The sequence below is a fragment of the Jeotgalibacillus campisalis genome (assembly GCF_000829515.1).
Taxonomy (GTDB): domain Bacteria; phylum Bacillota; class Bacilli; order Bacillales; family Jeotgalibacillaceae; genus Jeotgalibacillus; species Jeotgalibacillus campisalis.
The window spans coordinates 115343-173013 of record NZ_JXRR01000015.1 but is presented as its reverse complement, the minus strand read 5'-3'; the positions used below and the strand labels follow the sequence as shown (position 1 = coordinate 173013).

51 protein-coding genes and 3 riboswitches are annotated in these 57671 nt (G+C 41.2%); of the genes, 18 read left to right on the top strand and 33 right to left on the bottom strand.

From position 1 onward, the window contains the following. Positions 1-63: 63 nt before the first annotated feature. The 5 genes from KR50_RS11720 to motA all read right to left on the bottom strand — a co-directional run bounded on the left by KR50_RS11720 (position 64) and on the right by motA (position 7190). On the bottom strand, positions 64-1056 hold the full coding sequence (locus tag KR50_RS11720) for a class I SAM-dependent methyltransferase (protein WP_041058641.1): 993 nt from the start codon (positions 1054-1056) through the stop codon (positions 64-66). Between the two features lie 513 nt (positions 1057-1569). Then, entirely contained in the window at positions 1570-3708 is a 2139-nt protein-coding gene (locus tag KR50_RS11715; RefSeq protein ID WP_041058639.1) for a PAS domain S-box protein, read from the bottom strand. Between the two features lie 147 nt (positions 3709-3855). Further along, positions 3856-5229 carry an alanine/glycine:cation symporter family protein gene (locus KR50_RS11710; RefSeq protein ID WP_041058636.1) on the bottom strand — a complete coding sequence of 458 codons (1374 nt, stop codon included), beginning with the start codon at positions 5227-5229 and terminating at the stop codon, positions 3856-3858. A gap of 337 nt (positions 5230-5566) precedes the next feature. Continuing rightward, positions 5567-6403 (bottom strand): flagellar motor protein MotB, encoded by an 837-nt coding sequence (motB, locus tag KR50_RS11705; protein ID WP_041058635.1) that lies wholly within the window; start codon positions 6401-6403, stop codon positions 5567-5569. Then, positions 6390-7190: a flagellar motor stator protein MotA gene (motA, locus tag KR50_RS11700; protein ID WP_041058632.1), complete on the bottom strand. Its 801-nt coding sequence runs from the start codon at positions 7188-7190 to the stop codon at positions 6390-6392. The genes motB and motA overlap by 14 nt, the downstream gene beginning before the upstream one ends. A gap of 169 nt (positions 7191-7359) precedes the next feature. Between motA and KR50_RS11695 the strand changes: the two genes are divergently transcribed. From KR50_RS11695 to KR50_RS11665, 8 genes are all read left to right on the top strand, one after another. Continuing rightward, entirely contained in the window at positions 7360-8589 is a 1230-nt protein-coding gene (locus KR50_RS11695; RefSeq protein ID WP_041058629.1) for an aminopeptidase, read from the top strand. 215 nt (positions 8590-8804) lie between these two features. After that, positions 8805-8933 carry a hypothetical protein gene (locus KR50_RS18820; RefSeq protein WP_269746072.1) on the top strand — a complete coding sequence of 43 codons (129 nt, stop codon included), beginning with the start codon at positions 8805-8807 and terminating at the stop codon, positions 8931-8933. A gap of 145 nt (positions 8934-9078) precedes the next feature. Continuing rightward, positions 9079-9588, top strand: a complete 510-nt coding sequence (locus KR50_RS11690) for an acyl-CoA thioesterase (RefSeq protein WP_041058626.1) — start codon at positions 9079-9081, stop codon at positions 9586-9588. A gap of 196 nt (positions 9589-9784) precedes the next feature. Then, positions 9785-10780 carry a BMP family lipoprotein gene (locus KR50_RS11685; protein WP_041058623.1) on the top strand — a complete coding sequence of 332 codons (996 nt, stop codon included), beginning with the start codon at positions 9785-9787 and terminating at the stop codon, positions 10778-10780. A gap of 1 nt (position 10781) precedes the next feature. Beyond that, a complete protein-coding gene (locus KR50_RS11680) occupies positions 10782-12458 on the top strand; it encodes a methyl-accepting chemotaxis protein (RefSeq protein ID WP_041058620.1) in 1677 nt (558 codons plus the stop codon). 666 nt (positions 12459-13124) lie between these two features. Beyond that, positions 13125-14132, top strand: a complete 1008-nt coding sequence (gene mreBH / locus KR50_RS11675) for a rod-share determining protein MreBH (protein ID WP_041058617.1) — start codon at positions 13125-13127, stop codon at positions 14130-14132. Positions 14133-14373: 241 nt separating this feature from the next. Beyond that, positions 14374-14937, top strand: coding sequence for an RNA polymerase sigma factor (locus KR50_RS11670; RefSeq protein WP_041058614.1), 564 nt, complete (start codon positions 14374-14376; stop codon positions 14935-14937). Then, a complete protein-coding gene (locus KR50_RS11665; RefSeq protein WP_041058612.1) occupies positions 14930-15706 on the top strand; it encodes an anti-sigma factor in 777 nt (258 codons plus the stop codon). The genes KR50_RS11670 and KR50_RS11665 overlap by 8 nt, the downstream gene beginning before the upstream one ends. A 140-nt stretch (positions 15707-15846) precedes the next feature. Here KR50_RS11665 and KR50_RS11660 read toward each other — a convergent pair whose 3' ends face one another. The 6 genes from KR50_RS11660 to KR50_RS11640 form a co-directional block, all read right to left on the bottom strand. Then, a complete protein-coding gene (locus KR50_RS11660) occupies positions 15847-16980 on the bottom strand; it encodes a nitric oxide synthase oxygenase (RefSeq protein WP_041058609.1) in 1134 nt (377 codons plus the stop codon). Positions 16981-17078: 98 nt separating this feature from the next. After that, positions 17079-18962 (bottom strand): ribosomal protection-like ABC-F family protein, encoded by a 1884-nt coding sequence (gene abc-f / locus KR50_RS11655; RefSeq protein ID WP_041058607.1) that lies wholly within the window; start codon positions 18960-18962, stop codon positions 17079-17081. A 125-nt stretch (positions 18963-19087) separates the two neighbouring features. Beyond that, positions 19088-19255, bottom strand: coding sequence for an RAxF-45 family protein (locus KR50_RS18910; protein WP_408606153.1), 168 nt, complete (start codon positions 19253-19255; stop codon positions 19088-19090). Between the two features lie 236 nt (positions 19256-19491). Then, positions 19492-20337 carry a YitT family protein gene (locus tag KR50_RS11650; RefSeq protein ID WP_041058605.1) on the bottom strand — a complete coding sequence of 282 codons (846 nt, stop codon included), beginning with the start codon at positions 20335-20337 and terminating at the stop codon, positions 19492-19494. A gap of 143 nt (positions 20338-20480) precedes the next feature. After that, positions 20481-21344, bottom strand: coding sequence for a DUF421 domain-containing protein (locus tag KR50_RS11645; RefSeq protein WP_041058602.1), 864 nt, complete (start codon positions 21342-21344; stop codon positions 20481-20483). 4 nt (positions 21345-21348) lie between these two features. Further along, entirely contained in the window at positions 21349-21552 is a 204-nt protein-coding gene (locus KR50_RS11640; RefSeq protein ID WP_041058599.1) for a hypothetical protein, read from the bottom strand. A 253-nt stretch (positions 21553-21805) separates the two neighbouring features. Between KR50_RS11640 and KR50_RS11630 the strand changes: the two genes are divergently transcribed. After that, positions 21806-22708: a ferritin family protein gene (locus KR50_RS11630; RefSeq protein ID WP_052477043.1), complete on the top strand. Its 903-nt coding sequence runs from the start codon at positions 21806-21808 to the stop codon at positions 22706-22708. A gap of 314 nt (positions 22709-23022) precedes the next feature. Here KR50_RS11630 and KR50_RS11625 read toward each other — a convergent pair whose 3' ends face one another. The 3 genes from KR50_RS11625 to KR50_RS11615 all read right to left on the bottom strand — a co-directional run bounded on the left by KR50_RS11625 (position 23023) and on the right by KR50_RS11615 (position 25440). Continuing rightward, positions 23023-24171, bottom strand: a complete 1149-nt coding sequence (locus KR50_RS11625) for a restriction endonuclease (RefSeq protein ID WP_041058593.1) — start codon at positions 24169-24171, stop codon at positions 23023-23025. Positions 24172-24346: 175 nt separating this feature from the next. Beyond that, positions 24347-24844 carry a preQ(1) synthase gene (queF, locus tag KR50_RS11620; protein ID WP_041058591.1) on the bottom strand — a complete coding sequence of 166 codons (498 nt, stop codon included), beginning with the start codon at positions 24842-24844 and terminating at the stop codon, positions 24347-24349. A gap of 116 nt (positions 24845-24960) precedes the next feature. After that, positions 24961-25440, bottom strand: a complete 480-nt coding sequence (locus KR50_RS11615; protein ID WP_041058589.1) for a GyrI-like domain-containing protein — start codon at positions 25438-25440, stop codon at positions 24961-24963. A 210-nt stretch (positions 25441-25650) separates the two neighbouring features. Here KR50_RS11615 and msrB point away from each other — a divergent pair, with 210 nt between their 5' ends. Continuing rightward, positions 25651-26799: a peptide-methionine (R)-S-oxide reductase MsrB gene (gene msrB, locus KR50_RS11610; RefSeq protein ID WP_041058586.1), complete on the top strand. Its 1149-nt coding sequence runs from the start codon at positions 25651-25653 to the stop codon at positions 26797-26799. A 157-nt stretch (positions 26800-26956) separates the two neighbouring features. On the opposite strand, the gene KR50_RS17985 is transcribed toward msrB, so the two are convergent. Further along, the gene (locus tag KR50_RS17985) at positions 26957-27871 is read right to left on the bottom strand and encodes a hypothetical protein (protein WP_052477041.1); all 915 of its coding nucleotides are present in this window, start codon (positions 27869-27871) and stop codon (positions 26957-26959) included. A 161-nt stretch (positions 27872-28032) separates the two neighbouring features. Between KR50_RS17985 and KR50_RS11600 the strand changes: the two genes are divergently transcribed. Continuing rightward, positions 28033-28614: a beta-class carbonic anhydrase gene (locus KR50_RS11600; protein ID WP_041058584.1), complete on the top strand. Its 582-nt coding sequence runs from the start codon at positions 28033-28035 to the stop codon at positions 28612-28614. Between the two features lie 64 nt (positions 28615-28678). On the opposite strand, the gene KR50_RS11595 is transcribed toward KR50_RS11600, so the two are convergent. The 10 genes from KR50_RS11595 to KR50_RS11550 all read right to left on the bottom strand — a co-directional run bounded on the left by KR50_RS11595 (position 28679) and on the right by KR50_RS11550 (position 36804). Next, complete coding sequence (locus KR50_RS11595; RefSeq protein ID WP_041058582.1) at positions 28679-29164, bottom strand: DinB family protein; 486 nt, start codon at positions 29162-29164, stop codon at positions 28679-28681. Positions 29165-29188: 24 nt separating this feature from the next. After that, positions 29189-29746 carry a flavin reductase family protein gene (locus KR50_RS11590; RefSeq protein ID WP_052477040.1) on the bottom strand — a complete coding sequence of 186 codons (558 nt, stop codon included), beginning with the start codon at positions 29744-29746 and terminating at the stop codon, positions 29189-29191. Between the two features lie 20 nt (positions 29747-29766). After that, positions 29767-30375, bottom strand: a complete 609-nt coding sequence (locus KR50_RS11585; RefSeq protein WP_052477037.1) for a DUF1349 domain-containing protein — start codon at positions 30373-30375, stop codon at positions 29767-29769. 77 nt (positions 30376-30452) lie between these two features. Then, complete coding sequence (locus KR50_RS11580) at positions 30453-31085, bottom strand: response regulator (protein ID WP_041058580.1); 633 nt, start codon at positions 31083-31085, stop codon at positions 30453-30455. After that, positions 31082-32125: a sensor histidine kinase gene (locus KR50_RS11575; protein WP_041058578.1), complete on the bottom strand. Its 1044-nt coding sequence runs from the start codon at positions 32123-32125 to the stop codon at positions 31082-31084. Before KR50_RS11575 ends, KR50_RS11580 begins: the two co-directional genes overlap by 4 nt. Beyond that, positions 32122-32859, bottom strand: coding sequence for a cell wall-active antibiotics response protein LiaF (liaF, locus tag KR50_RS11570; protein ID WP_041058577.1), 738 nt, complete (start codon positions 32857-32859; stop codon positions 32122-32124). Before liaF ends, KR50_RS11575 begins: the two co-directional genes overlap by 4 nt. A gap of 173 nt (positions 32860-33032) precedes the next feature. Continuing rightward, positions 33033-33683: a PspA/IM30 family protein gene (locus KR50_RS11565; RefSeq protein ID WP_041058575.1), complete on the bottom strand. Its 651-nt coding sequence runs from the start codon at positions 33681-33683 to the stop codon at positions 33033-33035. Positions 33684-33698: 15 nt separating this feature from the next. Then, on the bottom strand, positions 33699-34043 hold the full coding sequence (locus KR50_RS11560; RefSeq protein ID WP_041058573.1) for a lmo0954 family membrane protein: 345 nt from the start codon (positions 34041-34043) through the stop codon (positions 33699-33701). A gap of 259 nt (positions 34044-34302) precedes the next feature. Further along, positions 34303-34848, bottom strand: coding sequence for a GNAT family N-acetyltransferase (locus tag KR50_RS11555; RefSeq protein ID WP_041058571.1), 546 nt, complete (start codon positions 34846-34848; stop codon positions 34303-34305). A 162-nt stretch (positions 34849-35010) separates the two neighbouring features. After that, on the bottom strand, positions 35011-36804 hold the full coding sequence (locus KR50_RS11550; RefSeq protein ID WP_041058569.1) for a M3 family oligoendopeptidase: 1794 nt from the start codon (positions 36802-36804) through the stop codon (positions 35011-35013). A gap of 279 nt (positions 36805-37083) precedes the next feature. On the opposite strand from KR50_RS11550, the gene recQ reads away from it, so the two are divergent. The 4 genes from recQ (at position 37084) to KR50_RS11530 (ending at position 42200) form a co-directional block, all read left to right on the top strand. Beyond that, positions 37084-39234, top strand: coding sequence for a DNA helicase RecQ (gene recQ, locus KR50_RS11545; RefSeq protein WP_041058567.1), 2151 nt, complete (start codon positions 37084-37086; stop codon positions 39232-39234). A gap of 75 nt (positions 39235-39309) precedes the next feature. Beyond that, a complete protein-coding gene (locus tag KR50_RS11540; RefSeq protein ID WP_052477035.1) occupies positions 39310-40071 on the top strand; it encodes a tryptophan-rich sensory protein in 762 nt (253 codons plus the stop codon). A gap of 444 nt (positions 40072-40515) precedes the next feature. Beyond that, positions 40516-40860, top strand: coding sequence for a hypothetical protein (locus KR50_RS11535; protein WP_041058566.1), 345 nt, complete (start codon positions 40516-40518; stop codon positions 40858-40860). 158 nt (positions 40861-41018) lie between these two features. Further along, positions 41019-42200 (top strand): GTP-binding protein, encoded by a 1182-nt coding sequence (locus KR50_RS11530; RefSeq protein WP_041058564.1) that lies wholly within the window; start codon positions 41019-41021, stop codon positions 42198-42200. Between the two features lie 56 nt (positions 42201-42256). Here the strand turns inward: KR50_RS11530 and KR50_RS11525 are convergent, their stop codons facing one another. The 3 genes from KR50_RS11525 to thiT form a co-directional block, all read right to left on the bottom strand. Beyond that, positions 42257-42568, bottom strand: coding sequence for a DUF5658 family protein (locus KR50_RS11525; RefSeq protein WP_041058562.1), 312 nt, complete (start codon positions 42566-42568; stop codon positions 42257-42259). A 358-nt stretch (positions 42569-42926) separates the two neighbouring features. Further along, positions 42927-43667, bottom strand: coding sequence for a type I methionyl aminopeptidase (map, locus tag KR50_RS11520; protein ID WP_041058560.1), 741 nt, complete (start codon positions 43665-43667; stop codon positions 42927-42929). Between the two features lie 216 nt (positions 43668-43883). Next, positions 43884-44450, bottom strand: a complete 567-nt coding sequence (gene thiT, locus KR50_RS11515; protein WP_041058558.1) for an energy-coupled thiamine transporter ThiT — start codon at positions 44448-44450, stop codon at positions 43884-43886. A gap of 160 nt (positions 44451-44610) precedes the next feature. Further along, positions 44611-44713, bottom strand: a riboswitch (TPP riboswitch). 144 nt (positions 44714-44857) lie between these two features. On the opposite strand from thiT, the gene KR50_RS11510 reads away from it, so the two are divergent. Beyond that, a complete protein-coding gene (locus tag KR50_RS11510; protein ID WP_041058788.1) occupies positions 44858-45880 on the top strand; it encodes an FUSC family protein in 1023 nt (340 codons plus the stop codon). Between the two features lie 464 nt (positions 45881-46344). On the opposite strand, the gene metH is transcribed toward KR50_RS11510, so the two are convergent. From metH to KR50_RS11495, 3 genes are all read right to left on the bottom strand, one after another. Beyond that, positions 46345-49791: a methionine synthase gene (gene metH, locus KR50_RS11505; RefSeq protein ID WP_041058556.1), complete on the bottom strand. Its 3447-nt coding sequence runs from the start codon at positions 49789-49791 to the stop codon at positions 46345-46347. Further along, positions 49769-51631 carry a bifunctional homocysteine S-methyltransferase/methylenetetrahydrofolate reductase gene (locus tag KR50_RS11500; RefSeq protein ID WP_041058552.1) on the bottom strand — a complete coding sequence of 621 codons (1863 nt, stop codon included), beginning with the start codon at positions 51629-51631 and terminating at the stop codon, positions 49769-49771. The genes metH and KR50_RS11500 overlap by 23 nt, the downstream gene beginning before the upstream one ends. 252 nt (positions 51632-51883) lie before the next feature. Further along, a riboswitch (SAM riboswitch) is annotated at positions 51884-52004 on the bottom strand. A 78-nt stretch (positions 52005-52082) separates the two neighbouring features. Next, a complete protein-coding gene (locus tag KR50_RS11495; RefSeq protein WP_041058550.1) occupies positions 52083-52592 on the bottom strand; it encodes a hypothetical protein in 510 nt (169 codons plus the stop codon). Positions 52593-52794: 202 nt separating this feature from the next. Here KR50_RS11495 and KR50_RS11490 point away from each other — a divergent pair, with 202 nt between their 5' ends. Next, a complete protein-coding gene (locus tag KR50_RS11490; RefSeq protein WP_041058777.1) occupies positions 52795-53436 on the top strand; it encodes an SOS response-associated peptidase in 642 nt (213 codons plus the stop codon). 96 nt (positions 53437-53532) lie between these two features. Here KR50_RS11490 and KR50_RS11485 read toward each other — a convergent pair whose 3' ends face one another. Further along, positions 53533-54852, bottom strand: a complete 1320-nt coding sequence (locus KR50_RS11485) for a TrkH family potassium uptake protein (protein WP_041058548.1) — start codon at positions 54850-54852, stop codon at positions 53533-53535. Between the two features lie 5 nt (positions 54853-54857). Next, positions 54858-55514: a potassium channel family protein gene (locus tag KR50_RS11480; RefSeq protein WP_041058545.1), complete on the bottom strand. Its 657-nt coding sequence runs from the start codon at positions 55512-55514 to the stop codon at positions 54858-54860. A gap of 103 nt (positions 55515-55617) precedes the next feature. Then, positions 55618-55771: riboswitch (cyclic di-AMP (ydaO/yuaA leader) on the bottom strand. Positions 55772-55912: 141 nt separating this feature from the next. Between KR50_RS11480 and ade the strand changes: the two genes are divergently transcribed. Continuing rightward, the gene (gene ade, locus KR50_RS11475; RefSeq protein WP_052477030.1) at positions 55913-57664 is read left to right on the top strand and encodes an adenine deaminase; all 1752 of its coding nucleotides are present in this window, start codon (positions 55913-55915) and stop codon (positions 57662-57664) included. Positions 57665-57671 lie beyond the last annotated feature (7 nt).

Here is a 57671-nt window from a genome sequence, read left to right as displayed (position 1 = left end):
TCCTTATTTATATAATTGTTTCATATTAGGTGTTTTCCACCATAGAATTCTATTAAACATTAATCAGGAACTCTTTTGAATTTTAACGATAAACCAGCCGCCCTCCCGAATGATTGCAGATGGTTTATCCATTTTGAAGCCGGCTTTTTCAGTTATGGTGCGCAGCTCATCCTCAGATGGGATCGGATATAAATTATCAAATGTTAAAAAGAAGCTGTTAAATGCACTCGAAAATTGCTGGCCGTGTTTTGCTTTTTGCAGAGGAGATATAATCGTTGCGATTCCCTTTTCATTCATGATTTCATGTAGACGTTCAAAGAATCCCTGTCTGTCATTCGGGTCGATATAATGCAGTAAATTATTAACCATCACATAGTCAATTGGCTCTTCCGGTTTATACTCTTCAATATCCGAATGGATGATCTCTATATTTTCATAAGGTGCAGAAGCTTTTTTGGCACTATCAGCGACTTCTTCACTGATTTCAACACCCTTAAGGTTCAAATCAGGATATTTTTTTGCAAGACGAATTAAATAACCTGCTTCACCGCAGCCGATATCCAGGATCGATTGGACCTCATGCTTTTTAACATTGCGATCAATTAAGTGAAAAGCCAGAAGCTCTAACAAGGTTGATGTCTTGGCTACGGTTGGTGAATGCAGCTCAGAATCAAAATGGTTGCGCTTCTTTTCTCTCATTAATTCAGGGTAAGAAAGCAGCGAAGGAATATGAAGCTCCATCATCTCTTTTAATAAATCCCCCGATGAAGGACTGTTATTTTTGCTGCGTGGAAGCTTCCAGGATTTTTTTACACTGACTCTTCCTTTTTCATCTTTCTTTAAATGCTTTAACGCAACGCCAACCTCCACCCACTGTTCAAGCAGTTCAGGTTCAAGGTCATATGCATCTGACACGTCCTCCACTTTAACAGGACGTTTAAATGCTTCAAAAAGATTTAAGTCATATCCAACGTACGCGTGCCAGCTATATAAAAATGGAACATTGGTTTTCATCCAGATTCTTGCTTTCCACATATCCTGCAATTCTTTTATCATCCTGGGGCCTCCCCTTCCAAGGGTAATCTTTTTTTATCTGGTTAGTTATACTTAACTATAAATCTGCCCGTTCCTTTTCATAAATCTATGTATGGTTTATGAGGTTTTTTAGTTGCCGCTTATGAATGGGCTTAACGGGTTTAAACTATGAGTGGGTATAGAGGCGTACAGTTTCTTTGCACCATAACTCTTTCTTTCCCACTTATACTCCTTTGTGTATCCTTTCTGGCCAAAAAGAAAACAATTAAATGTGTTTTTTTATTGAAATTTGTAAAAAACAGCCTAAACTTCAGTTCTGGTTTTTCATAATAGAAGTTTTTAGGAGGGCGGGAAACAATCTTAAAGGCACTTATGTGAATGCTTGAGCGGTCTTCTGGGGCAGTGTAGCTGAATTTTAAATAAAGAATGGCTTCATGAATCTATTATTCATGAAGCCATTCTTCATTGTACTTTATTGAGTTTTGTTCAAGCCTCTGGCAGAAATCATTAATCATTAGCGATTTTATCTTCATTTCAAGAACTGATCAGAGGAAAGGTAACTTTTACAGTAGTTCCTTCGTTTGGCTTGCTTTCAATTGTAAATGTCCCCTTGTGATTCTCTATAATTTTCCTGCAAATCATCAAACCCAATCCTGTACCTTTTTCTTTCGTACTGTAGAACGGCTCTCCAAGCTTTCTCAGCCGGTCCTCTTTAATCCCGTACCCAGTGTCTTGTATGATAATAACTGCATCCGACTTCTCTTTAACTAGAAAAATATTCAGCGTTCCACCGGTGGGCATTGCTTCAATTGCATTCATAAAAAGGTTAAGAAATACCTGTTTTATTTTGTGTGATTCACATTCAAACATTACTTCTTCAATTGACAGCACCATTTTAACATTATTTTTTAAGGCCTCTATTTTTATAAATTCTACTGTTTGATCCATAATCATTTTCAGTGAGTTTATCTTGAAGCTTGTAGCCTGAGGTTTTGCAAGTGATAATAATTCACCTGTGATATATTCAATGCGGTTCAGTTCGTTTTGAAGCAATTCAATATAAATAGAAGCTTTTTTATCCTCACCCAGAAGCTGCAGAAATCCTTTAAGCGTGGTTAATGGATTGCGGATTTCATGGGCTACTCCGGCAGCAAGCTGACCAACTAGTGCCAGCTGCTCAGATTTTTTAAGCAGGTCTTCTCTTATTTTTATCTTTGATAAGTCCTGTACGATTACCGCAATTCCTATAAGTGTTCCTTTTTTAGAGCGTATAGAAGAGACATGGAGAGATAAGGTGCACGCTGTTCCATCCTTTTTTTGGAATGTAGTCTCTATATAGTCAATATCTTCTCCTTTTAACGCTTGAATGATTTTCCTTTTATCGTCCTGAGACTGTTCTTTATGAAATAAATCTGTGATGTTGCAGCCCAGTAATTCCTCTCTTTCCCACTGGAAAATAGATTCGAATTTGTGATTCATGGCTGCAAATACTCCATCTTCTGATAGTAAAGAAGCTCCATCATTTGTATGGTTAAAATAGGCTTCTAGTAAATACGCTGTCTTCTTTAATTTTTTATCCATTTTCACAATCTCAGTGATGTCTCTGCCGACGCCGTAGGCACCTTCTACTTTGCCATCAATAAGGATGGGCACTAATGTGCAGCTGATATGACTTTCCGTATGGTCTTGATTGATTATAACGGTATTATAAGATACAGTAGTTCCTTCCAGCGCTTGATCAAGGTATTTTTTTGTATTTTCGCAGCGATCTGCTCTGACGAAATCCCGATAATTTTTTCCAATTAAGGTTTCGTTTTTATTCATTTTCAACCTTTTTTCAGCCGCTGAATTAATTTCTCTAATAATGTATTGCCGGTCAATGAGAAAAATATTATCGCTGTGATCATACATTAAAGACTGGTATTTTTGCTTATTACGTTCCAATTCCCGCTGCGTATTCTTCAGGTTAGAAATATCTGTCACCATACAGATAATTTCTTCTGTAACACCTTCTTCCACCACCGGGATAACTGAAGCAATATACTCCAGTCCACAGATCGTCCCTTCATACGTAGCTTCAATTTGCTGTTCCCATACCTTAAGACAAATAGGTACGTAGTGTTCCAGTTCTTCTTTTGGGAAAACAGTATGCAAGTTTTGATTTTTAAGATCTGCAGAATTTATTTGCAATTGTTCAAATAAACTTCCTGTTCCTACTTTTATAATAAAATTATCGTTCTCTTTTTTTAGTTTTAACAAAAATACAGAATGGGAAATGGATTTGGTTGGGTTGAACGATTGTGAAGAGGGAATATATGCCTGCTGATGAGCAGTGTGATCAAATATGATTTCAACGAGCCTGACCTTCTCTGCTTCATAATGAGAGGGGACAATCGTAATGGTAAAGTCCTTCTTCTCCGCTTCTGACCCCACAGTTAGTTCAGACTTGGTTTCCTGATTATCTTTAAAACTGTTAATAATGTCAGAGAGTAAGTTCAAATTGCGAAAAACTTCAAAATCTGTCAAGAAAATGGACTTTTCCGTATTTTCAACATGGAAATCTTCAACAAATGATGTGTTCATCCTGACTACTTGCAGCCTCTCATCTACAACTGCCACCGCCATCTCATTATGGTTGAGATAGGATTTATTTTTTTGTGGGATATGCTCCATGTACAATCCCTCTCTCTCTGTATGCTGTTTCTATAATTTTATCAATTTTACGTTAGTAATAAAAGACTAAAAGCATCTGTTGTCGGTATTTATATTATTTTTGATGAAAAAAAACGTAAGACCAACCAACTGGTCTTACGCTTTTTCTTACTTTTTACGGATATCTTTTAAATAATATTCATCAGAAGTAAAGAATTCGTGTTTAAGCTCTTTTACTTTGTTGCTCAATAGAAGGACGGCAATTAAGTTCGGTATTAAAATGGCAGCGAGCATAATGTCCAGGAAGCCCCAGATCACTTCTGCAGCTCCAACTGCTCCGAAAACAATGGCTGCTAAATAGACGAATTGAATTGCATAAGAAGCCTTTAAGCCAAATAGAAACTCGGCTTGCTTGGCTCCATAGAAAATAATGACCAGTATTGTTGAAAGAACAAAGAATATGAGTGATACTGTCACGAGAATGCTGCCAAAAGTACCGAAGTAACTTTCAAAAGCAATTGTGGTGAGTGCGCTGCTGTTTTCCATCGCATTCTCCCCTGTCCATACTCCGGAAGACAGCACGACAAAAGCGGTTGCTGTACAAATAACTAAAGTATCCACTACAATTCCTGCAATCGACCAGAATGCCTGGCGTACCGGGTGATCCGTTTGTGCAGCTGCGTGAGCCATAGGCGCTGTACCCAGACCCGCTTCATTGGAATACAAACCGCGGGCAAATCCCCATCGTATAACATCTACAATCGCTGCACCTGCGAATCCGCCTACTACCGGAGCAGGAGAAAATGCATTTGAAAAAATCAAATTGAAAAATTCAGGGAGCATGTTCAAATTCATGAATAAAATTACAAGTGCCCCTCCAACGTATACAAGTGCCATAAATGGAATAAATACTTGCGTCACCTGACCGATTCTTTTGATACCGCCAAACACAATAATTCCTACAATTACAGCGACCGCTATTCCTGTCCAAAGAGCGGGAATATTAAAAGACTCTTCAACGGTACTCGATAATGAATTCCCCTGCACCATAATACTCGGAATTAATTCAAGCATTAATGCGAAGGAGAACCAAATTCCGAGCCATTTCATCCCAAGCCCTTTTGTCATGTAGTACATGGGACCACCGACAAATTCACCTTTTTCATTTTTTTCACGGTAATGAACTGCCAGTGCACTTTCTGAAAATTTAAGTGACATTCCGATTAAAGCGATCACCCACATCCAGAAAACTGCACCAGGCCCCCCAAACATGATCGCTGCAGGCACTCCGACAATATTAGCTGCACCCACAGTAGAGGAAAGAGCCGATGTCAAAGCCTGAAAAGGTGTTACCGTTCCTTCGCCCTTTGGTTTTTTAAAGATGCTTCCAAATGTTTGCTTAAAAATATAAATAGGATGGCGAAATTGAATAAACCCCAGCTTTACGGTCATAAAAATGCCCGAAAATAGTAAAATAGCAATTAATGGATATCCCCAAAGCTGCTCTGAAAAAGAAGCAACTCCTTCTAAAAATCCTTCCAAATAATTCTCCCCCTTTAAGTATAATTAGTTATGTAAAGTTTTCTAATAACTCGTTTTCCCTACCTATTTATAAACTAAACAAGTAAATTGATAATTTTTGTCACATTATAGGATATTAAGGTATGAATACCAGTTACTGCACGTATGAAATGAACTTAATAGTACTAATTTTTGTCTGTTCATATTAAACTGCCCACAGATGAACTTCCTTCCATTCCATTAAACTTATTTCTTTATACAAAAAAACCCTCATGAACAAATCTATTGTTCGTGAAGGCATTCTGATATGAATTTAATAACTATGGTTTAAGTATTTTATAGCAGAAAGGAATTCTAATTAATTCCCAAGACTGACCTCATCAGCTGAAATCCGGGGCAAAATAAGTATTTCCACCCTTCTATTTTGCGCTCTTCCTGCTTCAGTATCATTTGAAGCAATAGGCTGGTATTCTCCAAATCCTTTCGCACTAAACCATTGTGGATCAAGGTTGGGATTATTGATTACAAGCTTCATGAAATTGACTGCTCTCATTACGCTTAATTCCCAGTTAGAGCTGAAATCAGCACTTCCAATGGGCACATTATCTGTATGCCCCGATATGATTACATTCCGTGGAGGATCAAACTCAAGCAGCTGTGCAACTTCTTCTGCAGCCCCGCTGTATGAATCCTGAACAGCTGCTGATCCTGATGCGAATAAAACATTATCCCGGATGGTCAGCAAAAGTCCTTCATCCAATAACTGTGTAGCAAATTGTTCATCCAAATTATTTTCCTCGATATATTTATCAATTGCCCGCTGTATTTGCATTAATTCTTCTTGATCTTTTGCTACAGCGGAATCACGCTCTTCCTGACTATCTAAAATTTCCTTGACCATTGCTTCTGCCTCAGTCAAATTCATATCTGTTTCATTCGCTCCGTCAACAGGGTCAATCTGATCTTCTTCGTCGTTTTCTTCGATTAAGCTTGCATAGTCGAGAACATTTTCCCCGCCTGAAAAAATATCACTAAAAACCTGCGACATTTGCTGGAATTTCATTTCGTTTGCGCTGCTGCTTGCAAATAAAACAATAAAAAGGGCTAAAAGTAAGGTTAACAGATCCGCATAGGGCAAGAGCCAGGATTCATCTACATGCTCTTCATGCTTATGCTTCTTTTTACGCCTCGACACTCTCAACCGCCCCGCTTTCATCCATTAGCTTTTCTCTTTCTTTCGCTGGCAGATAAGATGCAAGCTTTTGTTCGATGACTCTAGGCGCCTCTCCTTCCAGAACCGATAAAATCCCTTCAATCATCATATTTTTTATCATTACCTCATTCGTTGATTTTCGTTTAAGCTTGTTGGCAAATGGATGCCACAAAACGTAGCCCGTAAAAATCCCCAATAGGGTCGCAATAAAAGCAGCTGAAATGGCATGACCGAGGGCCTCTGTATCATTCATATCACCCAGTGCAGCAATCAAACCTACAACAGCACCAAGCACTCCCAGTGTAGGAGCATACGTACCTGCCTGAGTAAAGATTGACGCACCTGACAGATGCCGCTCCTCCATCGCATCAATTTCTTCTGACAGCACATCTCTAATATAATCCGCGTTTTGCCCGTCAATCGCCAGGCCAAGACCATTTCTTAAGAAGGAATCTTCAATTTCATCCGTTTTTGTTTCAAGCGCCAACAAGCCTTCTTTTCTTGCCAGCTCCGCCCACTCCCCAAACATCCGGATAATTTTCTTAACATCTGTCGATTTATTTTCTTTAAACAGGATGCCAAAAAGCTTTGGAACACGCTTTAATTCCGACGTCGGAAAAGCAATGGTGACAGAAGCAGCCGTTCCTAAAATAATAATCATCATAGCCGGTCCATTTAAAAGAGCACTCGGCTCTACACCTTTAAGAACAATACCGATTCCAATAACTAAAAATCCAAATATAATTCCAAATACTGTGGACTTATCCAATCATTTCACCTACATTCACAGATTTCATGCCTACTATTTATATATCGGTAGAAATGTTTGTCATTTTAGATTTTTCTTTTCTTCCATGTTAAGACGGCTCTTTTTTTGATTTATTTAAATTAATTGATAAAATAGACATGAATCTATTTACATAAAAGGAGACAAAGTTATGACTCATCAGGAATTATTAGAAAAGTATGCTGATCTTGCTGTAAAAGTAGGCGTAAATATTCAGCCTGACCAGTGGCTGTATATTGGCGCTACTATTGAAAACGCACCATTTGTAAGACTTGTTACAAAAAAAGCATATGAAGCAGGAGCGAGACAGGTTTTCGTAGACTGGGCAGATGATGAAGTAAGCCGCATGCGCTATGATCTGGCACCTGAAGATTCATTCAGCGAATTTCCTGAATGGAAGCGTATTGAGCGGGAATCAATGGCTCAAGAAGGTGCAGCTTTTATGAATATTGTTTCAGCCAGCCCTGACTTGTTAAAAGGGGTTGACCCTGAAAAAATTTCTTCCTTCCAGCAGGCTGCAGGCAAGGCGCTTTCCCAATATCGAAAATACATTCAATCCGACAAAGTAAGCTGGACAGTCATAGCCGCTCCATCTACAGGCTGGGCGAAAAAAGTGTTCCCTGATCATTCAGAAGAAGACGCAGTGGAATCTCTATGGAACGCCATTTTCAAAGCGGTACGGGTTGATCAGGCTGATCCTGTAGCAGCTTGGCAAGAGCATGATGAAACACTTCATGAAAAAGCAGCTTATTTAAATGATAAACGCTATAAAAAACTGCATTACACAGCTCCAGGCACAGATTTAACAATTGAACTTCCTGAAGGCCATCTTTGGGCCGGCGCTGGCAGTATAAATGAAAAAGGTCACACATTTATGGCTAATATGCCTACTGAAGAAGTATTTACGGTTCCCCATAAAGATGGGGTCAATGGTACAGTTACCAATACGAAACCGCTTAGCTACGGCGGAAATATTATTGATGGATTTACGCTGACCTTTGAAAACGGAAAAATTGTGGATGTAAAAGCAGATGAAGGCGAACAAATTCTAAAGAAATTGATCAGCACCGATGAAGGCTCTCACCGCCTTGGAGAAGTGGCGTTAGTTCCTCACCAGTCACCGATCTCTCAATCAAATATTTTGTTTTACAATACGCTGTTTGATGAAAATGCATCAAATCATCTTGCAATTGGCAGCGCCTACGCATTTTGTGTTGAAGGCGGAAAAACAATGAATGAAGAGGAACTCTCAAGCAGCGGACTGAATAACAGTATTACACATGTTGATTTTATGATTGGCTCAGATAAAATGAACATCGATGGAATTAAAGAAGATGGCACAGCAGAACCCGTCTTCAAAAACGGCGACTGGGCTTTTTAATCACCGTGAGCTACTATTAACAATCTACACCTATTGAAAATGCTCCTGCTCGTGCAGGGGCATTTTGTTATTTTGCCCTTCTACCCCTGTTTCACACGCACAGTCGTGAGGATGCCTTGGCAGACGATAAATAAAAAATTTTACTATTTGGTCCTCCATCCCTTATACTTAAGAACATAATGAGACTTATTCAATTTGAGAGGAGGCTGAACACGATGCCTGAAATGACAGCAACTTTAATTGGCTTTGTTGCACTGATTGGACTTGTAGGCGGCGCACTGATGTATTTTCTAAGGATCCCTTTAAATACAAAAGATGCTGAAAAAATAGATCCAAAACCATAAACATTGGCCATGTGCCAATGTTTTTTTCCTCTCTACCTGGTTTAAATTTAGAAAAACGTTATTCCTAACGAATACCCTTTCCTGACAGCACAAGCAACCAACTAAATTATCCCATTATCCCCTAACAGTAAAAGGAGCCGATCCAATGCAAAATCAAAAATACATGAGTGAAACACGCACTATTCAAACCAGTCACGTTCTTCCCCCTGATACCAACCACCATGGGACACTATTCGGCGGAAAGCTGATGGCTTATATTGATAATGTGGCTTCCATCGCTGCAACAAAACTAGCCAGGGCTTCAGTCGTTACAGCTTCCACTGACTCTGTAGACTTTTTAAAACCTATTCGTGTTGGAGATGCCGTTACACTTGAAGCATTTGTCACGTACACAGGAAAAAGTTCTATGGAGGTGTTTGTCAGGGTAACGACGGAAAAGCTTTTAACCGGTGAAGAATCGGTCGCTGCCATTTCTTTTCTAACTTTTGTCGCTTTGACTGAAGATGGGAAGCCCTCAAGGGTACCGCAAATTGTACCTGAGTCAGAGGAGGAAAAATGGCTGAATGAAACCGCAGAAAATAGAGCGTCTCACAGAAAAGCGAGAAAGCTTCACAGCCAGGAGCTGGCACAATTTTTCTCAAAAAAACATCTTTAATTGTTCACTAAACTTATCCCGTCCTCTAAAGGTTGGGATTTTTTTGTCGATATTATTAAAGTATATTAAAGGAATATGAGTATTTTTTCATAATATACACTATGTTAATGGCTTTTTTTCTAGTAAAATAGATTTAGTTTAAAAATCATTTTCAGGTACTTTCGTTGGCAATTACATAGTATGATGGGGGATTTAAATGAAAATTTTATCATGGGCGCTTTCAATGAGCCTATTCGTTACATTGCTTTCCGGCTGTCAATTAGACCAGCCAAAAGCGCAGAGCACCTCTTTTGAAGCCACAATCGGCATTTTGCTGTCGGATACAGGGCTTGGAGATGGATCCTTCAACGATGCAGCTTTCAAAGGACTTGAAAGGGCACGAAATGAATTAGGAATCCGCTTTGACTATCGTGAAGCACCGGATGGTAATTATGAAGAAAAGCTTAATGAATTAGCAGCGCAAGACATGGACTTGATAATTGGTCTTGGCTACTCCGTTCAAGAAGCACTTGAAAAAGTCGCAGAGGAAAATCCTGAGCAGTCCTTTCTTTTAATTGACGGATCCTCAGATGTTGCCAATGTGATGTCCATGACGTTTAAGGAGCATGAAGCAAGCTTTCTTGTTGGTGTAGTCGCTGCCATGACGAGTAAGACGGGTGTGATTGGCTTTATCGGCGGAATGGATGCTGAAGTGATTCATCGTTTTGAAGCAGGATACACAGCCGGGGCACTTTACGCTGATCCGGATATAAAAATCATCGCAGATTACGCAGGTGATTTTGGAGACGCAAAACTTGGTGAAACATTAGCCTCAGAGCAAATTAACAAAAACGCTGATTTTCTTTATCCTGCTGCAGGATATACAGGAATCGGGGCAATATTAAAAGCTCAAGAAGAGGGTATTTTTGCCGCTGGTGTTGACGGCGACCAATTTTACGTTGCTGAAAAGGCGGTTGTGACCTCTATGATGAAGAATGTAGACATCGCTGTATATGATTTAGTGGAAGCGCTGGTGGAAGGTTCAGATGAAAAGACTGACTACAAATTAGGGCTGGCAGAAAATGGGGTGACCCTTGCTGAAGTCAGACTGACAGAATTAACCGTCACACAGCAGGCGAAGCTGATTGATGCACGAAAAAAAATTATTTCCGGTGACATAATAGTTCCGGATCAGTTGAAAAGAGGGAATTAAATTGGCATTACGTAATCGTTTATTTTTATTAGCTTTCATCCCTCTTGTTCTCTCAACGATTATTGTTGCGACCATTGTCTATCAAATGATTTCAGTAAACTCAGCCTCTGAAGAAGATGTGACCGTTCTTTTAGAGATCGAATCATTAAATAGTGAGCTTTTAATCTCCCAGCAGTCTCTTGCGAATTTCTCACTCAGTCCAAATGAAAGCAACAGGCTGAATACCCAAAATCAGCTGATGGAAACGGAAAAAAACATAGACAGTCTTGGCGGCATTTTGCCTACAGAGGATCTAAAACGTCAGCTTGAAACGATAAAAAGTAAATATGATGAATTACTATTTGATGCAGGAGAAGCGCTCGACCAGGGCTCAGTATCTGAAACAAGCAGACAAGCCTCTAGAATGGCGGGCATTACAAACGATGTTTATTTGCTCGACAGTATGGCAGACAATTGGCACAGCAATAAAGTACAAATGACCGAACAAAAAATCAATTTTATCGTTATATTCTCCCTTGTCGCAATGGCATTGATCATTCTGTTGTCCATAATTGTGACGGTAATCATTTCAAAAAGAATTACAAGTCCCTTAAATAAAATGGTTGAGCATGCAAAACGGGTTGCCGACGGAGACTTAACTATTACGTTACCTCCAAACCGGTCTTCAAAATTTGAAATTGATCATTTAAACCGTTCTTTTAGTCATATGATTACAAATTTACGTGATACTGTGACATCGATCGAAAAAGTTGGCGACCGTGTAAACGACTTTACCGGGGATCTTTCCGAACGGATGACATTATTAGCTGTAAGCAGTTCTCAAGTAGCAGCTTCTACTGAAGAACTTGCAAAAGGCAGCTACTCTATTTCTGAAGATGTTCAGTCAACTGCACATTTGATGACAAATATGAATCATACGTTTCAGGAAAGCGTTACGATTAGCAGAGAATCCTCTGATAAAGGAAAAGAAGCACTGCAATCTGTTCAATCCGGACGTGAATCCCTTATTCTCCAGGAACAATATGCACAAAAAGTCGCACATTCCTCCCTCTCTATTAAAAATGCGATCGATCAGTTCACTGGTTACGCCGGAGAAATTCAGCAAGCAGCTGTTTTTGTACGAAGTATTGCCGATCAAACGAATCTGCTCTCTTTAAATGCAGCGATAGAAGCAGCAAGAGCAGGTGAAGCAGGAAAAGGTTTTGCAGTAGTAGCCAATGAGGTGAAAAAACTTGCGGAAGACTCCTCTCAGGCAACTGACAAAATTTCAGTGATGGTGAAAAACATACAAAATGGCATCACAGCCATTGTCGATGCAGCTGACGAAGGACAAACATTATCCTCAAAACAGCTTGAATCGATGACTGAAACAGAAGCTGCTTTTCAGATGATCGCAACAAAGGTCAAGGCAATTGACGACCAGCTTGGATCATTAGTAGAAAGCATGCAAGAATCCAGTGCACAATCAAATCAGGTTGCCGTTTCCATCGAAAACATTTCAGCTGTGTCTGAGCAAACCGCTGCAGGAACAGAAGAAATCTATGCGTCAACTGATGAACAGCTTCGCGCCTTTGAAGAAATGAATGGGCAAATCAGTACTCTATCCCATATGAGTAAGGAAATGAAGCAGCAAATTGATCAATTTACCTTGCCAGAAAAAGATGAAAAGAATAGTTGATCCGCAGGAAGATTTTTTACAAGCACCAATTAATAGAATAGTTCCTACCATACGCCTATTTACTCTTAAAGAACCACTCAATTTAGAGGGAAGACACCTGCTTCTATTTCCCCCCTTTCTTTAAAACACTTATTTGGGGTAAATAAAGAACACGAAATGGATTTAATTTAAATTATTTTAGTAGGAATCCAGTTTTTGCAGGGGTTCAGGAGTTATTGCAACACATTTAAACGCTATAGTTGAGCCGTACAAAAACCTGCCATCAATTTTGATGACAGGTTTTTTTCATTACAGATGGATTATTCTTTTATTACAGAACTGCATTTTATCTATCTTAAAATGACTTCATAACCCTTATATACAAGTACTTTAGAATAGAATCGTTCTTTGTAAAAATTACGTTTATTTTGTAATATTCTATTTCTCCAACATTCGACTCTCCAACTCTCTCCCAAAATAGTCTATACTACACGGAAGAGTATTCAGGGCAACGTTTTTCCCATAAACAAAAAAGTCTTCTCGGCTGAGGGTTGAATAAGGGAAACTGAAGCATTTTGCTTCCCCTGTCTTCAATCGACAGAAAAACAGCTTATCATGAATAAAACGTGCCTTTTTGACAAAATACGATTCATAAAAACTATAACAATTACATCGGAGGAATTATACATGCTATCTAACGCTGAAATCGGCATTGACTTAGGAACGGCTAATATTCTGGTATACAGTAAAAATAAAGGCATCATTATGAATGAACCTTCTGTAGTAGCGATCGATATCAATACTAAAAAAGTTCTGGCAGTCGGCATCGATGCAAAAAACATGATCGGTAAAACGCCTGGTAATATCGTGGCTGTCAGACCGCTAAAAGATGGCGTCATTGCAGACTTTGATGTGACGACTGATATGTTAAAGCATATTATGGGAACGATCGGAAAAAAACTTGGTTTTTCTATGCGCAAACCAAGTGTTGTGGTGTGCACACCTTCAGGAGCCACATCAGTAGAACGCCGTGCTATTCATGATGCAGTGAAAAACAGCGGAGCTAAAACCGTCCATTTGATTGAAGAGCCTGTAGCTGCAGCGATCGGAGCAGATCTTCCGGTAGGAGAGCCTGTAGCAAATGTGATTGTAGACATAGGCGGAGGCACAACAGAGGTAGCCATTATCTCATACGGCGGCGTGGTATCTTGCAATACCATTCGGGTTGCAGGTGACAAAATGGATGAAGATATTGTTCAGTACGTTCGTAAATCTTATAATCTGCTTATCGGAGAACGTACTGCGGAACAAATAAAAATGGAAGTCGGCTATGCGCCTATCGAACATGAAACGCTGGAAATGGAAATCCGGGGCCGTGACCTTGTAACAGGGCTTCCAAAAACCATTTCATTAACTTCTAAAGAGGTCCAGCAAGCGATTCAGGAGTCATTATCAAGCATCCTAGAAGCCATTCGGGCTACGCTTGAAAACTGTCCACCTGAATTAAGCGGTGATATTGTAGACCGCGGTGTGATATTATCCGGAGGCGGTGCTCTATTAAACGGAGTACAGCAATGGCTCAGTGAAGAAATTGTAGTTCCAGTGCATATCGCACCAAATCCCCTTGAATCTGTAGCAATTGGAACCGGAAAATCCCTATCGGTTATCCATAAGCTTCAAAAAATAGCACGTTAATCACTTGAAGTGTGAAAGTTGAACGTTTAATATTCTTTAACCAGAAAAAAACAGCGATTTTCTATCAGGGAATCGCTGTTTTTTGTGTTTACTCTTTTATAAACAGGGTAAACCTATTTCCTTTTGCTCAAAGTGATCTAAAATACAATGGTCTGCGTTTACTTATTAACATGGAAAATTGTTAAACAGCTCTTGATCCCGTATGATAAGGATATCAAATCGCCCAGTAAAGGAGTTTGTTATGTCGGGACCTCAAGATATTGAATTATACCAGCAAGTATTGCAGCGAGACAAAAACGCATTGGAATCCTTATATGATCGTTACCAGAAACTGATTTATTCATTCTCTTATCGTATGACTAAAGACACGACTCTTGCAGAAGAAGTCGTACAGGAAGTCTTTATAAAGCTGTGGAATTCTCATTCGTCTTACAGTGAAGAAAAAGGAAAATTTTCTTCCTGGCTCCTTACTATGACCCGTAATACTGCTTTAGATCACCTGCGGAAGCAGTCTTCAAAGCCTGCAGTCGAATTTGAAGAACGTGATTCTTTAAGAGAAACAGCCGAAACACCAAGTGACTTGCTTGAAGAAAAAGAAAAAAAACTGCTTATTCGCAGATCCGTTCAAAAATTAAAAAAAGAACAGCGCCATATTATTGAATTATTTTATTTCCAAGGATTAACCCATGAAAAAATTTCTCATAGGACAGGGCTTCCGCTCGGCACCGTAAAAGGGAGAATCCGCCTTGCACTGAAGCATTTAAAAACCTATATACATGAGGAAGGAGGAAAAGCGAATGGCTAATCACGGAGCTGATTGTGATCTAATTATTGACTATTTTAATGGCCACTTATCACGAGAGGAAAAAGCTGTATTTGAAGATCATCTCGAGAATTGTGCAGAGTGCCGGGCAGAGTTGGCAGAATGGAACGGCCTGATTGAAGACCTTCCTTATGATTCAGAACCTGTAACACCGCCTGAAGGAATGAAGGAAAGAGTGTTATCAGCGGTTTTTGCTGAAGAAGAACCAAAACAGCATTCCGCTTCTGCTGAACCAACTTTAATTGGAAATGCCAAAACAAATTCATCATCCCCATCTAAACGTTCATCAGCAAAGTGGGTCTTGCCTGCCGCAGCTGCCTTACTTCTTTCTCTGGGTGGCAATGCATTTTTGTATAATGAACTGCAGCAGCAATCAACCGAGTTAACACAATCACAGGAAACCGTTGATGAGCTGCTTCAATATGTAACGTTATCGCCGACTGGTGAATCTGATGAAAACCCAACAGCCTCTGCTTCCATCGTCAGAACAGGATCTCAAGTGAATGTGGTGATCAACGCCTCATCATTGGGACCGCTTGCTAATGATGAAGTTTATCAGGTCTGGTTAATTGAAGGCGAAAGTCCAAAAAGAGCCGGTACTTTTATAGCTAGTGAATCCGGGGCCGGAGCTGTGGTATTTACACTAGATGAATTTAATTCAGAACAATGGAATCAAATCGCGATTTCACATGAACCGGATGCCCAAAGCGAAACACCTGAAGGAGAAGTTATTTTAGCTTCTGAACTATGATTTGACTATTTTTTAAAGGCGACCTGATCATTTTCGTTTCAGGCAGATGCTTTACCAAAATCATACAGCCCAAATTAAAGAGTGTCCCCATGATTTTATTTATGGGGACACTCTTTATTCGTTATATACTTTATACCTTTTTAAAGAAATGGACAGCTCTTTTTAATTAAATTCTGTTCAGTGTTCTTTTTTATAAAGGACGGCTGATATAGAAAGTTCGGAGAATTCCATGTGTTCTTGTATCGTTTATGAAAAATATGTGAGGACGCTGGTGAGACAGGCGGAACCAGCCAGCTCCAGTCTCCTGTTACTTCTCTTCCTTCAAGCGCTTCTTTTTCTTCAAATAAGGCAAACTGATTGCCAGCTGTATGATGATCGACCATACTTACACCGGCCTGCTTGAAAGAATCCAAGACAGCCTGGTTAAGCTCAATGATTGCTCTGTCTTTCCAAAGATTTGAAGCCAGCTTAGTGGACAACCCCATTTTTTCCGCTACTGAGGGAAGTTCATGGTATCTTTTTTCATCTGCAAAGTTACGGGCGGCAATTTCAGTTTCCATATACCAGCCATTAAACGGTGCGGCAATATAGTCAATTCCCCCTATCTCCAATTTCATATCGGAAATAATCGGAACAGCATACCACTTTAATTGCAGTTCATCTATCTCAGGAATGGATCTATGCTTGATTACCACTTCTTTTATCATGTCAGGCGGTAGATTGAAATAAAAGGGCTCACCTTCATGTAATTGAACAACAAGCGGCAAAACATCATATTTTGTCCCCTTCCCTCTCCAGCCCAGCGATTCACAAAACTGCGTGAAAGAGATTGAATGAGGATCTCCAATTACTTCTCCATTTTCTTTTACATAGCCCGCATAACGGATAAGCTGATGGTTAAAGATTCTAATAGGACCCTTATTTTTTTCACGTGGAGCAAAAATGGTCACCGTCGATCTGATTTTTCCGTCATTCGTCGCATAATCTATATGATTAAATAGAGCTTCCTTCACTTCTTCCTTTGACAGGGCATCCCTTGCATCAAACAGCTGAAGACTGTTCCAAAATAAACGTCCAATACACCGGTTGCTATTGCGCCACGCTGCTCTTGCACCAAATTGAAGTTCGCTTGTAGTATGCGAATAGGTACCCGTTGTTAGGATACTGTTTTGAACCTCTTCAATCCTTTTTTCTTTTTCTGCCGGCCCTATGTTCATCTCCTGGCAATATTGATGAATAAAGGATTCTGCTTTTTCCAATAATGGATTAGTCATCTTAAAACGCCCTTTGTCACTCGCTATTTTGATCTTTTTCTATCATAGCACGATCAAATAAGCAAGGTCACAAAGAAGTGTTCAAAATCTTGAACGTCTTATGAAAGAAGTTTATACCAGTCAAGATAAGCTCGCTCCGTTGATTGTCTTTCCTTATACAAACGCTGCATCTCTTCCATGTTTTTTTCATGAATTAACTGCTCGTCCAGCTTTTCAAGCTTCTTTTCAAGCAGATCGAGCTTTTGCAGCCATTCCTCCTCGTTTATTTCCTCGGAAATAGAAGGAACTTTCTCCTTTTGCCTGACAGAGGTGTTTTTTGGCGCGTCACTCTTCTGTTTTGAATCTTCTTCATGAACAACTCTTTCTTTCCTTTTTTCTTTAGCCCATTCGTAAGACCCATCAAAAACCGTTATTTCCTGATTTTCCAGCCAGGCAATTTTTGTGAACAATTGATTTAAGAAATATCTGTCATGTGATATAGCCAATATCGTTCCGTTAAATTCTCTCAGCGCATCCTCGAGTACTTCCTGTGATTCAATGTCGAGATGATTGGTCGGTTCATCCAGTAAGAGCATGTTACAGGACTGATGCATAAGAATCGCAAGCCGCAGCCTCATCCTTTCTCCCCCGCTTAAGCCGGATACCTTGTTAAAGACATCCGCTCCGTAGAACAAGAAAGTGGCCAGCACATGCCTGGCTTCGGCTTCTGGCATCTCAAGATCTTTACGGAATAAATCGATTACACGATCGTTTTCTTCATATTGCAGCGCATCCTGTGCCAAATAACCAATTCGGCAGCTGCTTCCTACATTCACATAACCCGAATCCGGCTTCTCCATGCCGAGAATCAGCTTGAATATAGTCGATTTACCGGTACCATTGTCCCCAACGATCGCCATGCGGTTACGATGAAACAACGAAAAAGATAGGTTGTTAAATAGCAGCTCATCAAAACGCTTGGATACTTGATCAAATTCAATCACATCTTTGCCGCTTCTTTCACCAGATGAAAAAGTCAGATTCATCTTTTTTGCTTCGAGGACCGGCTTTTTCAATCGCTCAATTTTTGCTAAAGCACGCTCCATGCTTTTTGCTTTTCGAAACAGCTTTTCATTAGGAGGGTTTGCTTCATTCGCCCATTGTCTTAAGCGTTTAATCGCTTCTTTCATTTTTTTGATTTTTTTCTGCTGTTCCTGATATGCATGAAATTCCTGCATCAGTTTCTCTTCTTTCCGCTTAGCAAATTCAGTATAGCTGCACGGATAGAAAGTTAGTTCCCCATCTTCCAGGTCGACAATAGACGTGATGGTTTTATCTAAAAAGTAACGGTCATGTGAAATGATTACGACCGCACCGGAATACTGTTGAATAAACTGCTCCAGCCACTCAATTGAGTGCAAGTCAAGATGATTTGTCGGTTCATCCAGCAGGAGCAAGTCCGGCTTCTGCAATAATAAAAGCGCCAGCCCGAGCTTGGTTTGTTCACCCCCGCTCATTTCCTCAAAGGTCCTGTTTTTCAGATGACTAATTTTAAGGCCATTTACCACTGCATCCATTTTGGATTGAATTTCATACCCATTTCTTTGTTCGAATTCATCCTGCAGCAAACCATACTGCTCGACTAACCGCGTGATTGAAGTTTCACTTTTTTCTTTTGATAACGCGATCTCTGCCTGTGCCATTTTCTCCTGGATCGCAAGTTCATGGATGTAGGCCTGCTGTAAAAACTCGATCCCTGTCACTTCTTTTGAGACAGAAGGAATTTGAGCCAGCGAGCCGATTGAGCAGTCTTTTTGTTTTGTAATAAATCCCTCATCAGGCTCTTCTTCCCCACTGATGAGCTTGAAAAGAGTAGATTTTCCGCAGCCATTTCTGCCCACAAGCCCAAGGCGTTCCTGATCTTTTATTGTAAACGACAGATTTTCAACGATTGTTGTCCCGCTATATTCTTTTTTCACTGATTGTATTTGACATAGTATCATCATGAGTTCCTCCCGAACGATTGTTGAGAGACCTCTTTTCCATAAAAAATAGCCATAGGGCTACTTATCCCCACAGCTACGTAAACAGAGCGAGTCATTCAGCATGCTTCGGACATACTCCTGCTCTATTTTGCGGTATTTGAGGCGATAAGAGATCTCTGAATGAAATTAGTTTCGTGCATTTGCTTAAAAAAGGACAGACTGCTCCCTTTGTGCGTATATGCATGAAAAATTCCACAGCAGATCGTAAGAAAACTTAAAATCGCTGAGAAAATCGCCAATTCATTACCCATCTCTTTCACCTCCCGATCCGTACCATCTAAAATATGACTTAATTATAGAGAATATTCTTTTAAATTACAATGGCTGCTTCAATTTTTTTTGAACAGCTCTTTGTCATGCCAGCACCAGGAATCAGCGTCATTAAAATAGAAAAAACCGGCGGCCCATTCCTTTAGTCGGAAGTTCCACCGGAGAAAAATTCTTCTATAAAATTTCGTTGCTGCATTCATTGGTGAAATGTTCAGCATCAAGCAAGCCGTTTAAAGTTTTGACCGAGTATTTCATTCATACTATGAACGGTAATAAACGCCTTTTCATCCTGTGAACCAACAAAATTCTTTAATCTGGACAAATCTTTTCGTCCGAGAATGGTCGTAATGACTTCTTTTTGTTCATAGTTGAACGCGCCTTTTGCTGAGTGAATCGTTGCTCCACAGCCAAGTTCCCCAACAATAAATGCACGGATTAAATCGCTTTTCTGACTGATAATCACGACTTCTTTATTTGCATTGAACTGCTGCAGCGTATAATCAATCATTAAGCCATTTAAAATAACGCCAAAGAATGCATACATTCCGATCTGCGGTCCAAATAACAAAACAGAAGATAGGGCAACAGCTAAATCGGAAAACAACACTGCGCGTCCTATTTCAATACGGAAATATTTATTAATGATCATCGCAATAATATCCGTTCCGCCAGTTGAAGCGCGCTGATTAAATACAATGGCCATCCCAATTGCGGCGATACATTGTCCAATAATTAATTGTATGAGTATATCATCACTTAAAGGTGCTGAGACTGGCACAAGCCAATCAAGCAGCCATACATAGCCCGATAAAGCAAAGCTGGTGTAGACGGTCTTCGTTCCAAACTGAAAGCCTAAAAAGGCAACACCAAGTGCAAACAGCACGATATTAACAATCACCATGAAGAAACCAATTGACATTGAAGGAAAAAGGGAGTTTAGCACGATAGACATCCCGCTTACTCCACCCGTTGCCAAGCTGTTTGGCGAAAGAAAGAAATGAACATTTAAGGCAACAAAAAGTGCACCTAGATTCATTAATAAAAAGCTTGTCACTTTTTTCATACGAAATGCCCCCTAACGCTCTTTTTTATAATCACAAGACCGCATTATACGCATGTCCCATGGTCATGTAAAGGCAGGAAGCGGGATACAGAATCGAATGTGAATTCAGTTATTTTTTTAAATTCACGCAGATGATTTTTTATTCATATCGGCTTACTCAATGTTTTCAGATCATGAAGCACGGTCTGGAGTTTATCACTATTTTTTTGATACATCAGCTTGCTTTCTTCGTCTGTTGATTCAAGAGACAGAAGGTCCAGGTCAGCCTTGCATCTTTCCATTATGGCTTTTATTACTTTCCCCTGATCTGTCTGTGCTTTAGATGCATTGTCATCATAAAGATCCAGATACAGCTGTCCAACTGAATTAACTTGAGCTAAAAATACATCCTCTACCCTCTTATTTTTCTTTGCCAGCTGCTCTTCCAGCCATTGCTCATCTTTGCCGATTGAAGCTAGTGTTTTAATCATGACGGCGCCATCCATGATAATCGTGCACGGCTCTTTTTCCTCATCAGTAACAAGCCCTATATCTTCTGAAGTCAAAGGTCTTTTTTCCTTTTTCAACAGGACATTTAAATCGCCCGTTGGCTCTAGGATTGCAAATTCTACATTTGAAACGTCAAATACATCTTTTTTCCGAAGAAGTTCCATCAATTCGTCGATTGTATACTTCTCTTTATTTAAGCTTTTCTCGATAATGTTCCCATTTTGAATCACCACGGTTCCTTTCCCTTCAAAGAAATCACGCAGCTTCTTATTTTTCATTGATAATTTATCAACCAGGAAGGGGATGGCAATAAAAGAAGAGATACCGATGATCCCATGAAAAAAATTTCTGTCCAACCCCGTGATAACCTCTGCTCCAATACTTCCGGCAGTGATCCCGATAACATACTCAAAAAAAGACAACTGTGATATTTGCTTTTTTCCGAGCACTTTTGTCATAAAAAATAAAACCATCAACATGGCAAGCCCTCTGCCTAAAACAATCAGCCAATCCGGCATCTACTCACTCCTTTCCTGCAAACTCTTCTATTTTCTCCATTTTAATGATACGTCTTTTCATATCCTGTATCACTTCACTAACCTGAATCATCGCATCACTATAGATTCTTTTTTCTTCTATACTTGCAGCTTTTACCACCTGTTCAGCCAATTTACGTTCAACCTGCTTCAAATGTACAAGACAGTTTCTTACACTAACTGCGCTCATAGCCTCACTCCTCATTCCTGCTGCCTTTCTTCATTATGGGAAACTTATTATCTTGTTATGCAAGGAGGAGGAATTTACTTTAAATAGGTTGGTGATGGCTGCGCCGAGTTTCTGTTACCCTTTATTCCCCTCTTTTTTGGGATGCCTGCCTGAGCTAATTGACTTTCAGGCTGACCACTTATGCCTTTGCACACCAACAAAACTAAAAAACATATGATAAAAAGAAAATCCAACATTAGGAGGACAATCTGCAATGTATTCAAATCAATCCTCTTCTCAGCATAATCAATATCTTTACTCAGACCATGATAGACAAATGATGAATGATATTCAAAAAGCGATTAACGCTGAATATAGCGCCATTGCCTGTTATGAGAAGTTAGCGCAAGTTGCTCCCGCGCAGGATGTGAGAGATAAAATACTTGAGATTCAACAAGATGAAAAGCGTCATTTGAATGAGTTCAGCTCGATCTATATGAGCATAACAGGGACACAACCAATGTATAAGTTTATTGAGAAATGTCCTGATCAATATAGAGCAGGACTTGAATTTGCCTTCGAAGACGAACAGAAAGCTGTTGATTCCTATTTAGAAATAGCAGATAAAGCACAGAACACTTATATTAAAAACAGATTTCGTCGTGCCGCTGCAGACGAACAAAATCACGCTGTATGGTTTTTATATTTACTGCAAAAATCACCCCTGACCCATACTGCGCGGCAAATTGAAAATTACGGTGCTAAGGGTGCTTTAAGTTCTTCTTCATTGTCCATACCACAAATGCTCACATATGCCCTGCAGGACGAATATTTAGCACAAGCAAGATATAATGATATCCTTGGGAATTTGGGATATATTCGTACATTTGCCCAAATTAAAGAAGCAGAATTGAGACATATCAATGCATTAGTACCTCTTTTCCAACGCTATCAAGTGCCTATACCTGAAGATGAATCACTATCATTCGTTTCAACTCCAGAAAACATTAAAGCCGCCTATAATGCTGGCGTACAGGGGGAAATTGAAAATATCTCTATGTATGAACGATTTTTATCACTTGAAATACCTTCTGACATGAGAATAGTGTTTACACAGCTTCGAAACGCCTCTTTAAATCATCTTGCTGCATTTGAGAGAGGACTTGCCAGATTTTAGGTTTTCCTTGTTGGATGTAAAATTTATAATTCAACTAGTAGAAGCTAAGCTACTCCTAGATTACCTTCGTAAAATGGCAGGGCAAATTAATTGCAAAAGAGGTCAGGACAAAAGTGTCTCAACCTCTTCTAACCGGTTCACTTCGCTTCAGGCGGACGCTTTCCGCAGGGACGGCGCTGAGCCTTTCCAGGGCCTTGCCCTGCAAAGTCTCAGCTTGCCGTCATATCCTGCAGGAGTCGCCACCTTCCGCTCCGTTCACCTCTGTTTTCTATTAGAACAAACTTAAAGTATCTGCTTGGTAATTTTTAATTTGATTATTCATCTTTAAAGTAATCAAAATCAATTGCTTTAACAATAAAGGTTTGATTCACATCGACACCTACATTATGAGAAATCATTAATTTTGAAAGTTCGATCCCGTCAATCAAAATAATTTTCTTCGATTCAAGACGTTCCGCATATTTTTTTGCACCTTCGGTAAAGTATGAAGTTGTTATAAATACTCCTTTTCTCGCTTCTTTTCCATCCAAGGCACCAGAAAAGCTCTGAACAATTTCTCTGCCAACAGAATTATTAGCTGCAAACCTTTTTGCTTGAACATAAATATTGTCCAGACCCAATTTATCTTCTTTAATTACGCCGTCCAAGCCTTCATCATTGGTCCGTTGAGTTACCTGGCCATCTCCATATCCCATTACAGTTAGTAACTCAACAACGATATCTTCAAATTTCATCCAATGAACGGTTCTTAGTTTCTTAAGAAGATTATCCGCCAATTCATTATTCAGCTCATCTAACTTTTCCTTTACTACTGTTAATGGATCTACATTTCTTTCAAGCTCCTCGATTTCTTCAGAAATTTCAGAATAACTTTCATTAAGTAATTCGCGCCCCTCATCTGTTATTCTATACGTCAATCTGCTTACTTCTTCTATGTAATTTTCTTTCTTTAAACTATATCTGACCCCTCTTATTCTTGAGAGGAGAACAATATCAGATGTATTTTCATATCGCATATGTCGTTGTTTTTCAGATAAACTAAAGTATTTTACAATTTTTTCTGTAATATCACTTGCAGTATAAATATTTCCATCTTTGATAAGTTCAAGATAAGGAATCATTAACTGACCTGATGATGGAATAGATTCTTTTATATTTTCATCAAATAAATTATGAACTGGTTTAAACTTCTTTTGATTTAGTATAAGGTTTTCTTCTTCTTCGGTATTAGGAACACCTTGTGTTAAAAATATTTTTTTAAGATCTGCAGCTGAATATCCCGCATCATTCATTTTTTTTAGAAACTTCATGACCCTTAAAGATTCATTTGTGTACATTATTCGATTATTAGTAAGTTCGTAAGGAATAAAATCTGAAAAGTTTTTCACCCAACGTCTTCCGTTCGCTTCAGACCATCCGGTCATTTTTGACATTTTAGTTTTAGTCAATAAGTTTTTTACCATGTGAGCGCACCTCCTTATATTCCTCTTACTGTTTAATTTTAACATATAAATCCCATTAATTCTCCATAATCAAAACGAAAAACACCCATCCATATAATTTCATCCTAAAACATTTGCAATCTGCAAAATTTCAGGTGAAAGTAAATGAATGAGTGCTGTTCATAACTAGACTAGTTTACCGATTATCAACCGTCTCCGGATACATATCATGATTCATCAAACGATGAAACGCCATTTCTTCATATTTTGTCCCCGGCTTGCCGTAGTTTGTATATGGGTCAATTGAGATACCGCCGCGTGGCGTAAATTTTCCCCATACCTCAATGTAGCGCGGGTCCATGAGTTCGATGAGGTCGTTCATGATGATGTTCATGCAGTCCTCGTGGAAGTCTCCGTGATTGCGGAATGAAAATAGGTAGAGCTTTAATGATTTGCTTTCGACCATTTTTTGATCGGGTATATAGCTGATGTAGATGGTAGCAAAATCAGGCTGATTGGTTTTGGGGCAGAGAGAAGTAAATTCAGGGCAGTTGAATTTTACAAAGTAGTCTCTTCCCGCATGTTTGTTATCAAATGATTCAAGGACTTCTGGAGCATAGTTAAATGCATATTCTGTTCCTTGGTTTCCTAATAAATTTACGCCTTCTAATTCTTTATCTGATCTTCCTGACATATTGATTTCCCCCTAATTTTAAAATATAACGTACGATCTGCAACCAGGAAAAGGACACATCCTGATGGATGTCTCCGAATAAAATAATCCTTGCTACTATACGCCTGATGAAAAAATTAGTCAAGACTCCTCGAGCTTTTTATTGGTACGCCAATCGTTAAAGAAGGGTTCATTTTAAACGGGTCGTAGTCCATGGGATAGACATCAAGGTGGTCAAGTCCGTAGCCATTGATCTGGTACCCTTGATCGTCCAACCACCTGTAGAGCTGTTCGTAGCTTTTCCAGGCGTGCTGACCTTTATGCTCGGTTATGGCGTAGTCATGGGAGGGGATAATGATTCCATGCATATCCGGCGGAATGGGCTGTGATTTTATTGCTTCTGTGCCTATGTAGTACGTAAAACCATCTATTCTGTCATGATAGGACAGGCCAATCAAATTGGAATGTTCATTAGTAAGCTTTAGCTCATGTAACCGGTCTTTCGATGCCTGAATAACAGGTTGAATGCCACCGTGAGCTGCCGCTTCATAGGTTCCTGTCCATTTCAGTCCGATAAAGTAAAAGCTAGATTTTCTGATCATCCTGCATTCCTTCATCTAAGAGGCTCCTTTCCCAGCTGAAATCAGGTTGAACAAAAACGTTTCACTGTACTAATTCTCCTTTTGTCTCCGTAATCCTTTTAATTCTTTTGATTTACGAGCATTATTTTTATTCAATTCTCATCGTATGTGCTATCGTTAAAGATAGATTGGACGTATCTTATTCCCTAACCATTCATGTGATTAAATTTTATGAGGGGTGAGCAAATGCCAAGAAGTAATAAGAAGAAGTGGTTTGGATTCAGTATTGCGTTTATTGTAGCAGGAATTGCTTTATATATTATGTTTTCAGATCAATTTGCCAGCAATTCTTACGGAAGTGCACCGCTAGATGAGATGGATCTTCAGGAAACGGAAGAAACAGCTGTTTTTGCTGGAGGCTGCTTCTGGTGTATGGAACCTCCATTTGAAAAGCTTGCCGGTGTCAGAGATGCCGTCTCAGGATACACAGGGGGCAGTGAAGAAAATCCGGAGTATAAGGAAGTTGCTGGCGGAGAAACCGGCCACACGGAAGCAGTGACGGTTATTTTTGATCCATCTGTGATCTCCTATGAGGATTTGCTGGAGGTTTACTGGAGACAAATTGACCCGACGGATGCGGACGGGCAGTTTATTGACCAGGGAAAACAGTACCGCCCGGAGATTTTTGTTCAGAACGATGAACAGCGTGATGCTGCAGAGGCCTCCAAACAACGATTGGAAGAGTCAGGCCGATTTGATGAAGAAGTCATTGTTCCAATTACAGATGCAAACACGTTTTACGTAGCTGAAGAATACCATCAAGATTACTATATTAAAAGCTCAGACCGCTACGGATTTTATCGCAAAAATTCCGGTCGTGATCAGTTTTTAAATAAGTACTGGGGTGAAGATCTTACTACCTCCTTTAAAACTAAGGAAGAAACTAAAAAAGATACCCCTTATTATGTGAATTATACAGACGAAGAATTACGTGAGATGCTGACGGATATTCAATATGAAGTGACACAGGAAGACGGGACTGAGCCGCCTTTTGATAATGAGTATGATGGTTTCTATGAAGATGGCATCTATGTTGACATTGTTTCAGGTGAACCTCTATTCAGTTCAGAAGACAAGTATGATTCAACCACAGGCTGGCCATCTTTCACTCAGCCGCTTGTTGATGAAAATATCGTAGAAAAAGACGATCCTGGCTTATTTGGCACTCGGACGGAAATCAGAAGCAAGCACGGTGACTCCCATTTGGGCCACGTATTTGACGACGGACCGGAGCCAACCGGACTTCGCTATTGCATGAACTCAGCTGCTTTAAGATTTATCCCTGCTGAAGATCTTGAAGAAGAAGGTTACGGGGAATTCAGCGATCTGTTCTAAATGTCCACAGGCTAAACCTGAATAAATTAATCCCATACTCACTAAATGAAAAAGAAGAAGGTTCTCATGGGAATTCTCATGAAGACCTTCTTTTTTTAAGCAGAAATAATCTTGACTGCAGTAAAACTGAACCTATCTCCCCCTATATAGGATGACTTTAAAGATCCGAATATCCTTCCGCAATCGTACTGATCACAGCACCCATTGTCTGTCCTTTAAAAGCATCCGATACAGATACACCTTTATCGTTTGCATAGTAAAAGGCATCAAGCTGCTCGTTATAGGTAAAACCAAGGGCCTTCAGTTTTTCCTGAAGCACTGGCGGCAATTCTTGTAAACCAGTTTTCTCTTTAAAGTAAGCAGTTGGATAAATCCACACATCAACGTCACCTCTGCCGGTATGGACAACGACTAAGTCTCGATCTGTCTGCGTGATCCATTGATTTTTAGAGTATAGAGAAACCCGCGCTTTTTCCAGCCCGGAAATACCATCCAAATTGATTCCAAAAACCTGATTTATGATAAGCCGCAGTTCTTCACCGCTGATTTTTTTACCAAAGGCAGCTATGTACAAATCCATGGCCTGTACTTTCGATAATGACATGATGTAAGAATCTTTTGAGGTGGATTCAGGATCGATTCCCAATTCCTTTCGAATGCCTTTCATCGTTTCATCGGGGTAGGAATCTGCCTGTCTTCCCTCTCCTAAAGCGGATACAGCGTCTAGGTCAATCTTGAATATATCTAGAATGATTTTTCTGCTTTCATTGGGTTTTAGCTTTTTGCCAGATTGATCAAAATAGATGTCCATCACTTCTGTTTTGCTCAAAGTCTGCAGCAAAATGAGTGCCTCTGGTACAGAAAATTTCCCTTTCGTTTCTTTTTTCAAGGCTTTTAATACAGTTTCTGTAACGTCTGCTGAGTAGATTTTTTCTTTTTCGTTGAGCTCTTCAATTGAATGCTTCAATGATTTCGCCTCTCCTGTGTCTGGCATAAAAACAAGTGACCCGGCTAGAGTTAACGCAGCAGCTCCAAGAACCGGCTTTTTCCATTTACGACTTTTAACATGCATCCCCAATCTCTCCATTCATGAAATAACATGATTTTAGTATACCTTATTTTACTAGTTTGAAAGACTTTGTTTATGGCTCTTCTATCTTTTTTATTGTAAAAAGTCTGTGATCACCATAAAATATAGAAGTAAAAATCATTTGGCTGGGAGGATTACTATCAATGTCACTTCTTTCTGAAATTCTAACGTATAATGAACAATTTGTGAGAGAGAAAGAATACGAATCATTTGTCACGACTAAATTCCCTGACAAGCGATTGGTTATTTTAACGTGTATGGATACTCGACTGCTCGAGCTGCTTCCAAAATCCATGAATATGAAAAACGGCGATGTAAAAGTAGTCAGAAATGCAGGCGCTATGATTGCGCATCCTTTTGGGAGTATTATGAGAAGCTTGCTGGTAGCCGTGTATGAGCTGCAGGCGGATGAAGTGCTGATCATTGGCCACTATGACTGCGGAATGGGTGCTGTCAACAGTCATGATATGATCGACAAAATGAAGGACCGGGGAATTGATGAGGATATCTTAACTACCCTGCAATATTCAGGTATCGACGTGCACGATTGGCTCAAAGGCTTTGACGATGTAAAAGATAGCGTCAGCTACAGTGTGGAAATGGTGCGTCAGCATCCTCTGATGGATAAAAAAATTCCTGTACACGGTCTTGTTATTGATCCGGGAACAGGACAGCTGGATTTAATTAAAGATGGCTATAAAGAGATTGAACTTCTAAAAAAGTAAATAAAGTAAACACTAAAAGAGCAATCAGCAAGTCAGTTTTCACTGATTTACTGATTGCTCTTTTTTATGATTGTTTCAATTCTTCTAAATAATAAATATAATCATAGGGTTTTCCTGAATACCCCATTTGCCGATGCATGGCAGTCACATTTCCACGATGGTAGGATCCGTGATTAACAACTGTGTAAAGCATTTCTTCAATCGAATTTTCCATATGAATCCCCTTCATCGTTTGAAAAGAACGGATTAAAGAGGGATCCTCTACGTTGGTTATGTATGTCATCATTTGCTGATGCAGGACCATAAATTCCTTGTGAGCGGTTTCGACAGTTAGAAGGGTTTTGAGCTCTACTTCCGGTTTTTCTTCTCCCTGCATCCGTTTGAGCCATAGTGAATCCACCAGCCACACATGCTCGAACACAGCTTGAATGGTTGGAAAAACGCTTTGTATTTCCTTTGTATAAACATTCTCAGGCAGTTCGCTCAAATGAGTCAGCTGTCGAGTTGTTCCCCAGATGTGGTAGGAAAACCAGTCTTGAAGTGAAATCATATGTATCTTCCTTTCTCTTCAAAATTATGATCGGTCAACAGGAAATGAGCGGATAATTGAACCGCTGTCGAGCTTTGCATAGGAGGACCGACCGAGATAGAGAGGAATAGAGAGTGCCTGAAAATCAGGCAAACCGTTGTCTGAAAATTTTTCTTCATCCTTATAAAAAGTGTTAATTTCCCCAACAAACCAATCATGATCCCCGTACGTTTGCCGGTCAATCGTGGTTAGTTCATAGGCTACGTAGGCTTCATTTAAAATAGGCGCACTCGTCGTTTCTCCACGTTCAAAACCGATATGCGCAAGCTTATTTTTTTCACTTCCAGAATACACGCCGGACTCCTGGATCAGCTGAGCCAGTTCAAAAGGGACAAATTGAACGGCAAAGGCCCCTGCTTCTTTCAGCATATGATACGTATGGCGATCCCGGCCAATCGCTACACCATACAGGGGAGGATCCATTGAAATATAGGAATGCCATCCCGCTGCCATCATGTTATCCTCTCCATTTAAATGCACTGTAACGAGAGCGACCATGCCGGGATAGCTGTGCATGACGGTTTTGTTTACTTTTTTTCTCAATCAGTTCAACCCCTGCGCGTTTATTTTACTTCCAATTGAACCGTCCATGTATGAAAGGTTGTGGTAAAAGATGCTTCAGGAGATGGACTGCACGCATAAAGCCCGACTTTAATCGGCTGGCTGTGATTATCTTCATGCAGCCTTGCTATACGCATTTGCTCATATCCGTTTTCATGAAGAACCGTTTTCACCCATATTTGATAAGTGCCGCTGGTCCGTTTAATTTTAAAAGACAAGGGCTTACATGATTCTTTACGAGGGAAATTTTTCGAAGACCAGTCTGAAAAGCCGTTATTCGTAACGACCGAGCCTAAATAGCACGTGCCATCCGGCATATATTCCAACGACACTTTCAGCCAGCAGTCCTCTGAGAGCATAATGAATAGTCCTGCCTGGTCATATCGGTTTGATGGGTCTTCCATTGTTAACTTTACTTCCGTTTCAAAATCCCCTTCAATATCCTTATAGTATACGTGCCCGTTCATTCGTTCAAACCCATAATACGTTTTTCTCCAGAAATCTGTATTTTCTTCTGTTTTTATTTTCAGCACTTGATCTTCAAGTGACCAATTTGAGGGTTCGTTGATCCAGCAGCAATCGAGTGTTTGATCTTGAAGCAGTGAACGCATGATGATTACTCCTTCCAACCTGTAATACTCTAGTATTTCCCTCAAATGTTACATTGATAACGCGTTTGAACACATTTCTATTTTACTAGTTCATGTTTAAAGGCGTAAATGACCGCCTGGGTTCGATCCTGCACTTCTAATTTACCTAAAATATTGCTGACATGCGTCTTCACGGTTTTCAATGCAATGAATAATTGATCGGCAATTTCCTGATTCGTTTTCCCTTCAGTCATCAATAATAAAATTTCCTTTTCCCGCGTAGTTAAGTCTTCATGGAGCGGACGCTTATCTCCCTGCCGCATTTTCTTCATCATTTTACCGGTTACTTCAGGCTCAAGAACCATCTCACCGTAAAACGTCTTTCTTACTGCATCTGCGATTTCACTTGCTTTAGATGTTTTTAGCATATAGCTTGTAGCCCCTGCTTCAAGTGCAGGATACACTTTATCATCATCAAGAAAACTTGTGACGATAATGATTTTTGCTTCGGGCCATGCTTCTGTTATTTTTTTTGTGGCTTCGATGCCATCCATTTTTTTCATCACAAGATCCATTAAGATGATATCTGGCCTAAGTTCAAGAGCCATTTCCACTGCGGGTCCTCCGTCATCAGCTTCCCCGATGACCTCTAAGTCTTTTTGAGCAGACAGATAAGATCCCACTCCAATACGTACCATTTCATGATCGTCCACAAAAAGAACCCGAATCACGACTGTTCCTCCTTCCTTTCTTCAAACCGTACTCTGACTTCCAAACGTGTTCCTTTTCCAGGCAGCGACACGATCTTAAGCGTTCCGCCAATTTCTCCTGCACGCTCTTTCATATTCATTAAGCCATATGAACCTGCGCGTTCAGTCGTCACATCAAAGCCTATACCGTCATCAGTCACACGCAAAATCACATATCCATCCCTTTTGATGCAAAGGACCTGAAGCGAATGTGCCTTAGCATGGCGAAGCGTATTGGAAACCGATTCCTGCAGAATCCGAAAAAGATGGTCTTCAATCCCCTTTTCTATTTTCATTTCTTCTGATTTCCATTCAATAGAAAGAGGCACCTTCTGCTTAAGTTCAAGCAGTAATTCATCTAATCCTTCTTTAAGTGTTTTTCCTTTTAGCGCAGCCGGCCTTAAATGCAAAAGTAGCGCTCTCATTTCAAGCTGAGATTGATGAATCATTTCTTCAACCATTTTAAGCTGTCTCGTTTCTCCTTCAGAAGAATCAGCCCTTGTTTCATTGATGGCTGACATCAGCATGGAAGCGGCAAAAAGCTGCTGGCTCACAGAATCATGCAGCTCTCTTGCCAGCCGGTTCCGTTCTTGGGAGACCATTTCCTGAATGATTTTCTCCTGGCTTTCTACCCGTTCACTTGCAAGTTTTTGTGCTGTACGTGCCTGGTCATGAATTAATTCCTGAACGCTGCTTGCTTCTTTTGACAGCGAGGCAAATTCAATGGTTTGAGGTGATTTTCCGGCCAATGTTGACCTCCCAAGTTTCGTATCTTCAAGCTGCTGGGCAATGTATCGTATTTGCTGCCTTAGCCCCATGCTCTGACCAAGCGCCCAGAGTCCCGCTAAAATACATGTTGCCATAAACAAAAAGAATACGAGTGGAATATCAAGCAGCCGTGTTGACCAGAAAATCGTCCAGTTTTGCGGGGGAAAAAGCAGCAAATAAACACCCAATGATGCGATGACCGCTGAAAATGCCAGACCAAGTGCCTGAAGTACAAGTTTCATAAAAATCGTCATACACGCTTCACCTCAAGATCTCCCATCCATGTTGAGGTGAGGATTTTGATCTTCTGAGGCGATGACTGATACGATTCAGATGTAAACGATACACTCTCGTTCCATAGTCGGGTTGTCTGAAATTGAAAGACGGATGCTGTCCCGATTAGTGTGGAATGGCGAATGGCTGCATCCAGTTCATAAGGAATGAGAATGGTCAGCTTCCCAACGCAGCTTCGAATGGAGATAACCGACTCTCCTGCCGGAAGAACCGTATTGCTTAAATCGATCACGACATCTCCAATTCCATTTTGAAGCTGGATGTCCTCCCACTCATAGGTATGCTCAGGAGTATGTTGATGTCCCACCCATTTATTGTTTAACAACTGAGCGCGTTTAAACTTCAGCGCTTCAGAGATGGCAGTATCCTGCGGAAAATCCACCTCTGGTTTGATGACCTCTGGATCTTTTTGCGTTTTAAAATAATGGCTCACCCAGTAAACAATTCCCGCAAGCACGAGAAGTTTCAATGTGAACATCGAAAGAACCGTCAAAACCAGCGTAAGCATACCGAGTCCAAAAATAATTTTCCCTAAAAACCGGGTGAATTTTTTTCTACCCAGATACAGAAGAACAGCTGCAAAAAAGAGAGAAAACAGCGTGCCGCTGCTGAAGAATAAGATTTCAATTAGGACCAGTCCAAGCACAAGCAGCACCCAATTGGCAATCAGGTCTGTTTTAAATTTTGATAACATTCTGCTCTCCCCCTTTCATCCATGCCTATGTCACGAATAAAAACATGAACAGCCATCAGATCCACTCTGACGTGCTGTTGATGTTTTCACCTTTTCTATTGTACCGTTCTATGCGGACTAGCACTACATCAAATGAAAGAAATTCGGGAGAGCACACTCCCGAATCCTGCCATCTAGGTTAGTTCCTGTGAGCGGCCTGTTTCTTCTTTCATCCTTTGTTGCAGCTGTGCTATTTGCTGATCAATGGACTGTTCTTCTTTAGCCTTTTCACCTGTTTCAAGCTGACGAAGATAGTTCTCAATTTTTTTAAATCTTAACTCCTCTTCTGTCTGGTCTGAATCGTTCGTGAATAGATGCTCTGCTTTTTGGCTTGCCTGCGCTATATTTTCACGACCCATAACCTCAAGCCGCTTGATATACATGTCTTTCAGCTTATGTTTCATGTTTGTATGCATTTCTTCTAAGCGGTGCAGCTGATTGGTCGTTTCGTGAACAGAAACCTGCAGTCGTTCTTTTCTCCCCTGATAATACGTAAGTTCACGAAGCGCTGCTTTTGCCAGTTCTCCTTCTCCCGCCTCTTCTGCAATTTTGATTTGTTCTTCTCGTTTAGCTGCCATCGAAGCAGCTTCTTCAAGTTCCTTTGTAAATTCCTTTTTTAGTATTTTCTGCCGATCTAAAATCTTCTCTACTTTATCCACTTCCATTTCGCATTCTCGCAAGTAGCGGTTGAGCGTTTGAACCGGATCGTTTTTTGATCTTCCACTGTTTACTTCCATAAAATCTGCTTTAATGGCTTCTGCCACTCTTGTTAAAACGTTTGTCATATTAACCTCTCCTTTTTACGATTTGTTTTTCAGCTCTTGCCATTGCTTTTCAAAGCTTGCAAAAGGATCTTTTGAATGTTTTTCACTTGGTGCCTCATTCCATTTTTTATAAATCACATACACAACATACAATGCAACAAGACCCAATATTGCCGGTACATTCGCAACGGCTGTTATACCTGCGACTGCAGCAATTGATCCCCAGATCATCTTTTTAAAAAGTGAATCGGTTTTCATAAACCACTTAACAGTGTAATACAGGATCGCTGCACTGATCGCAAGACCAATTAGCGAGCCCAGGTTAGACAGAGCGACAAGGACTGCTGCAGCTCCAATCACAAATAACCAAAATTTATTCATGTGTTGTTCCTCCTTTTCTTATCATGCTCTAATCTTACCGTGCCTCCTCTTTTCACAACACGCTCTCACGCTCGATTTTCATCTAGGACCTGAGGCGTACCTGCATGCGGGCAGGTCAACAAATTAAACAACACAAAAAAGATGAATCAAGAGCAATTAAAATCGCTCCTGATTCATCTTTTACTTACACTCAGCTCATCCATCGCCGCATCATGCCCAATGTTTGGACAAAATATTTTTCCCAGGGGGCCTTGCCCTTTCAAAAATCATCTTCAATCATGCTGTATAAGAAGTGATCCTCCCATACACCATTAATAAAAAGATTTTGCCGCAGCCTTCCTTCCTGCTGCATCCCCACCTTTTCAAGCACCTTTATAGAAGCCAAGTTCCTCGGCGAAACAAGTGCTTCCATCCGGTGCAGTCCAAAATCACGAAAAGCAAATCGCAAAGCTGCGGTTACAGCTTCTGTCCCAAAACCCTGCATGGTCTTGGAATAATCCAGTGAATAGCCTATGTAAGCAGAAGAAAAGGGCAGCCTGCGAATCGAATAAATGGATATGCTGCCTATTAATTCGTTCGAATCCGATAGAAAGATCCCCCAGCTGTATTCTTTTCCAAGCTTTAATTGCGCCTGCGCTTCCGCCAGTTTTTCGAGCTGAACTTCACGTGTGTAAAATGATTCAGGGTGCCTTGGTTCATGAACCGTCCAAAAATCCCGGTTGCGCCGCAGCAACTGAACAAATAGATCAACATCCTCTACCCCTAAAGGGCGAAAATACAGCCGCTCACTTTTCAACAAGATCATCTGCACACTCTCCAATACGTTCAAACTTTTTCACTAGTACAAGTGTAAACCCAAACATCAAAAAAATCGAATGGATTTTGAACTGGGTTTAAACTCCTTTTATAGGCTAAGCATTAAAAAACCGTTCGCAGAGTGTCTTCACCTGCGAACGGGATGGTTCAGTTATTTAGATCGTTTAATGAATTCCTTTGCATCTCGTACGCAAAGAGCAATGCCTTTTTCCCAGAATGCTTCTTTTGTGATATCTTCGTTTAAGTGTTTCATTGCAAGGTCTTCGGTACTCATGACGGCCGTGTCCCTCAATAGTGCCATATATTTTTCTTCATAATCTGTTCCTTCTTCGAGCGCTCTTGCATAAATGCTTAAAGAGAATAGATAGCCAAAGGTATAAGGGAAGTTATAAAAAGGCACACCTGTAATATGAAAATGCATTTTTGACGCCCAAAAATGCGGATTAGTATCTTCAACTGCTCCTGCATAGGCTTCCTGCTGGGCCTCTGCCATCAATTCGTTCAGACGGCTGGTCGGAACCGGACCTGTTTTTCTTTCTTCATAGAAACGTGTTTCAAATAAGAAACGCGAGTGAATGTTCATAAAGAACGCGATGCTTCTTGAAACCTTATCCTCAAGCAGCGACAGCTTTTCTTCATCGCTTGAGGCTTCTTTGACAGCAGCATCCGATACAATCATTTCGGCGAAGGTGGAGGCGGTTTCTGCAACGTTCATCGCATACAGGCGATTTAACTGATCCATTGGACGGAGTGCGTATGTATGAAAAGCGTGGCCAAGCTCGTGGGCAAGTGTAGCCACATTCGACATCGACCCGCTGTAGGTCATAAAAATACGAGACTGTTCCTTAAGAGGAAAGCTTGTGCAAAAGCCTCCAGGACGTTTATCAGAACGGTCTTCTGCCTCAATCCATCCCTCCTCAAATGCCTTTTGCGCAAACTCCGTCATCTGCGGACCAAATTTTTCAAAGTGCTTTAAAATAAAACGGGCTCCATCATCGTATGACAGTTCTTTTGAATCTGAAGAGATTGGTGCGCCAAGATGAGCCCAGGTCATTTTTTCCAAACCTAAAAGCTCTGCTTTACGCTGCAGAAAATCAACAAACGGCTGTTTATTTTTCGTTATTGCTCCCCACATCGCATCCAGTGTTTCCTGTTTCATGCGGTTCAGATCAAGCGGTTCTTTTAACACATTGTCCCAGCCGCGTTTTTGATACGTCGTTAAACGGAAACCGCCAAGATGATTCAGTGTTTCTGAAAACAGGCTTTCATTTTCCTTCCACGCTGATTCAAGCTTTTGGTGAACTTCTTCACGTACCGCTGCATCCTTGTGAGAAGTTAAATTGTTTGCCTGGCCCACAGAAAGGGTTTTTTCTTCTCCATCTACTTGCACTCTAATACTCATCGAGGAGATAATAGCATTGTACATTTGCCCCCATGCATGGTATCCATCTACCCCCAGAGACTGAATAAGTGCTTCTTCTTTTTCAGAAAGCCGATCTTTTGATTTTTCTCTCCACTCGTTTAACACAAATGTTAACGGCTTCAAGTCCTCATCCTCGATCAGTCCGCTCCATGCTTTTTCATCTGCAGCAGATAATTTTTGCTGAAAGGCTGTGAATGCGGAACCAAAAGCTGCACCCATTCCTGTGATTTTTCCTCTTAGAACATTCGCTCCCGCATCTTTTGTGTCCTGCGCTTCAAGGCAGCTGGCAAAAGCCCCTGCCTGACGGATGCCCATCATTGTCTCTTTTGCTTCTTTAATTAATGCTTTTACTTGCTTGTGGTCCAAATTCTGTTGAGAACCAGTGAAATTATGTACGTTTTTTGCAAAAGCTTCTGTCTTTTGCTTGTATTCTTCAAGATGTCTTTTTAAAGCAGGTGACTCGCTGCCTCCCTCAAAAAAAACCTCAAGATCCCATCGCTGGGGATAAGTTGAACGACTCATGTAACGATTCCTCCCTATTTATAATTAGCTTTTGATAAGACTGTGAAACCCGTCCGCTTACAACACATACAAACAACTAGTTTAGCAGTGCCAGTAATTTTAAAATTTTCTGATTACTCACATTTTCTACTATAGCATAATCTTTCGAATCACGAAACAGTCTTAACCCTCAAAATCATGTAGACATTTCCACTCTTAAAACTCCCTTTCTTCTTTATCCACAACGGCCATTTCATATGATAAACTAATAGAATTGAAGTTGAACGAAAGGATGATTAGATGATCCTGCAAGCAGAAAAAGCATTGCAAACTTATTTTGGCTACTCTACTTTCCGACCAGGTCAGGATCGAGTAATCGAATCGATTTTAAATGGGGACCACTCCCTCGGAATTATGCCGACTGGAGGCGGGAAATCTCTGTGCTATCAGATTCCTGGTATTATTTCTGATGGGACTGCACTTATTATTTCTCCGCTTATTTCACTCATGCGCGATCAGGTGGATGCGCTGACTGCCAATGGCATTTCAGCTACTTATATAAATAGTTCCCTTACTTCAGGAGAAGTGTCCAAGCGGTTGCAGGACATACGACAAGGCCGCTATAAGTTCGTCTACGTCGCGCCGGAGCGCTTTGACAGCGGTGCTTTTTTTCAAACCATTTCTTCTATTAAGCTATCTTTAATTGCTTTTGACGAAGCGCATTGTATTTCTCAATGGGGACATGATTTCAGACCGAGCTACCGATCGATTGTCAGCACGCTGACTTTGCTGCCTAATCTGCCTGTACTTGCTGCACTGACTGCTACAGCAACCGATACGGTCATTCAGGATATCGCGCGGCTGTTATCCATTGAACCGGACAATATCGTTAATACCGGCTTTGCCCGGGACAATTTATCCTTTCATGTATTAAAAGGAGAAGACAAACAAAAATTTATTTCACGTTATATAAAAGAGCATGAACTTGATACTGGCATCATTTATGTCGCTACAAGAAAAGAGGCCGATCAGCTGACTAAAACGCTTTCCACTAAAGGGCATTCCGTTACCTGCTATCACGCAGGACTGCCTGAAAATGTCCGGGATGAAGCCCAGCGGCAGTTTATTTATGATGAGAAAAAAATCATCATCGCGACAAATGCCTTTGGGATGGGCATTGATAAATCCAATGTGAGGTATGTGATTCATTATCAAATGCCAATGAACATGGAGTCGTATTATCAGGAAGCAGGACGTGCAGGACGTGACGGGGAGCCGAGTGATTGCTTTTTACTCTATAGTCCTCAGGATGTCATGCTGCAAAAATTTCTGATTGAACAGTCTGTTGCAAATGAAGAGAAAAAAGCAGGTGAATACGGCAAGCTTCAGCAAATGGTGAATTACTGCCACAGTAACAGCTGCCTCCCCCGCTTTATTCTTGATTATTTCGAGGATCCGCAAATGACAGGAGACTGCGGGCATTGCAGCAATTGCAGGGACGAAAGAGAAAAAATCGACCGCACCCGGGACGTTCAAATTGTTTTGTCTACTGTCAAGCGGATGGGTGAACGATTCGGGACTGGAATGACAGCTAAAGTTTTAAAAGGATCAAAAAGCAAAAAAATACTGGATTTCGGGTTAAACAAGCTTTCAACCTATGGCATGATGAAATCTCAAACAGAAAAACAGATTAGTGATTTTATCCAATACCTGATATCTGATGGCTATTTAGGATTAGAGAGCGGCCAGTTTCCCACTATCCGTCTCGGAAGCCGCGCGGTCAGCGTGTTGAAAGGGGAAGAAGAAGTCTGGGTGAAATCAGCGTACCAGGTGCAGCATCAGGATACTTCCTACGACGATCGTTTGTTCGAGGAGCTCCGGACACTTCGGTCACAGCTGGCAAAGGATCAGTCCATCCCTCCTTATTTGGTTTTTTCAGATGCTACCTTACGGGAAATGTCGACTCATTATCCGAAAAATGAAGAAGAACTGCTTGCTGTTAAAGGAGTCGGCGAACGAAAGCTGAAGGAATTTGGACAGGCTTTCGTTGAATTAATTCAGGCATACGTCGAAAAAAATGGAACATCTGCACAAAAAACAACAGCTCCTGATCTTAAAACCGTGAAAGCACCCAGTCTTCAGCCTGAAGATGAAGAACAGCCAAGCTATTTGTTTTCCTATCAGCTGTTTCAAGACGGCCGCTCCATTGAAGATATAGCCCATGCACGAGCCATGACGGTGCAAACGATTGAGAAGCATCTAGCCGCATCTTATAAAGCAGGATATTCTCTTCCTTTTGAAAAATGGTTTTCTCCTGAGCTGGAGGAATCTATTTTAACGATTCATCATACGCTTGAAGAGCCAAAGCTAAAACCGATCAAAGAAGAGCTGGGGGATAATGTGAGTTATTTTCAAATCAAAATGGTGCTAGTAAAAAACAACTTACTGTAGCAAATTGCTTTTAGAATGGATGATTTGTCTAAAACGGGGAATACAGAAAAGATAACGCAGCAGGAGGTCTTTTCCATGATACGTTTTTTCATTAATTTTATTGCGCTGGCAGCGGTTATTGCCGTCAATGCGCTAGCCAACATTCTTCCCATTAACGGGCAGACAACCGGAGAAATATCCGACCAGCTTACTGTTCTTTTCACGCCTGCGGGATACGTGTTTTCGATTTGGAGCTTAATTTATGTCCTGCTTTTTATCTGGGTGGTCAGAGGCGCGTTTCCATCTCAGAGAAACCGGGAGATCTACACTCGCACCTCCGCTCTTTTTGTCGCGAGCAGCGTGTTTAATATCGCCTGGATTCTTGTTTGGCATTATGAATTTTTTATAGCATCCGTTTTTGTCATGCTTGGCTTGTTGGGCTCTCTTATTCTGCTCTATCTTGTCATTCAGCGAAATGAACCATCATTTTTTGACCGTCTCCCCTTCTCCGTTTATTTAGGATGGGTAAGCGTAGCGACCATTACCAATATTACTTATACACTTACCTACTATGAATGGAGTGGTTTTGGACTGTCTCCTGTCCTTTGGACCGTTATCGGACTAGTTGTCGGGACGGTATTAGCTCTGTGGTTCCGCTACACGCAAAGAGACTGGGTCTATCCTCTTGTTTTCATTTGGGCCTATATCGGAATTGCCGTTAAAAATCAGGACACAGAACCGACAGTAGTGTTCGCCGCATTTGCATTAGCTGTTGTTATCGCAGTCGGCACTTTATTTCTCAGGAAAAAAGAAAGAACACTATCCGGCTTTAGCACACGCAAACTCACGTTTAAGTAATAGCTGAGAATCTTTCTTTACTTTTAACACGAATGGACTTACATTTATTCAGCAAAAATGCTTTGATGAACGATACATGTTCATCAGAGCATTTTTCATGCGTTGAACCATCATTTTCTGTTCTCTCTGATACACTCGAAAGCCTAAGATGGAAAACAGCTGAGACAGAAGGATGTTGAAATCAAGTCTATTTTAATCACGGAGCAGAAGGTGGCGCCTCCAGCAGGATATGACGCTTGCTTGAGGCCCCGCAAGGCATAGCCTGAGAAGGGCTCAGGCTTCGGTCCCTGCGAAAGCGTCCACCTGAAGCGAAGTGAACCGGTTTAAGAGCCCTGAGACAAATGTGTCTCAGGGCTCAGTCCATTTTTTGTTTTCCCTTACCTGAATTTCTGATAGGATAAGTAAGGAGTAACTTCCTGTATTAATGGGAGAAGGAGCGTACAATTGGACGGACAATTTGTTTTTACAATGTTTTTAATTACACTATCGGTAGGACCGATCCTCATGATCCTTTCTATTCTCTATGGCAGAAAGAAACAGATGAAATGGCTCTGGATCACTAATTCCCTCTTCCTGCTCTTTTCGATAGGAGTTATCCTGTATTATCTTTTTAATCTGGATAACATAAATGCAGAAAACGTGCCGGGCGACCCTCGTGTCCTCGTGCTGCTTCTCATGTCTTCCTATATTTCCATTCCGACCGCTCTATCTTTCTTTTCTTTTGCGGCAGCTATTTTTATACAACAAAGAAAAAAAGCAAATGAACAAACCGGACCTCAAAAAAGCTGAGTTATTTCAGCTTTTTTTAGTATCAAACGGATCGTTTTATTCCTGCACGAAACATCAACATCCTTTTCTATCTGTAGTATCTTTTAAGAAGTAGACAAGTCTATTTAAATCCTTTAGTATATAAAACGTAATGATTACGTTTTATAGGAGGGCATACCATGACAATTCCAGTGACGGTCTTGAGCGGATATTTAGGTGCCGGCAAGACCACCTTATTAAATCATATCTTATCAAACAAGGAAAATTTGCGGGCAGCGGTGATCGTCAACGATATGAGTGAAATTAATATAGACGCAGCACTCGTTAAAAACGGCCATTTCAGCCGGACTGAGGAAACGCTGGTGGAGCTGCAGAATGGGTGTATCTGTTGTACGCTTCGTGATGATTTAATGAAGGAGGTCCAGCACCTCGCTGAGAAAGGAGAGTTTGATTATATCCTTATTGAATCTACCGGAATCTCTGAACCTATTCCCGTTGCTCAGACCTTTACTTATCTGGATGAAGAACTTGGGATTGACCTTTCTTCTATCACAAAGCTTGATACAATGGTAACCGTAGTCGACGCCTTCAGTTTCTGGAAAGACTATGAAAGCGGAGAAACACTTCTCGATCGAAAGCAGACAAATGACGAACTGGATCAGCGTGACCTGTCCGATCTTTTAGTGGATCAGATTGAATTTGCCGATGTGATTGTATTAAACAAAACAGATTTGATTTCCGTTGAAGAAAGACTGAAAATTAAAGCCTTTTTAACCAAAATGAACATGGACGCTCATATAATCGAATCGGTCTATGGAAAAATTCCGTTAAATGAAATCCTGCATACAAACCGCTTTAATTTCGAACGTGCGAGCCAGGCAGCTGGCTGGATAAAGGAACTAAATGAAGAACATATACCTGAAACAGAGGAATATGGGATTTCTTCCTTCGTTTACCGCAGAAAGCGGCCTTTTCACCCTAAACGGTTTCATGATTGGCTTATCAACCTTCCAGATGAAATTGTTCGGTCAAAAGGCTTTTTCTGGCTTGCCAGCAGAAATCAGACAGCCGGGTTATTTTCTCAAGCCGGCTCCTCTATTCAACTTCAAGGAGCAGGAGATTGGATCGCGGCTTTGACAGCAGAAGAACAAATGCAGATCAAGAAAGAAGAACCGGAAATTTTAGAAAAATGGGATGCGGTTTGGGGCGACCGGATGACAGAGCTCGTGTGGATTGGAATTGACATGGATAAGGAACGAGTTTCATCTTCACTCGATCAATGCTTATTGTCTGATGAAGAAATGAAAAGTGATTGGAGCAAATTTGAAGATCCACTGCCTTCTTTTCTGGCAGCTGAGTAATGGAACTTTCTTTTTAATGAGATAGTAAAAGCATAAAGCCAACTCATGGCTGCAATTTAAAAAATGATAGCAGGCAATTTCACAGCAATCCAGCTTAAATGCAGGACAAGGACCCCTGTATACAGCAATGCTGCAGATATAACGCTTACCTTGAACCATGTCTTATTGAAAACACGGTCATAGTAAATAAACACGATCAAGGACAAGGAAAGAACGATCTTTAATGATAAAAATAAAAATGGATGCATGTCATAAACCATCCGCATAAACGGATTCGCTTCCTCTATAATAGAATAACTCAGACCAATATGAGTCATCAGCCCATCCAGCAAATTCAATAGGGATAAGTAATAAATTATAAATTTCATACGGATCCGCCCTTTATCAAGTAGTGGATAAACATGTTTTATTATGTATGCCCTCCATTCAATTTTTTAAAAGTGCTAATAGACCCAGGTTACATCTTTTTATGGGTGAAATACAAAAAAGGGTTGGGACTAATATGTCACAACCTTTTCTAACCGGTTCACTGCGCTTCAGGCGGACGCTTTCCGCAGGGACGGGAGCTTGAGCCTTTCCAGGGCTCTGCCCTGCAAAGGCTCAAGCAACCGTCATATCCTGCAGGAGTCGCCACCTTCCGCTCCGCTCACCTCATATTTACAACTGAAAAATACACGATATTATCATCTTTCTTAGTTCTGTCTCAGCCTATTTTATACTAATAATTTATTTTGTTAAGATAATCGGTTCGCCCTTAGTGATAACGATTGTATGCTCAATTTGTGCCACTAAACTGCCATCCGGTGTTTTGTAGGTCCAGCCATCAGACTGTTCTTCCACAAAGTCGGCTTTAGTTGAAATAAACGGTTCAAAAGCGATGACGCTTCCTTCTTGAAGCAATTCATTATCCCAAGGATCAAAGTAATTTAGAATGTGATCCGGTGCCTCGTGGAGAGATTTCCCTACACCATGGCCTGTAAGATTAGTAATGACCTTATAGCCATTTGCACGAGCAATGCGGGAAACGGTTTTTCCAATCTGGCTTTTTTTCGAACCGGCTTTTGCTTTTTTTATAGCTTCATAAAAAGCTTGCTCTGCTGTTTCACATAGCTTTGTCAGCTCCGCATTCTCCCCTACTACAAAGGAAATGCCTGTGTCAGCAAAATAACCGTCAAGTGAACCTGATACATCAATATTTACCAGGTCGCCTTCTTGAATGACACGGCTGCTTGGAATACCATGTGCTACTTCGTCGTTTACACTTATACACGTATAGCCAGGGAAATTGTATTCTCCTTTTGGACCTGATATCGCTCCGTAATCGGCAAATTTTTTCTTACCTATTGAATCAAGCTCATTTGTTGTGATTCCTGCTTTCGTCGCTGCTCTCATTTCGTCGCGAATCTCAGCTACGATCGCACCAATTTTCTTTAGAGCCTGAAGCTCTTCATCTGTTTTTACAATCATGTTCTCTCTCCTCACACCGATTAAACTGACACTAACAAGTTAGCGTTTTGCTGATCTTTTTAGGGTATCATTTTTCTTTGCAAAAAGTAAGTCTCAAGCCCATGTCCCAAATTTCCCAAACGTTTAATTATTTTCCTTACGAACAAAAGGACTGGTGGAAGTTCAGTACATACTGATTTTCCCCACAGCCCTTACACCCTTGCTTATTTAATTTTTTTATACTCTTTGCTGTGTAGCCACTCTCGGCACGGTTGTAAGGAGTGTGCCGAGAACAATGGAAGTCAGAATAAACGCAGGGCCAAGATAAGAGCCGTTATACGTTAATGAAAACTGCCATGCTGGAACAGATGGATCACCGGAGCTAAAGAAAATGATGCCTGCTAAAAAGTGACAGATAAATCGAAGCATCACGCCGATGAACGTTCCCACGACGATCCACGTTACGGCTTTTTTCATCAGGCCGTCACTAAGTGCGCGCTGAATCGGACCTGCTAAAAGGCCTGCCATACCCACGACTGTAAATGCAATCGGGTAGTCAAGAGCTCCTTGAACAGGTGTTACTATAAACACGCCGCCAAGGACAATTTGCAGAATACCTACTAAAAAGCCTGTCAACAAGCCGCCTTTTAACCCCCATCGAAACGCCATTAATATAATGGGTACCATAGCAAAGCTGATTGACCCTCCCTGCGGCCAAATGGAAAAACTGAAACGGTCCAGGATTAATCCGATTCCGGAAAAAATCGCGACCTCGAGTAAAAATAATAATTTCATGCGTTCCATGCTGATTCCTCCTTTTGCGAATCGATGCACCTCGCTCCAAGGGGACTTTACCAGATGCTTTTGCTTTTTTATCCCGGCCTGCTAAATGGTGATTTGAGTTAAAAAAGCATACAAAAAAGCAATGTCCTGAGGATAGAAATCCAGACATTGCTTCATCCGCGCCTGTTTCCATCCACATTCCTGCGTAAGCATTAACTTACAGGTTCAAAGGGTCTGAACAGAGGTGTTCACTCTCAGCCATTTCGGCTCCCCTTGTGGAAGTTGCATCTTACTCTATTGTAACCCTTATCAAACTATTTGTCATCTTATAGATTCTCACATCAGCTTGAAAATTATGTGCTATACTGTAGGATGACTAAAAATTGGATTTTTTATTAGCAAGCACTCATATAAGGGATGTTGAAGAAATGAAATGGTTAAAAAATAGATTTGTAGGCGGAAGGATTGTCAAAACGGGTGTAGCGGTTTTTATTACAGCGTTGATCTGTCAGCTCCTTAATCTTCCTGTTATGTTTGCCGTTATTACCGCTATTGTTACAATAGAACCGACCGCAGCCGACTCAATCCGCAAAGGACTGATTCGTTTTCCTGCATCGTCCATTGGCGGCGCCATTGCCATGCTGACTACATTTTTAATTGGAGATATCGCCATCACTTATGCGATCGCTGCAGTAGTTACCATCTGGCTGTGCCATAAGCTTCATTTGGAGGCTGGGATGCTGGTTGCGACACTAACCGCGGTTGCTATGATACCTGGTGCAGAAGATCATTTTCTGCTTACGTTTGTTACAAGACTTGGGACAACGTTAATCGGTCTTTTCACTTCTACACTAGTAAACTTTGTTTTACTGCCGCCAAAATATGAAAAACAGATAACTCAGCAGTCTGTTGAATCTCAACATGAATTTACAACTATTTTTGAACAACGGATTGAAGAACTGTTACTAGGCAAGGTCCGATCTCGTAAACTCGAAGGAACAGCAGAGCGGCTTAGGCATAAACTCGACCGGATCGAAACGCTGTGCAAATTTCAGCTTGAAGAGTGGCATTATCATAAATATAAGCGTGAAGAAATGCGAAAGGTACACTATCATCAAAAGAAAATCTATATGTTAAAACAGCTTACCTATCACCTGACCAATTTAATTTCTCCTCCTGCTCAGGAAGTGCCGAGCTGGTCTGAAAAAGAAAAAGAAGACATAAGACAATTAACCGCACAGCTGATTGAACGTGTTCACAGCACACAGCATTTAGAACCCATCAGCCGCAGTTCCTTGCAGCCGATGCGGGATGCCTTGAAGAATGAAACGCATGAAGATGAACTGCCCATTAAAAGCTATATTTACTTTGAGCTGTTAACCATTCATGCACTGCTTCGAAAACGAAAAGATTTTGTCCGGGTGCCCAGTACTAAACCGGCAGACCTTTAAAGGACTCAACCACGCTATAATGTAATGTTTAAATTAAAAATGAAGAGGATGGGGCCAATAGGTCCCACCCTCTTCATTTTTGTCTATTAGCAAAGTACTTTTTTATAAAAATAAGGTGAGACTGGGAAGATGCAGCAGCATCAGACAGTCTCACCTCCCGTCCCGCTAAAAAGCATCCGCCTGAAACGGAAATGAACCGGTCCCTCTTTTTAAAAACAACTGAAAGAGCGTTATTGTTCTAACTATTTATTAGAAAGCTATAGATAAAGCTATTCTATTTTGATGATATAGTAAAAAAGAATAGGTTCATTGCAGTGGAAGGCGTCGACTCCAGCGGGATGCAGCGGGAAGGGTGAGACTGTGAAGATGCGGGAGCATCAAACAGGCTCACCTCCCGCCCCGCTAAAAAGCATACGCCTGAAACGGAAATGAACCGGTCTTCTTAAAAAAACATCAGAATTGCGTTAAAGCACATTGAAATATCTGGCTTCAGGATGAGCGAATACAATCGCTGAAACAGAAGCTTCAGGCTCCATCATATAGCCATCGGTTAACTCTACGCCAATTTCTTCTGGTCTGAGCAGCTTAAATAATTTCTCCTGATCTTCCAGATTTGGACAAGCTGGGTATCCGAAAGAAAAACGCTGGCCTTGGTATTTCGCACTGAACCGTTCCTGCATGGTAAAATCAACCGGATCCGGGAATCCCCAGCGATCTCTCATCTGCTGGTGTAATAGCTCAGCAAATCCTTCTGCTGTTTCAAGAGCAAGAGATTGCAGAGCATGACTTTCAAGAAATCGTCCTTGTTCTTTATAAATCTGTGCTTTTTCCCTAATTCCGCGGCCTGCGGTTACAGAGAAGAATCCGACGTAATCCATAACTCCGCTCTCCACTGACTTTAAATAATCAGCAAGACATAAGAAGGGTTCTCTCGGCTGACGTGGGAAAGTAAATCGTTCTATTTCCTTCTCCGGATTTTCAGGGTCATAAATTACGACATCATCACCGTCGCTTTGAGCAGGGAAAAACTGATACACTGCCGCCGGCTGAATAAGGGACTCTGCTTTTACTTCTGAGATCAGGTCATCCACGACTGTTTTAATTTTAATTGTTTTCTCATCTTTTTCAGCAAGCAGGCGTGAAACCTTGCCTTTCACACCAAGATGGTGGCCAATGAGCATCTGCAGATTAATATAAGCTTCTACATGCGCCACTGAATAGGAATTTAGCACTCTCCGCTTTAAGTCAGTAGGTGTAAAAACCGGAACATTGTGACTGACAGCAGGCTTTGTTTTTACAGCTGTTACCGTTTTATTCTCTGGTTCTGCCACTGCTGCATTAGCTACCGCTTCTTTTTTCAGTCGCCGTTCTTCTACTAACTGCTGCCGCTCAAGTTCATCCTGCAGCTGATTTGCGAGAGTCAATCCGTTCATCGCATCTTTTGCATATAATACAAGTCCTTCGTAATTTTGCGATATTTTCGTATCAACAAATTTCCTCGAAAGAGCCGCACCGCCAACTAGAATCGGAATCTCCATGCCTTCTTCTCTCATATCGCTTGCTGTAATCACCATCTGCTGAGCAGATTTTACCAGAAGACCTGAAAGACCGATAATATCGGGTTTTTCTTTTTTAATGGCTTCAATCAGAACAGGAGGTGTAACTTTAATTCCAAGATCGACTACCTCATAGCCATTATTGCTTAAAATAATGTCCACCAGATTTTTCCCAATATCATGAACGTCCCCTTTTACAGTGGCCAGCAGGACTTTACCTTTTGATGAAGAGGCATCGGATGCTTCCATATGAGGTTCAAGAAAGGCAACGGATGCTTTCATTACTTCTGCACTTTGCAAAACCTCCGCCACGATCAGCTGGTTATCGTTAAACAATCTGCCTACTTCTTTCATACCTGTCATCAGCGGACCGTTTATAATGCCAAGTGGAGCGTCATACTCTCCTAAAGCCAGCTCCAGATCCAGTAAAAGTCCTTCCTTCGTTCCCTCGACCACATAATAAGCCAGACGTTCTTCAAGTGTCATATCAGGCATTGCTGATTTTGATTCTTTTTTCTTGCCGCGGTAGAATTCTGTGAAGGTCGCCAATGATTCGTCCGTAGTGTCAAACAACAGCTCTTCAGCCAGCTTAATTTCTTCTTCAGAAATCGATGCAAACCGTTCAAGCTTTTCTGTATTCACAATGGCGTAGTCAAGACCTGCCTGTGTGCAATGATAGAGGAACACAGCATTTAGAACTTCTCTGCCAACCGGCGGCAGTCCAAAGGATACATTGGAGATGCCGAGGGTCGTTTGCACAAGAGGCAGCGCTTCTTTAATGGCCTTGATTCCTTCCACAGTGGCTTTAGCTGAACCAATATACTGCTCATCCCCTGTTCCGACCGGAAAAACGAGAGGGTCAAAAATAATATCTGAAGGATTCACTCCGTACTCATCGACTAAAATACTGTAGGAGCGCTTAGCGATCTCAAGTTTTCGTTCTATTGTAACTCCCATGCCTATTTCATCGATCGTTCCCACTACAACAGCTGCTCCGAACTTTTTCACAAGAGGAATCACGGCATCAAAACGCTCAAGCCCATCTTCTAAGTTAATGGAATTAATAATGGCTTTTCCTTGAGAATACTTAAGTGCCTGCTCAATCACCGCTTCATCAGTTGAATCGATCACCAGCGGCACCTTCACTTTTTTAACAACTTCCTGAATAAACTGCTCCATGTCCTCACTTTCTTCACGGTCAGGGTCAGCCAGACAGATATCTATAACATGGGCGCCGCCTTTTACTTGAGCACGGGCAATTTCAGATGCTTCTTCGATTTTTCCTTCCGCGATCAATCTTTTGAATTTTCGAGAACCAATTACATTGGTCCGTTCTCCTATCATCAGCGGACGCATGGAGGGATCATCGTAAACAAGCGGTTCAATTCCAGATACCGTATGAACCTGTTTTTTCTCAAAAACTCTCGGCTGATAGGCAGCCATTGTTTCTGACAGAGCTTTAGTATGAGCAGGTGTCGTCCCGCAGCAGCCTCCAACAATATTTAACCAGCCTTTTTCAGCAAAACCTTCCAGCTTTTTAGCCAAAGATTGTGGGGTCTCATGATAATGCCCTTCTTCATCAGGCAGTCCGGCGTTTGGGTAACAGCTGACATAGGAATTGCTTAGATCAGAAAGTGAACGAATATGATCCTGCATAAACTCAGGACCGGTGGCACAATTTAATCCAACTGAAACTGGATTCATATGTTCGACACTAATATAAAATGCCTCTATCGTTTGCCCGGCCAGTGTGGTTCCCATGGGTTCGATTGTTCCTGAGATCATCACATGCAGTTCTTTTCCGGATTGTTCAAATGCCTGCTGAATTCCGATAAAGGCACATTTTACGTTCAGTAAATCCTGGCTTGTTTCAACAAGAAGCAGATCAGCACCGCCATCAATCAATCCCGCAGCCTGCTCAGCATAAGAAGAGGTCAAATCGTCAAACGTTGTTCCGCCGGTAACACTGAGCGTCTTGGTTGTCGGACCCATCGAGCCCGCAACAAATCTGGGACGATCATCTGTTGACCATCTATCGGCAGAGCGCCTCGCAATCTCTGCCCCGAGTCTGCTTAATTCATAGGCATCCTGTGAAATGTCGTATTCTTCAAGCACGACACTCATACTGCCAAATGTATTTGTTTCAACGATGTCTGCTCCTGCTTCAAAATAAGCATCATGAATCCGTTCAATAACATCCGGCCTTGTTCGGTTCAGGTTTTCATTGCACCCTTCAAACTCTTCTCCTCCAAAGTCCTCCTCACTTAATTGAGCTTCCTGCAGCATCGTGCCCATTGCTCCATCCATAATAAGGATTTTCTTCTTCAGTTGATCAGTGAATAATGTTGGACACATTGTGAATCCCTCCGGCTCTTTTTGCAGCTTGTTTGTTTGCGTATTTCGTCAGCTCAGCAGTCACTTCATAGCGCATAAACGGAGTGATTAAATAAATTCCGTTAAAAAGCTCCAGTGCTGCATCGATGAGAGATTTGGTAATGGCAATTCCTTCTTTAGCGGATTGTTCTTTGTCAGAAGATACGTTGGCCATTCGCTCGCGAACTTCATCTGACAGTTTAATGCCAGGTACTTCATTATGAAGAAACTCGGCATTGCGGCTGCTCGTTAGCGGCATTAATCCAATGTACATCGGTTTTTCTATATGTTTCGTGTGCTCATATACATCAAGCAATTTTTCCTGGGAAAAAACCGGCTGACTCATAAAGTAATCCGCGCCAGCCGCAATTTTTTTCTCCATTCTCAAAACGGCTCGCTCAACACTTTTTACATGCGGATTAAAGGCAGCACCGATTGAAAAAGAAGTAGATTCGCCTAAATCCTTTCCTGACATGGAAACTCCGCGATTCAGCTGGCTGATCATTTCAATCAGCTCAAAGGAAGAGACGTCATAAACGGAAGTTGCTCCAGGAAAGTCTCCTACTTTCGTTGGATCACCTGTAACCGCAAGCAGATCATGTAAACCGAGGGTATGAAGGCCCATCAAATGAGATTGCAAACCAATTAAATTCCGATCCCGGCAGGTAATATGAACAAGCGGTCTTGCCCCAATTTTTTCTTTAATTAAATGACCAAGTGACTCATTTGAGACTCTTGGGCTTGCAAGTGAATTATCAGCAAGCGTGATGGCATCTGCTCCCGCTTCTGTTAGTGCTTTAGCTCCTCTCATGAACGCTTCTGTGTTCAGTTTCTTAGGAGGGTCCAGCTCAACGACTACAGAAGGCCGTGATGCTACAATAGAAGGCAGCGATTCAGGAAGATCTAATGCTTTTGACCTCACTTCAATTTTCGGTTCAGGCTCACTTATTTTCTTTTCGATGATAGGGACAGCACCCTTCAGCGCTTTTGCAAAGGCACGAGTATGATCCGGTGTCGTTCCGCAGCAGCCGCCTAATAGTCGTACGCCCTGAGCCTGAAACGATTTTGCCATTTCTCCAAAGTATTCAGGGTTATTATTGTACTGCAGTCCGCCGTCAGTAAAAGAAGGCAGACTGGCATTAGGATAAGCGGATAAAAATCCATGCTTTGGCAGCGGAACACGTTCTAGGGATTGAAGCATATGAAACGGGCCTTGCCGGCAATTCATTCCTACTCCATCTGCCCCAAGCTCTTCCAGCTGTTTTAGCGCAGCAGCAACGGACGTTCCATCCTGAAGCACACCCACCTCTTGCAGGGACACCTGTGCGATAATCGGCAAATCTGTTGCTTTACGCGCAATCTCTACGACCGTTGACAGCTCTTCAAGGTCGTAATACGTTTCAAGCAGCAGTCCGTCCACCCCTTCAAGAAGCAAACAATACAGTTGTTCTCTGAATGTTCGTTTAATTTCATCGAGTTCTATAGATTGAGGGCGAATACTTCTGATGCCGCCGATGGTTCCGAGCACATGAGTGTCTATTTTAGCTGCAGCTTTTGCGTTACGGACCGCTGCACTATTAATTTCTTTCACATGATCCTCCAGGCCGTATCTTTCCAATTTCAGATAATTGCCCCCGTATGTATTGGTCTGGATCACATCCGCTCCCGCATCTATATAAGCAGAATGAATCTGCTGAATATGTTCCGCTTGTGAAATATTTAGTTCTTCAAAGCACTGATCTGTTCCATAAGAGTAGAGCAATGTCCCCATCGCACCATCTGCGACCAGTATTTTTTCCTTAAGCGCATCTGTCAGCTTCATCTTCATTCTCCTCTCCCTCTCACTCTGGCCTTTAGCCGTTTTTTATTGGAGCAGATCTGTTTTTCGCATTTAGACGCGAGCTTCTTGCTAGCTCCTCGAGGTCATAAGTCACGCTGTCCCAGCAGGCGAAGGGCATGCCTGCTTGGCCACCGCGTCTTATGCTTGTCGGAGCTGGACGAGCGCCTTCAGCTTTTAAATTAAAAAAGCCTTCTTATTTAAAATAAGAAGACCTGTAGGTTTTGTTTACAACTCTCCTTATCTTCCTTGCACGTTTAGGGGTGCAAGCTGGAGTTAGCACCTTTTCATGAAGTGTTGTTCATGAAGGTTGCTGAGGTTTCGCAGGGCCTGTTCCCTCCACCTCTCTTGATAAGAATCCAAACTATTTAATTAATTACGATTACTCTACTAGATGGGGTTTGTTCTGTCAACAGCGAAATTCTTTTTCGGTTGATTAGTCCAGAGCGGTGATGCCTGGCAGACGCCATTCCACTTCTTGATCTTCAATCGTTCCCATAAATTTGAATGCGGTAGAAGCAGATGCTGCGTATTGAAAAGATGCTTCTGCAGACTCACCGGATGATACGGTCAAGTCTACTTCTTCTCCGTGCAATTCTTTTTCTTCATCTGCCCAGTCCAGCAGAGTAAAGTTTTCGTTTGTTAGGCTAATATCCTCATCTGAATCATTCGTCACATTTAGTGTGATTTCGTAAACTCTCTGAGATTCGTCAATTTCCTCCACAACCTGTGCTTGAGTAACGGTCATCACCGCTCCATTTACTTCTGCTTCATCTCCAATTACGTAAAGTGACGGTTCTTCTGTTTCTTCAGCGGGGTCTTCTGTCATTACTTCCTCCGCTGTTTCGTTTTCTTCTTCTGCTGCTTCGTTTGTTGTGTCCTCGGATGAACACGCAGCTAAAGCTAGTGTTGCAGTCATTGCTGAAATTAACCAAAATTTCTTCATTGAAATGTCCCCCTATATATGTAAAAGATTCTTTTCTATTATCCTTCGTAGAACGAAGTATTACAAGCAATTACCCAATTAAACCCAAAAGTCTAACTATTGTTTATTATCAGTATTTTCAAATTATTATATAAGGACCATTTTGTATTTCCCTTTTTATTTGTTAAAATAAAAGGATATAAATAGGAGGGGAGCGGTGTTTATGTGCGGACGTTTTTCGCTAATAGAGGCACTTGCAGATTTGAAGGCGCATTACGAATTTGAAATGAGAGAAGACTTTGAATATGTGACAGGCACGAATATTGCTCCGTCTCAACCGGTGACAGCGGTTGTAGAAGTGGATGCGATTCGCTATCCGGTTCAATTTCGCTGGGGACTTATTCCGCCATTTGCGAAGGATGAGAAAATAGGCTTTAAAACGTTTAACGCCAGATCAGAAACCGTGACAGAGAAACCAAGCTTTAAACGGGCCTTTCAAAAAAAACGCTGCTTAATCCCGGCATCCTCCTTTTATGAATGGCAAAAAATTAGTACAAAAGAAAAGCAGCCTTACGCGATCAAACCATCTGCTGACTCCCTCCTAACCTTTGCAGGGCTGTGGGAAACGTGGAAAAGTGAAGATGGCGTGATTCGGAGCTGTACCATCCTGACTACTGAACCGAATGAAAAAATGGCTTCCATCCATGATAGAATGCCGGTTATTTTAGAGCCTGATTCCTATTCAAAGTGGCTGAATCCTGACACCCCTGAGCAGGAGCTTAAAAAACTTCTTCATCCGTGTAATTCTGATAAATTGGAGCTCGAGACGGTTTCAAATGATTTCTTTAAAAAAACTGCGAAATAATTCTTCATAAAATACGGGAATTCCTAAAATGTAAAGCCGCCGTATAGTCTAAATTGGACTATACGGCGGCTTATTTAATCTTATTAACTTTATTGTTTAGCCTGCCAAAACATCCGTTTTCGGATATTTTATTTTGCTGTGGTCCGGTTTTGCAATTGAAAAAGCAAGCGTCAGAGGACCAAGCTTTCCTACAAACATCACCACGATAAGCACTACTTTGCCCGCTTCGCTTAAATTTCCTGTAATCCCCATGGACAACCCAACTGTTCCAAATGCAGAGACGGTTTCAAAGACAATTTCCAAAAAGGTAAAACCGCTTTCTGTATGAGTTAATATCATTAAAGCAAACGTAACGAGCAAGATGCTGCTCATTGCAATAGCCAGAGATTTAAAGACCAGTTCCTGCTTGATCTGCCGGCTGAATAAATTGATCTCTGCTTTTCTCCTAAAAAAAGAGACTGTGGCCAGCATTATAATCACAAAGGTTGTTACTTTTATTCCGCCTCCGGTTGAAGCACTGCCTGCACCAATAAACATTAAAACAATAATGAATAAAATAGATGAATCGTCCATGCTTGCGATATCAAGCGTGTTAAATCCGGCAGTCCGTGGAGTGACGGCTTGAAAATAAGATGCCCACAGTTTTCCATCAAGCTCCATCGCCCCAAGTGTAAGAGGGTTGCCATATTCATTTAAAAAAATGTAAAGCATCGCCACCACGTTTAAAACAAAGGTTCCAAGCACCATGATTTTTGTGTGCAGGCTCAATTGTTTAACTGAGCGGGAATGCCAAAGATCAATAAGCACTGTAAATCCAATCCCTCCAAGTATAAACAGGGCCGATATCACAATATTAATAAGAGGATCATTTACATAGCCGGATAAACTATCTGCCTTCAGCCCGAAGCCCGCATTATTAAATGCAGATACCGCATGAAATAAACTAAAATAAAGCCCTTTTGCCATGCCAAATTCAGGCACCCATACAGTTGACAATAATAAAACAGCAAAAGCCTCTATAATAAAAGCAAATACTGCAAGCTCAATAGCAAGACGAATGATGCCCCCTGAGCCATTTTGATTTAAGGACTGCTGGATAATAAGCCTCTCTTTAAAGCCGATTTTCCTTCCTAATAAAAGGAAAATTAAAACAGCAAAAGTCATAATTCCAAGGCCGCCCAGTTGAATCAGGCCCATGATCACCACCTGACCAAAAATCGTATAAGCCGTTCCCGTATCCACGACGACAAGCCCAGTTACGGTCATGGCTGATACAGCGGTAAAAAAAGCATCCACCCAGCTTAGCTCACCTGTGTATGAAATAGGAAGCTTCAGCAGCAATGTTCCTGTTGTAATGCTTAAAGTAAATACAGCCACTAAGAGCTGTGGCGGTGTTAAAGTACCCTTCTTTTTCATCTCTGTCAGACTCCCTGCTTTTCAAAGCGATGAAGTTTCCGGTTTTCACCAATAACGATTAAAACGTCTCCCTCTAGCACTCTGTCATCTCCACTCGGCGATACAAGCATGTCATGATTACGGTAAATCCCGACAATGTTGCAGCCAAATCTATTTCTTACATTTAAAGCAGCAAGCGTCTTTCCTACGATCTTTGGAGTGGCTTTGATTTCCACCATCGAATGTTCGTCAGAGAGCTCAACATAATCAATAAAGTGTTCTGAGGTTAACCGGTGAGCGATTCTTCTGGCCATATCTTTTTCCGGCCGGATCACGCGGGTTGCACCAATTTTCTCCAGTACCTTTTGATGATATAAGCTTGATGCTTTCACCCAGATTTCTTTCACTCCAATATCCGTTAAAATAATGGTCGTTAAAATACTGGCTTCTATATTTTCACCAAATGACACAACTACCAGGTCAAAATTACGAATACCTGCCTGAAGCAGCAGCTGTTCGTCCTGAGCATCGCCGTGAACGACATGTGTTGCAAGGTGACTGTATCGGTCCACTACTTCTTCATTGCGATCCATGGCAAAAACATCTGCCCCTATTTCATAAAACTCCTCTACTAAATGACCGCCAAAGCTGCCAAGACCTAATACAGCGAATTGTTTTCTCATCTTTCCCATCCTTTACCAATCATTACTGTCATCTTTTCCTTATTTCCACAAAAAAAAACCACGGGGAAATTATCCTGTGGTCAGTTAACGGCACACAAGCATCATTCTCTCTCCTTAACGCTTACGGGGTTAGCTGTCGGATTAGGGCATGAAGAGTAGCCCCGCCTTAAAAACTAAAAGGCCTCACCCCTTGCCTTGATAAGAAGGCATGTGTGGTTCCCCCGCTTTCCAAAAAAGAAATTCAGCGACTTAGAATCTTACTATGAGAGCAATATTACGCTCCTTATTCAAAAGAGTAAAGAGGATTTACAAAAAAATATTATTTGCTCTTCTGCCCTTCTCAGCCTATACTTTTCTGAAGAATATTTTTCAAAGAAGATTTGAAAGGAGTAGGCCTTATGCAAAAGCGATCCATCCCCTCTATGGAAGATTTAACGAAAAGAATTGAAGTTTCCCAGTACAGACGCCCGGCTGACCTTGTTATTAAAAATGGCAGGATCATTAATGTATTCACTAGGGAAATTTCAACAGGTGATATTGCTATTTATAATGGCACAATTGCTGCTGTTGGCGAGGGATATGAAGGAGTTAAAACGATTGATGCTCATGGATTGTATGTTTCTCCCGGTTTTATTGATGGTCACATTCATATTGAATCTACTACACTAACACCGTCTGAATTTGCAAAAGTGATCTTACCTCACGGAGTAACGACGATCATTACAGACCCTCACGAAATTGCTAATGTTTTAGGAATAAAAGGAATCCAATACATGCTTCAAAATTCAGAGGACCTTCCTTTAGATCTCTTTTTTGTTCTTCCATCAAGTGTACCAGCCACTTCTTTTGAGCATGCAGGCGCATTATTGAATGCCGAAAGCTTAAAACCATTCTATGACCATCCACGCGTTTTAGGTCTTGCTGAAGTAATGGACTATCCTGCCGTAATAAACACACATGAGGACATGATTCAAAAAATTTACGATGCCCACTCGCAGACAGGTATCATTGACGGGCATTTAGCCGGATTATCTGTAAATGAAATCAATGGCTATTTAGCAGCAGGCATCCGCAACGACCACGAATGCACAACGCCCGAAGAAGCCCTCGAACGGATTCGGCTGGGGATGAGAGTAATGATTCGTCAGGGCTCAGGATCAAAAAATCTTCCTGCCTTAATCGAGGCGGTCACCGAACAAAACGCTCACCGATTTTCTTTTTGCACGGATGACAAACATATTGACGAACTGATTCACGAAGGAAGCGTCAACCACTGTGTAAAAGAAGCGATTAAACTTGGCCTCGATCCTCTGCTTGCTTATCAAATGGCGACTTTGAATGCCGCTCAATGCTATGAACTGCATGACAGAGGCGCTATTTCACCAGGAATGAAGGCAGATCTGATTCTGCTATCTGATCTTGAGGAAGTAGACATCGTAACTGTTATTCAGAACGGAGAAATCGTAACAAACGGATCTCAGCTGATAAATGAATGGCCCTATAAAGGTGAAGGTCAGGATGGATGCACGAATACTGTTCAATTGAAACCTTTAACGAAAGAAGCCATCCGTGTAAAGCCTAAACATGAGACCGCCAATATTATTGAGATTATTCCTGGTCAAATCAAAACGCTGCATGCAAAAGAAAAGGTAGATCTCGATCCAGACGGCTTCTTTGATCCTGCGCTCACTAAAAATCTTCAAAAACTGATTGTGACAGAACGCCACCAGGCACTTGGTACAGTGGGCACAGCTATTGTCAGAGGATTTGATTTAGCACCAAACAGTGCCATTGCGTCAACGGTTTCGCATGACTCACATAACCTGATTGCAGCAGGAACCTCTGATGAAGCGATCCTGCAAGCGGTCGATTGGCTCGAACAACATCAGGGAGGACTGGTTGTAATTAAGGACGGAACCATTCTTGCAGAAATGGAGCTTCGTCTAGGCGGATTGATGTCCATCAAAAATGTGGAGGATGCTCACCATGATATGCAATCAATTCTTGACGGGCTTAATCAAGTCTCACCTGACGCATCGTTTAATTTACTTTCCATTCTTTCATTTCTAGCGCTCCCTGTCATTCCTTCACTGAAGCTGACTGACACCGGTTTATTTGATGTTTTATCCTTTACGCATATTGATGTATAAAAAAACT

Coding starts and splice junctions, on each gene's coding strand:
- KR50_RS11720 (WP_041058641.1), bottom strand. CDS start 1,056: ATGATAAAAGAATTGCAGGATATGTGGAAAGCAAGAATCTGGATGAAA.
- KR50_RS11715 (WP_041058639.1), bottom strand. CDS start 3,708: ATGGAGCATATCCCACAAAAAAATAAATCCTATCTCAACCATAATGAG.
- KR50_RS11695 (WP_041058629.1), top strand. CDS start 7,360: ATGACTCATCAGGAATTATTAGAAAAGTATGCTGATCTTGCTGTAAAA.
- KR50_RS18820 (WP_269746072.1), top strand. CDS start 8,805: ATGCCTGAAATGACAGCAACTTTAATTGGCTTTGTTGCACTGATTGGA.
- KR50_RS11690 (WP_041058626.1), top strand. CDS start 9,079: ATGCAAAATCAAAAATACATGAGTGAAACACGCACTATTCAAACCAGT.
- KR50_RS11685 (WP_041058623.1), top strand. CDS start 9,785: ATGAAAATTTTATCATGGGCGCTTTCAATGAGCCTATTCGTTACATTG.
- mreBH (WP_041058617.1), top strand. CDS start 13,125: ATGCTATCTAACGCTGAAATCGGCATTGACTTAGGAACGGCTAATATT.
- KR50_RS11670 (WP_041058614.1), top strand. CDS start 14,374: ATGTCGGGACCTCAAGATATTGAATTATACCAGCAAGTATTGCAGCGA.
- KR50_RS11665 (WP_041058612.1), top strand. CDS start 14,930: ATGGCTAATCACGGAGCTGATTGTGATCTAATTATTGACTATTTTAAT.
- KR50_RS11660 (WP_041058609.1), bottom strand. CDS start 16,980: ATGACTAATCCATTATTGGAAAAAGCAGAATCCTTTATTCATCAATAT.
- abc-f (WP_041058607.1), bottom strand. CDS start 18,962: ATGATACTATGTCAAATACAATCAGTGAAAAAAGAATATAGCGGGACA.
- KR50_RS18910 (WP_408606153.1), bottom strand. CDS start 19,255: ATGGGTAATGAATTGGCGATTTTCTCAGCGATTTTAAGTTTTCTTACG.
- KR50_RS11650 (WP_041058605.1), bottom strand. CDS start 20,337: ATGAAAAAAGTGACAAGCTTTTTATTAATGAATCTAGGTGCACTTTTT.
- KR50_RS11645 (WP_041058602.1), bottom strand. CDS start 21,344: ATGCCGGATTGGCTGATTGTTTTAGGCAGAGGGCTTGCCATGTTGATG.
- KR50_RS11640 (WP_041058599.1), bottom strand. CDS start 21,552: ATGAGCGCAGTTAGTGTAAGAAACTGTCTTGTACATTTGAAGCAGGTT.
- KR50_RS11630 (WP_052477043.1), top strand. CDS start 21,806: ATGTATTCAAATCAATCCTCTTCTCAGCATAATCAATATCTTTACTCA.
- KR50_RS11625 (WP_041058593.1), bottom strand. CDS start 24,171: ATGGTAAAAAACTTATTGACTAAAACTAAAATGTCAAAAATGACCGGA.
- queF (WP_041058591.1), bottom strand. CDS start 24,844: ATGTCAGGAAGATCAGATAAAGAATTAGAAGGCGTAAATTTATTAGGA.
- KR50_RS11615 (WP_041058589.1), bottom strand. CDS start 25,440: ATGAAGGAATGCAGGATGATCAGAAAATCTAGCTTTTACTTTATCGGA.
- msrB (WP_041058586.1), top strand. CDS start 25,651: ATGCCAAGAAGTAATAAGAAGAAGTGGTTTGGATTCAGTATTGCGTTT.
- KR50_RS17985 (WP_052477041.1), bottom strand. CDS start 27,871: ATGCATGTTAAAAGTCGTAAATGGAAAAAGCCGGTTCTTGGAGCTGCT.
- KR50_RS11600 (WP_041058584.1), top strand. CDS start 28,033: ATGTCACTTCTTTCTGAAATTCTAACGTATAATGAACAATTTGTGAGA.
- KR50_RS11595 (WP_041058582.1), bottom strand. CDS start 29,164: ATGATTTCACTTCAAGACTGGTTTTCCTACCACATCTGGGGAACAACT.
- KR50_RS11585 (WP_052477037.1), bottom strand. CDS start 30,375: ATGCGTTCACTGCTTCAAGATCAAACACTCGATTGCTGCTGGATCAAC.
- KR50_RS11575 (WP_041058578.1), bottom strand. CDS start 32,125: ATGACGATTTTTATGAAACTTGTACTTCAGGCACTTGGTCTGGCATTT.
- liaF (WP_041058577.1), bottom strand. CDS start 32,859: ATGTTATCAAAATTTAAAACAGACCTGATTGCCAATTGGGTGCTGCTT.
- KR50_RS11565 (WP_041058575.1), bottom strand. CDS start 33,683: ATGACAAACGTTTTAACAAGAGTGGCAGAAGCCATTAAAGCAGATTTT.
- KR50_RS11560 (WP_041058573.1), bottom strand. CDS start 34,043: ATGAATAAATTTTGGTTATTTGTGATTGGAGCTGCAGCAGTCCTTGTC.
- KR50_RS11555 (WP_041058571.1), bottom strand. CDS start 34,848: ATGATCTTGTTGAAAAGTGAGCGGCTGTATTTTCGCCCTTTAGGGGTA.
- KR50_RS11550 (WP_041058569.1), bottom strand. CDS start 36,804: ATGAGTCGTTCAACTTATCCCCAGCGATGGGATCTTGAGGTTTTTTTT.
- recQ (WP_041058567.1), top strand. CDS start 37,084: ATGATCCTGCAAGCAGAAAAAGCATTGCAAACTTATTTTGGCTACTCT.
- KR50_RS11540 (WP_052477035.1), top strand. CDS start 39,310: ATGATACGTTTTTTCATTAATTTTATTGCGCTGGCAGCGGTTATTGCC.
- KR50_RS11530 (WP_041058564.1), top strand. CDS start 41,019: ATGACAATTCCAGTGACGGTCTTGAGCGGATATTTAGGTGCCGGCAAG.
- KR50_RS11525 (WP_041058562.1), bottom strand. CDS start 42,568: ATGAAATTTATAATTTATTACTTATCCCTATTGAATTTGCTGGATGGG.
- map (WP_041058560.1), bottom strand. CDS start 43,667: ATGATTGTAAAAACAGATGAAGAGCTTCAGGCTCTAAAGAAAATTGGT.
- thiT (WP_041058558.1), bottom strand. CDS start 44,450: ATGGAACGCATGAAATTATTATTTTTACTCGAGGTCGCGATTTTTTCC.
- KR50_RS11510 (WP_041058788.1), top strand. CDS start 44,858: ATGAAATGGTTAAAAAATAGATTTGTAGGCGGAAGGATTGTCAAAACG.
- metH (WP_041058556.1), bottom strand. CDS start 49,791: ATGTGTCCAACATTATTCACTGATCAACTGAAGAAGAAAATCCTTATT.
- KR50_RS11500 (WP_041058552.1), bottom strand. CDS start 51,631: ATGAAGCTGACAGATGCGCTTAAGGAAAAAATACTGGTCGCAGATGGT.
- KR50_RS11495 (WP_041058550.1), bottom strand. CDS start 52,592: ATGAAGAAATTTTGGTTAATTTCAGCAATGACTGCAACACTAGCTTTA.
- KR50_RS11490 (WP_041058777.1), top strand. CDS start 52,795: ATGTGCGGACGTTTTTCGCTAATAGAGGCACTTGCAGATTTGAAGGCG.
- KR50_RS11485 (WP_041058548.1), bottom strand. CDS start 54,852: ATGAAAAAGAAGGGTACTTTAACACCGCCACAGCTCTTAGTGGCTGTA.
- KR50_RS11480 (WP_041058545.1), bottom strand. CDS start 55,514: ATGAGAAAACAATTCGCTGTATTAGGTCTTGGCAGCTTTGGCGGTCAT.
- ade (WP_052477030.1), top strand. CDS start 55,913: ATGCAAAAGCGATCCATCCCCTCTATGGAAGATTTAACGAAAAGAATT.